Source organism: Alloalcanivorax profundimaris, from assembly GCF_015265435.1.
GTDB lineage: Bacteria > Pseudomonadota > Gammaproteobacteria > Pseudomonadales > Alcanivoracaceae > Alloalcanivorax > Alloalcanivorax profundimaris.
Genome location: NZ_JABJWH010000007.1, coordinates 52,518 through 98,734, shown reverse-complemented (window position 1 = coordinate 98,734; position 46,217 = coordinate 52,518). Strand labels below are relative to the sequence as shown.

At 65.1% G+C, this 46,217-nt stretch carries 43 protein-coding genes and 1 rRNA gene (1 of these 44 only partly in view); 12 read left to right on the top strand and 32 right to left on the bottom strand.

Annotated features, from left to right (window positions below; all coding sequences use genetic code 11):
- From HMJ39_RS05035 to ilvC, 3 genes are all read right to left on the bottom strand, one after another.
- A 16S ribosomal RNA gene (locus HMJ39_RS05035) occupies positions 1–63 on the bottom strand; the annotation flags it as partial.
- Positions 64–476: 413 nt separating this feature from the next.
- A complete protein-coding gene (pssA, locus tag HMJ39_RS05030; RefSeq protein ID WP_194296501.1) occupies positions 477–1,262 on the bottom strand; it encodes a CDP-diacylglycerol--serine O-phosphatidyltransferase in 786 nt (261 codons plus the stop codon).
- Positions 1,263–1,391: 129 nt separating this feature from the next.
- Positions 1,392–2,408 (bottom strand): ketol-acid reductoisomerase, encoded by a 1,017-nt coding sequence (gene ilvC, locus HMJ39_RS05025; RefSeq protein ID WP_161385918.1) that lies wholly within the window; start codon positions 2,406–2,408, stop codon positions 1,392–1,394.
- A 122-nt stretch (positions 2,409–2,530) separates the two neighbouring features.
- Here ilvC and ilvY point away from each other — a divergent pair, with 122 nt between their 5' ends.
- Positions 2,531–3,412, top strand: coding sequence for an HTH-type transcriptional activator IlvY (gene ilvY, locus HMJ39_RS05020; RefSeq protein ID WP_161385917.1), 882 nt, complete (start codon positions 2,531–2,533; stop codon positions 3,410–3,412).
- An 11-nt stretch (positions 3,413–3,423) separates the two neighbouring features.
- On the opposite strand, the gene HMJ39_RS05015 is transcribed toward ilvY, so the two are convergent.
- From HMJ39_RS05015 to HMJ39_RS04980, 8 genes are all read right to left on the bottom strand, one after another.
- Positions 3,424–4,731, bottom strand: coding sequence for a TRAP transporter large permease (locus HMJ39_RS05015; protein WP_161385916.1), 1,308 nt, complete (start codon positions 4,729–4,731; stop codon positions 3,424–3,426).
- Positions 4,724–5,293 carry a TRAP transporter small permease gene (locus HMJ39_RS05010; RefSeq protein WP_161385915.1) on the bottom strand — a complete coding sequence of 190 codons (570 nt, stop codon included), beginning with the start codon at positions 5,291–5,293 and terminating at the stop codon, positions 4,724–4,726. Before HMJ39_RS05010 ends, HMJ39_RS05015 begins: the two co-directional genes overlap by 8 nt.
- A 30-nt stretch (positions 5,294–5,323) precedes the next feature.
- Positions 5,324–6,466: a C4-dicarboxylate TRAP transporter substrate-binding protein gene (locus HMJ39_RS05005; protein ID WP_161385914.1), complete on the bottom strand. Its 1,143-nt coding sequence runs from the start codon at positions 6,464–6,466 to the stop codon at positions 5,324–5,326.
- A gap of 37 nt (positions 6,467–6,503) precedes the next feature.
- Positions 6,504–7,649 (bottom strand): C4-dicarboxylate TRAP transporter substrate-binding protein, encoded by a 1,146-nt coding sequence (locus HMJ39_RS05000; RefSeq protein ID WP_161385913.1) that lies wholly within the window; start codon positions 7,647–7,649, stop codon positions 6,504–6,506.
- A 39-nt stretch (positions 7,650–7,688) separates the two neighbouring features.
- The gene (locus HMJ39_RS04995) at positions 7,689–9,374 is read right to left on the bottom strand and encodes an AMP-binding protein (RefSeq protein WP_323370842.1); all 1,686 of its coding nucleotides are present in this window, start codon (positions 9,372–9,374) and stop codon (positions 7,689–7,691) included.
- A 208-nt stretch (positions 9,375–9,582) separates the two neighbouring features.
- Complete coding sequence (locus tag HMJ39_RS04990) at positions 9,583–10,092, bottom strand: DNA-deoxyinosine glycosylase (protein ID WP_161385912.1); 510 nt, start codon at positions 10,090–10,092, stop codon at positions 9,583–9,585.
- A 92-nt stretch (positions 10,093–10,184) separates the two neighbouring features.
- Positions 10,185–10,676: an acetolactate synthase small subunit gene (gene ilvN, locus HMJ39_RS04985; RefSeq protein ID WP_194296500.1), complete on the bottom strand. Its 492-nt coding sequence runs from the start codon at positions 10,674–10,676 to the stop codon at positions 10,185–10,187.
- Positions 10,676–12,397 (bottom strand): acetolactate synthase 3 large subunit, encoded by a 1,722-nt coding sequence (locus HMJ39_RS04980; RefSeq protein ID WP_323370841.1) that lies wholly within the window; start codon positions 12,395–12,397, stop codon positions 10,676–10,678. The genes ilvN and HMJ39_RS04980 overlap by 1 nt, the downstream gene beginning before the upstream one ends.
- A gap of 419 nt (positions 12,398–12,816) precedes the next feature.
- Between HMJ39_RS04980 and HMJ39_RS04975 the strand changes: the two genes are divergently transcribed.
- The 3 genes from HMJ39_RS04975 (at position 12,817) to HMJ39_RS04965 (ending at position 15,955) form a co-directional block, all read left to right on the top strand.
- The gene (locus HMJ39_RS04975) at positions 12,817–13,281 is read left to right on the top strand and encodes a DUF4124 domain-containing protein (RefSeq protein ID WP_194296499.1); all 465 of its coding nucleotides are present in this window, start codon (positions 12,817–12,819) and stop codon (positions 13,279–13,281) included.
- Between the two features lie 8 nt (positions 13,282–13,289).
- Complete coding sequence (locus tag HMJ39_RS04970; protein WP_161385908.1) at positions 13,290–14,423, top strand: sterol desaturase family protein; 1,134 nt, start codon at positions 13,290–13,292, stop codon at positions 14,421–14,423.
- A gap of 326 nt (positions 14,424–14,749) precedes the next feature.
- Positions 14,750–15,955, top strand: a complete 1,206-nt coding sequence (locus HMJ39_RS04965) for an ISL3 family transposase (protein WP_194296498.1) — start codon at positions 14,750–14,752, stop codon at positions 15,953–15,955.
- 53 nt (positions 15,956–16,008) lie between these two features.
- Here the strand turns inward: HMJ39_RS04965 and clpB are convergent, their stop codons facing one another.
- The 3 genes from clpB to rluD all read right to left on the bottom strand — a co-directional run bounded on the left by clpB (position 16,009) and on the right by rluD (position 20,492).
- Positions 16,009–18,597: an ATP-dependent chaperone ClpB gene (gene clpB / locus HMJ39_RS04960; protein ID WP_194296497.1), complete on the bottom strand. Its 2,589-nt coding sequence runs from the start codon at positions 18,595–18,597 to the stop codon at positions 16,009–16,011.
- A gap of 177 nt (positions 18,598–18,774) precedes the next feature.
- Complete coding sequence (gene pgeF / locus HMJ39_RS04955; RefSeq protein ID WP_161385906.1) at positions 18,775–19,524, bottom strand: peptidoglycan editing factor PgeF; 750 nt, start codon at positions 19,522–19,524, stop codon at positions 18,775–18,777.
- A complete protein-coding gene (rluD, locus tag HMJ39_RS04950; protein WP_194296496.1) occupies positions 19,521–20,492 on the bottom strand; it encodes a 23S rRNA pseudouridine(1911/1915/1917) synthase RluD in 972 nt (323 codons plus the stop codon). Before rluD ends, pgeF begins: the two co-directional genes overlap by 4 nt.
- 57 nt (positions 20,493–20,549) lie before the next feature.
- Here rluD and HMJ39_RS04945 point away from each other — a divergent pair, with 57 nt between their 5' ends.
- Complete coding sequence (locus HMJ39_RS04945) at positions 20,550–21,368, top strand: outer membrane protein assembly factor BamD (RefSeq protein WP_161385904.1); 819 nt, start codon at positions 20,550–20,552, stop codon at positions 21,366–21,368.
- Here the strand turns inward: HMJ39_RS04945 and HMJ39_RS04940 are convergent, their stop codons facing one another.
- On the bottom strand, positions 21,369–22,994 hold the full coding sequence (locus HMJ39_RS04940) for an NAD+ synthase (RefSeq protein WP_161385903.1): 1,626 nt from the start codon (positions 22,992–22,994) through the stop codon (positions 21,369–21,371). It abuts the gene before it with no gap.
- Positions 22,995–23,071: 77 nt separating this feature from the next.
- On the opposite strand from HMJ39_RS04940, the gene HMJ39_RS04935 reads away from it, so the two are divergent.
- The 3 genes from HMJ39_RS04935 to HMJ39_RS04925 are packed head-to-tail and all read left to right on the top strand — an operon-like array spanning position 23,072 to position 26,251.
- A complete protein-coding gene (locus HMJ39_RS04935; RefSeq protein ID WP_194296495.1) occupies positions 23,072–23,329 on the top strand; it encodes a PP0621 family protein in 258 nt (85 codons plus the stop codon).
- On the top strand, positions 23,319–24,869 hold the full coding sequence (locus HMJ39_RS04930) for a sensor histidine kinase (protein ID WP_161385901.1): 1,551 nt from the start codon (positions 23,319–23,321) through the stop codon (positions 24,867–24,869). The genes HMJ39_RS04935 and HMJ39_RS04930 overlap by 11 nt, the downstream gene beginning before the upstream one ends.
- 2 nt (positions 24,870–24,871) lie before the next feature.
- Entirely contained in the window at positions 24,872–26,251 is a 1,380-nt protein-coding gene (locus HMJ39_RS04925; RefSeq protein WP_194296494.1) for a sigma-54-dependent transcriptional regulator, read from the top strand.
- Here HMJ39_RS04925 and HMJ39_RS04920 read toward each other — a convergent pair.
- Positions 26,224–27,303, bottom strand: coding sequence for an NAD(P)/FAD-dependent oxidoreductase (locus HMJ39_RS04920; RefSeq protein WP_194296493.1), 1,080 nt, complete (start codon positions 27,301–27,303; stop codon positions 26,224–26,226). The genes HMJ39_RS04925 and HMJ39_RS04920 overlap by 28 nt on opposite strands.
- A 104-nt stretch (positions 27,304–27,407) precedes the next feature.
- Here HMJ39_RS04920 and HMJ39_RS04915 point away from each other — a divergent pair, with 104 nt between their 5' ends.
- A complete protein-coding gene (locus HMJ39_RS04915; protein ID WP_194296492.1) occupies positions 27,408–27,974 on the top strand; it encodes a GspH/FimT family pseudopilin in 567 nt (188 codons plus the stop codon).
- On the opposite strand, the gene HMJ39_RS04910 is transcribed toward HMJ39_RS04915, so the two are convergent.
- The 12 genes from HMJ39_RS04910 to murJ form a co-directional block, all read right to left on the bottom strand.
- Positions 27,975–28,403 (bottom strand): type IV pilin protein, encoded by a 429-nt coding sequence (locus HMJ39_RS04910; RefSeq protein WP_194296491.1) that lies wholly within the window; start codon positions 28,401–28,403, stop codon positions 27,975–27,977.
- Complete coding sequence (locus HMJ39_RS04905) at positions 28,400–31,339, bottom strand: PilC/PilY family type IV pilus protein (protein WP_194296490.1); 2,940 nt, start codon at positions 31,337–31,339, stop codon at positions 28,400–28,402. The genes HMJ39_RS04910 and HMJ39_RS04905 overlap by 4 nt, the downstream gene beginning before the upstream one ends.
- Before the next feature lie 13 nt (positions 31,340–31,352).
- A complete protein-coding gene (locus HMJ39_RS04900; RefSeq protein ID WP_194296489.1) occupies positions 31,353–31,907 on the bottom strand; it encodes a PilX N-terminal domain-containing pilus assembly protein in 555 nt (184 codons plus the stop codon).
- Positions 31,904–32,647 (bottom strand): PilW family protein, encoded by a 744-nt coding sequence (locus tag HMJ39_RS04895; protein WP_194296488.1) that lies wholly within the window; start codon positions 32,645–32,647, stop codon positions 31,904–31,906. Before HMJ39_RS04895 ends, HMJ39_RS04900 begins: the two co-directional genes overlap by 4 nt.
- The gene (pilV, locus tag HMJ39_RS04890; RefSeq protein ID WP_194296487.1) at positions 32,644–33,141 is read right to left on the bottom strand and encodes a type IV pilus modification protein PilV; all 498 of its coding nucleotides are present in this window, start codon (positions 33,139–33,141) and stop codon (positions 32,644–32,646) included. The genes HMJ39_RS04895 and pilV overlap by 4 nt, the downstream gene beginning before the upstream one ends.
- A gap of 19 nt (positions 33,142–33,160) precedes the next feature.
- Positions 33,161–33,649: a GspH/FimT family pseudopilin gene (locus HMJ39_RS04885; RefSeq protein WP_194296486.1), complete on the bottom strand. Its 489-nt coding sequence runs from the start codon at positions 33,647–33,649 to the stop codon at positions 33,161–33,163.
- 188 nt (positions 33,650–33,837) lie between these two features.
- The gene (ispH, locus tag HMJ39_RS04880) at positions 33,838–34,773 is read right to left on the bottom strand and encodes a 4-hydroxy-3-methylbut-2-enyl diphosphate reductase (RefSeq protein WP_194296485.1); all 936 of its coding nucleotides are present in this window, start codon (positions 34,771–34,773) and stop codon (positions 33,838–33,840) included.
- A 113-nt stretch (positions 34,774–34,886) separates the two neighbouring features.
- Positions 34,887–35,354, bottom strand: coding sequence for an FKBP-type peptidyl-prolyl cis-trans isomerase (locus tag HMJ39_RS04875; RefSeq protein WP_194296484.1), 468 nt, complete (start codon positions 35,352–35,354; stop codon positions 34,887–34,889).
- Complete coding sequence (lspA, locus tag HMJ39_RS04870; RefSeq protein WP_161385889.1) at positions 35,347–35,850, bottom strand: signal peptidase II; 504 nt, start codon at positions 35,848–35,850, stop codon at positions 35,347–35,349. Before lspA ends, HMJ39_RS04875 begins: the two co-directional genes overlap by 8 nt.
- Entirely contained in the window at positions 35,843–38,656 is a 2,814-nt protein-coding gene (gene ileS, locus HMJ39_RS04865; RefSeq protein WP_194296483.1) for an isoleucine--tRNA ligase, read from the bottom strand. Before ileS ends, lspA begins: the two co-directional genes overlap by 8 nt.
- Positions 38,653–39,591, bottom strand: coding sequence for a bifunctional riboflavin kinase/FAD synthetase (gene ribF, locus HMJ39_RS04860; protein WP_194296482.1), 939 nt, complete (start codon positions 39,589–39,591; stop codon positions 38,653–38,655). Before ribF ends, ileS begins: the two co-directional genes overlap by 4 nt.
- Positions 39,592–39,661: 70 nt before the next feature.
- A complete protein-coding gene (gene murJ, locus HMJ39_RS04855; protein ID WP_194296481.1) occupies positions 39,662–41,236 on the bottom strand; it encodes a murein biosynthesis integral membrane protein MurJ in 1,575 nt (524 codons plus the stop codon).
- A 215-nt stretch (positions 41,237–41,451) separates the two neighbouring features.
- On the opposite strand from murJ, the gene rpsT reads away from it, so the two are divergent.
- Complete coding sequence (gene rpsT / locus HMJ39_RS04850) at positions 41,452–41,718, top strand: 30S ribosomal protein S20 (RefSeq protein ID WP_194296502.1); 267 nt, start codon at positions 41,452–41,454, stop codon at positions 41,716–41,718.
- 63 nt (positions 41,719–41,781) lie between these two features.
- Here the strand turns inward: rpsT and proB are convergent, their stop codons facing one another.
- The 4 genes from proB to rplU all read right to left on the bottom strand — a co-directional run bounded on the left by proB (position 41,782) and on the right by rplU (position 44,795).
- Positions 41,782–42,894 carry a glutamate 5-kinase gene (gene proB / locus HMJ39_RS04845; protein ID WP_228462161.1) on the bottom strand — a complete coding sequence of 371 codons (1,113 nt, stop codon included), beginning with the start codon at positions 42,892–42,894 and terminating at the stop codon, positions 41,782–41,784.
- Positions 42,884–44,068, bottom strand: coding sequence for an Obg family GTPase CgtA (gene cgtA / locus HMJ39_RS04840; protein ID WP_194296479.1), 1,185 nt, complete (start codon positions 44,066–44,068; stop codon positions 42,884–42,886). Before cgtA ends, proB begins: the two co-directional genes overlap by 11 nt.
- Positions 44,069–44,196: 128 nt before the next feature.
- Positions 44,197–44,457 carry a 50S ribosomal protein L27 gene (rpmA, locus tag HMJ39_RS04835; RefSeq protein WP_161385882.1) on the bottom strand — a complete coding sequence of 87 codons (261 nt, stop codon included), beginning with the start codon at positions 44,455–44,457 and terminating at the stop codon, positions 44,197–44,199.
- Between the two features lie 26 nt (positions 44,458–44,483).
- Positions 44,484–44,795, bottom strand: a complete 312-nt coding sequence (gene rplU, locus HMJ39_RS04830; protein ID WP_194296478.1) for a 50S ribosomal protein L21 — start codon at positions 44,793–44,795, stop codon at positions 44,484–44,486.
- A gap of 250 nt (positions 44,796–45,045) precedes the next feature.
- On the opposite strand from rplU, the gene HMJ39_RS04825 reads away from it, so the two are divergent.
- Together HMJ39_RS04825 and HMJ39_RS04820 are read left to right on the top strand one after the other, a co-directional pair.
- On the top strand, positions 45,046–46,017 hold the full coding sequence (locus HMJ39_RS04825; protein ID WP_194296477.1) for a polyprenyl synthetase family protein: 972 nt from the start codon (positions 45,046–45,048) through the stop codon (positions 46,015–46,017).
- A 35-nt stretch (positions 46,018–46,052) separates the two neighbouring features.
- Positions 46,053–46,217 carry the start of a YajG family lipoprotein gene (locus tag HMJ39_RS04820; RefSeq protein WP_194296476.1) on the top strand. It continues 417 nt past the right edge of the window, so 165 of the gene's 582 nt are visible here — the first part of the coding sequence; it begins with the start codon at positions 46,053–46,055; its stop codon lies beyond the right edge, outside the window.

Genomic DNA, 46,217 nt, shown 5'->3' with positions numbered 1-46,217 from the left:
GACTTGCATGTGTTAGGCCTGCCGCCAGCGTTCAATCTGAGCCATGATCAAACTCTTCAGTTAAGAAAAGTCTTTAAAGTGCCTACGCACTTAATACTAGCTCAGCTCGAAACAATTCAACTAGGTTGACTTGCTCAAAGCCGATATCTCTTAAGACACCCAACTCCGAACAGGTCCCACACGTTTGCTTGCCTGATTGTTAAAGAGCGTTTGGAAGCGCTTGGCTTCCCGACCGGGGCGTTTGCCGTTTGGCTGTGCCCGCCGTCGTTGTGGGTGCGCATTCTAGGGATTTCCGGAAAACCGTCAACACTTTTTTCATCACTTTTTTATCAAACGGTCACCTTTTGATCTTTCACCCCGAAATAGGCGCTTTTCAGGGCTGGAAACGCCGAATTTTCAACCACTTGCCGGGGCACCGGGACCATTGCGCCGGTTCCGGCCAGGCACAAAAAAGGGCGCCCTCGGCGCCCTTTCCCCTACTCCTCCGCGGAGGCGCCCTTTCGCATCCCCCAGAGGCTCAACAGCAACCCGGCGACCACGTAGACCACGGCCACCGCCAGAAGCACCAGGGGCGGGTCCAGGAACACGATGGCGAACGCCACGATCACGCCCAGCAACACCTTGAACGGCACCCGGCCAATATGAAATTCCTTGAAAGAGTGATAGCGCACCGAGGACACCATCAACAGCCCGGCGCCGGCGACCACGAAGGCCACCAACCAGGAGATGTCGTTGCCATCGATGCCCCGGCTCGCGCCCAGCCACACCAGAGTGGCGACCAGGCCCGCCCCCGTGGGGCTGGGCAGACCAATGAAGAAACGCTTGTCGGTGGTCTCCGCCTGCACATTGAAGCGGGCCAGGCGCAGGGCGGCGCAGGCCAGGTAGATGAAGGCCGCCATCCAGCCGAATTTGCCCAGCTCGGACAACCCCCAGGAGTAAGCCACCAGCCCCGGCGCCACGCCAAAGGCCACGCAGTCGGACAGGGAGTCGTACTCGGCGCCGAACTTGCTCTGGGTGTTGGTGAGGCGGGCCACGCCGCCGTCCAGACCGTCCAGGATGCCGGCCACGATGATGCCCACGGCGGCGGCCTCGAACAGGCCGTTCATGGCCGCCACGATGGCGTAGAAGCCGGCGAACAGGGCGCCGGTGGTGAACAGGTTGGGCAGCAGGTAGACGCCCTTGTGGCGGGCGCCGGTGCGTTCCGCCTCCACCACCTCGAAGGTCTCCGTGCCGTGCTCTTTGTGCTCTTGCTGATCGGCCATGGTGCCTCGCCATTGTTGCGGTCCGGCCTAGTCTATCATCGCCACGGACGATTTTCGGCCATAAAAAAACGCGCCCCGGAGGGCGCGTTCTTCTCGGTCGGATCCGCCGGCAAGGGGCCGGCGACGGCCTCAGTTCTTGGACTTGTCCACGATCTGGTTGGCCTTGATCCAGGGCATCATGCCGCGCAGCTTCTCACCCACCTGCTCGATGGGGTGCTCGGCGTTGAGCCGGCGACGGGCGGTCATGCTCGGGTAGTTGGAATTACCCTCGTTAATGAACATCTTCGCGTACTCGCCGGTCTGGATGCGCTTGAGCGCGTTGCGCATGGCGGCACGGGACTGGTCGTTGATCACTTCCGGGCCGGTCACGTACTCACCGTACTCGGCGTTGTTCGAAATGGAGTAGTTCATGTTGGCGATGCCGCCTTCGTACATCAGGTCGACGATCAGCTTGAGCTCGTGGAGACACTCGAAGTAGGCCATTTCCGGCGCGTAGCCCGCTTCGGTGAGGGTCTCGAACGCCGCTTTCACCAGCTCCACGGTACCGCCACACAGAACGGCTTGCTCGCCGAACAGGTCGGTTTCGGTTTCGTCCTTGAAGGTGGTCTCGATGATACCGGTACGGCCGCCGCCAATACCGCAAGCGTAGGACAGCCCGAGGTCCTTGGCCTGGCCGGAAGCGTCCTGGAAGACCGCAACCAGATCGGGGATGCCGCCGCCCTTGGTGAACTCGGTGCGCACGGTGTGGCCCGGCGCCTTGGGCGCGATCATGATCACGTCCAGGTCCTTGCGCGGCACGATCTGGTTGTAGTGGATGCAGAAGCCGTGGGCGAAGGCCAGGGTGGCGCCCTGCTTCAGGTTCGGCTCGATCTCATCCTGGTAGATGGCGGCCTGGTACTCGTCCGGGGCCAGCACCATCACCACGTCGGAGGCCTTGACCGCCTCGGGAACGCTTTTCACGGTGAGGCCGGCGGCTTCCGCCTTGGCGGCGGAGCTGGAGCCTTCACGCAGTGCCACCACCACGTCGACGCCGGATTCCTTCAGGTTGTTGGCGTGGGCGTGGCCCTGGGAGCCGTAGCCGATAATGGCCACTTTCTTACCCTGGATGATGGAAAGGTCGCAGTCTTTGTCGTAGTACACTTGCATGGCTGTATCCCAATGACGGTTAACGAATGGCCGCTACCATAGGCCATGCTCAGCGTTGCGTAAAATGATATATTCGCAACACAGCATGCCGATTTATGAAATACAGCTCGGGATACGACCGCATGGATACCCGCCCACTCCGCCTGTTCCTGGCGCTCGCCGACACCCTGCACTTCGGCCGGGCCGGCGAGCGCTGCCACATGAGCCCCTCAGCCGTGAGCCGCACCATCAAACAGCTGGAATCGGAGCTGGGGGTGGCCCTGCTGCTGCGCGATAACCGCAGCGTCAGCCTGACCCGGGAGGGCGTGCGCTTTCAGCAGTACGCCCGGGAGACCCTGGCGCAGTGGGACAGCCTGCGTCATTCCATGCTGGAGAGCAGCCGCGTGCTGCAGGGGGAGCTGAGCATGTACTGCTCGGTGACCGCCAGCTACAGCTTCCTGCACGAAATCCTCAGCGCGTTCCGCAGCGACTTTCCCCGCATCGAGATCAAGCTGCACACCGGCGACCCGGCCCATGCCGTGACCCGGGTGATGCGTGGCGAGGAGGACATTTCCATCGGCGCCCGACCGGACACCCTGCCGAGGGGCGTGGCGTTTCGCCCTATCCTGCGCTCGCCTTTGTTGTTCATCGCCGCCGCCGACCAGCCTAAATTGCTGCAGTCGCTGAACGGCGCGCCACGCCCGGAAGCCTGGCAGGATGTTCCCATGATTCTGTCCGAGGAAGGGCTGGCCCGGCAGCGCACCGATCAATGGTTCAAAGCGCTCGGGGTGCGGCCGCGCATCTACGCTCAGGTGAGCGGCAATGAGGCCATTGTCAGCATGGTGAGCCTGGGGTTCGGCGTCGGCGTGGCGCCGCGCGTGGTGCTCGACAACAGCCCGTTGGCGGCGCGCATCCGTATTCTGGATGTGCGGCCGCCTCTGGAGCCGTACGAGGTGGGTCTGTTCGCGTTGGAAAAACGCCTCGATGATCCACTCATCGAGGCGTTCTGGTCACAGCTGCACTGACGGATCCGGAATCAGCCGAACAGGTTCGGCAGAAACAGGATGAACTCCGGCACGGTCATCAGGAACAACAACACGAACAGGTCCATGACCAGGAACCAGAAGATACCTTTGAAGATCGACGTGGTGCTGGCCAGATCCCCCACGACCCCTTTGATCACGAACACGTTCATGCCGATGGGCGGGGTAATCATGCCGATTTCCAGCAGCTTGGTGAGGATGATGCCGAACCAGAGCAGGCTGAGATCAGCGGCGCCAATGATCGGCAGCACGATGGGCAGCGTCAGCAACATGGCGCCGATCGGCTCCAGGAACATACCCAACAGCAGATAGATCAGCACGATCGCGATCAGGATGGTCACCGTGCTGGCGTCACCGCCAATCACCATGCTGGCCAGATAGTCCCCCGCCCCGGACAGCGACAGAAAGCGCGTCAGCAAGCTGGCGCCCACCGCGATCACCAGCAGAGCACCGGTGGTCATCAGGGTTTCCAGGATCGCGCTTTTAAAGCGCTGCCAGCTCAGGGCGCGCTTGAACAGCGCCACCACGCAGGACAGAAAGGCGCCCACGGCGCCGGCCTCGGTGGCGGTGAAGATACCGCCGAACAGGCCGCCGAAGATGCCCACCATGATCAGCAGCACCGGCCAGGTTTCTTTCAAGGCCGCCACCTTTTCGGTCGTCGGCACGTGCTCTTCCACCCGCGGTGCCAGCGTCGGATTCAGCTTCACCCGCACCATCACCACCACGATATAGCCGATGGTGGTGAGAATGCCGGCGCTGATGCCACCGAGAAACAACCCGGTGATCGGAACCTGGGCGATGATGCCGTACAGGATCATGATGATCGAAGGCGGAATCAGCGCGCCGATGGTGCCGGCCACCGCCACCGTGCCGGTGGCCAGCTCCGCGCGATAGCCGTGCCGCATCATCTCCGGCACCGCGATGCGCCCCATGGCCGCGGAACACGCTACCGAGGAGCCGGATACCGCGGCAAAACCGGCGGAACCGAAGATCGAAGCCACCGCCAGGCCCCCGGGAATCCCCGATAGCCATAACCGCGCGGCGCGGAATAACCCCTGAGTCAGTTGCGCATGGAAGCAAATAAAGCCCAGCAGCAGGAACATGGGCACCGAGCTGAGCACCCAGTTGGCGGAAAACTGATACGGAATCAGCCCCAAGGAGCCCCAGGCCACGTTCCAGCCCATCAGATACCACAGCCCGCCGAACGACACCCCGATCAACGCCATGCCGATGGGCACGCGCAACGCGATCAACGCCAGCAGGATACCCAGACCGGTGAGACCAATACCGACATCACTCATGGTGGGTCTCCTTGCCCGGGGTGGTTTCAAGCTGCAGTTCTTCCGCGGTGGCGCTGCTGGCGTCCAGGCCGGACCGGCCACCGGACAAATAGATGATGAACTTGTAGACCAGCACCAGCGTCAGCAACCCGGTACCCACCGGCAGCACGAAGTAGCTGGGCCAGACGGCGACGCTGGTGTCGCCCTGCACCACGGAAGCGCCAATGTCGTACTTTGACATCGCCTCACCCCAGGTGCGCACGGACAACAGGGCGAACACACCGCTGGAGAGCAACAGCGCCCAACCCTGCAGGTGCTTTTGCACAAAGGCGGGCAGGCGCTCGGTGACCACCTCGACGGAAATGTGGCCCTCCTTCTGTTCCGCGAACGCCAGCGGCACGAAGGCGGCCACGATCATGTAATAGTGGGAGACCACGGTGATGGTGCCAGGAATGGGCGTGCCGAACAGGAATCGCGCTACGACATCCGCGGTAACGTGCAGCATCATCAGCGCGATCGCCAGACCGCCCAGCACGGTCATGAAATTAGTCAGCCGGGACAACCAGCGACCCAAGGCGTACATCAGCCTCTCCTTTTCGAGGATCAGATCGGATTATTGCCCGTAGGTGGACGGGTCGACTTTGGAAAACACCTCCGTCCAATAGAGGTCGGCCAGCTGGTCCGGGCTTTCAACGTCCTGGATCAACGTGGCCCACCGCTGCAACAAAGGACGGAACGCCGCGATCATTTCCGCGGCGTCCTGCACGTCGTGGCGCTCGCGATAGTTACCGGCGATGGCCTGAACATCCTGGTCGATGAATTCACGGGTCGCCTGTTTCAGATCGGCACCGGCCTCGTGCACCTGGATGCCCTGCTCGCGGGCCTGCCGCAGGTTGCGCTCACCCAGCGAGTCGTAGCCCCAGGCCGCTTCGGCGGCCAGGGTCGCGGACGCGCGCAGCACTGCCCGGCGCTGGCTGTCGCTCAAGGCGGCCCAACGGTCCCGGTTCATGTTGTTAACGCCGGAACCGCCGAACACGCCGCCGGGCACGCCCAGCGTGATATCGCTGGCCACTTCGTCGAGCCGGAAAATCGACAACTCCGTGGTGGTCTGGATGGTGCAGTCGACCACGCCCTGATCCAGACCCTCATAGATTTCATTGACCGACATGCTCAGCGGCGTGGCGCCCACCGACTCAGCCCAGCGGGACCATTGCGCGCCGCCGGAACGCAACCGTTTACCGGCCAGGTCCTCCAGAGACTTCACCGGTGTATTGCAGAGCAACGGCAAAGTGGGCGTGGAGGCGGAGCCGAGGAACACCTGGTTCTGACCGGCCATCTCCCGATCACACTGTGGGCAATGCAGGAACAGGAACTCCGAGAAGGCGCCGGTGAAGATTAACCCCGCCTTGTCGGGATCTTCCTCCCCGCTGTTCAACAGCATGGAGGTCTCCGCCAGCATATTGATGCGCGGATACTCAGCGGCGAAATACGGGAACAGCACAATCCCCGCGTCGGCCATGCCGTCGCGTACACCCGCCGAGGTTTCCTTCAGATTCAGAAGCGTCAGCGAATACAGCTTCGCGGTGAGCTCATCGTCGGTCTGTTCTTCCAGAACGTCGATGTATTTCTTCACCGCGTCTTCCGCCACCGAATTGGGGGGATAGCCGGAGGCGAAACGCAGGGTTTCGCCATGCGCCAGACCGGTGCTCCCCAGGGCAAGGGCCAGCACGCATAAGATTGGAAATCGCATACTCATACCTCCCGAGTATTCAACGCATCCGCGGGATCAGAGCCTATTGCGCGTAGGCACCGGCATCGACTTTGGAGAACACTTCCCGCCAATAGATATCGGCCAGCTCATCGCCGCTCTCGACGCCGTCGATCAGCCCGTCCCATTTCTGCAGCAGCTTCTGGAAGGTCTCGATCATGGCCTCGCCGTCTTCAACGCCGTACTTCTCCTGGTAGGACCTGGCGATGGTCTTCATGTCCTGCTGGATGAAGGCCACATTGTCTTCGCGCATGGCCGCGTCCGGCTCGATGATCTTGATGCCCTGGCTCTTAGCGGTAGCTTCGTTCTCGACGCCGGCGGTTTCATAGCCCCAGCTGAAGTGAGCGGACAAGGCCGCGGCGGCACGCAACAGCACCTGACGCTGTTCGTCGTCCAGACCACGCCAGGTCTCCAGATTGATATTGCTGGCACCGACGCCACCGAACACACCGCCGGGGTAGTTCAGGGTGATCGAATCGATCACTTCGAACAGGCGGAACACGGACAACTCCGGGGTGGACTGAACCGAGCAGTCCACCACGCCCTGGCTGAGGCCTTCATAGATTTCATTGACGGACATGGTGATCGGGTTGGCGCCCACGGATTCCGCCCAGCGCGCCCATTGCGCGCCGGAGGTGCGCAGCTGCTTGCCTTCCAGATCGTCCAGACTGCTGATTTCGTCGCGGCACAGCAGCGAATAAGGCGGCGTGGCGGCACTGCCCAGGAACACCTGATTCTGGTCGGCGAATTCGGACACGCAGTCCGGGCAGTTAAGGAAAATAAACTCCGACATGGCGCCGGTATAAATCAGACCAGCCTGATCCGGAGACTGGCCGTCCAGCTCCAGGGACATGGAGATTTCCGCCACCAGGTTGGTGCGCGGGTACTCCGACGGGAAGTACGGCGTCAACACGATACCCATGTCCGCCATGCCATCACGGATGCCGCCCGAGGTTTCCATCAGGTTCAGTAGGGAGAGCTCGAAAACGCGCGCCTTCAGAGAGCCGTCCGAATAGCTTTCCAGGTTTTCCTGGAATTGCTTCAACGCGGCGGTGGGGATCGAGTTGGGTGGGTAACCCGACGCGAAACGCAGAGTGTCCGCACTCGCCAGGCCAGCGGCGCAAACCGTTAAAGCCGCGATGAACCATGCACTGATTTTTTTGGCTCTCATTGTTTTCTCCATTTGAGTCGGAAAGGCGTTTAAGGGCGTCTACAGGCTGAACGACTCCATCTCATCGCTGAGTTCTTTCTTGGATAATTTTCCTACCGGGGTCTTGGGTAACTGCTCGCGCACTTCGAGCGCCTGGACCATTTCGTGCTTGCCGAGCTTGTCGGCAAGGAAGGCTTTCAGGTCTTCCAGCGTGAGCGGGCCGGCACCGTCCCTGAGCTTGACGAACGCCATGGGGGATTGGCCGCGGTAGGCGTCGGCCACGCCGATGACGGACACCTCCTCCACGTCGTCGTGTTCGTAAACGGCTTCCTCGATGGTGCGCGGATAAACGTTATAGCCACCGCATAGAATCATGTCCTTGGTGCGGTCGACGACGAACACATAGTCGTTCTCGTCCAGGTAGCCCACATCGCCGGTGCGGAAGTAACCGTCGTCGGTCATGGATGCGCGGGTCGCCTCCGGGTTGTTCCAGTAGGCGCGCGTCACGTTGGGCCCGGCGACGCAGATCTCACCGCGCTGGTTGCGGTCCAGCGTGCCCTCGCCGTCCAGCGGAGCGATCTTCATTCGCACACCCGGCACCACCAGACCACAGGAACCCAGGGGCGGACGGTCACCGCTCATCGGCGTATAGGTGCCCGCCGAGGCGGTTTCGGTCATGCCCCAGCCTTCGCCCAGACGGCACCCGGTCAATGCCGAGAAACGCTGCTGAACGTCCAGCGGTAGGGGTGCGCCGCCGGAGTTGCACATCTTCAGCGAGGTCAGATCGAAACGGGCCACGTCCGGATGGTGGATCAGGGTGATAAACATGGTGGGCACCGCCGGTATCACGCTCAGCCGGTGCTCATGGATGTCCCGCAGCACCGCCTCCACGTCGAAGCGCAGGTGCAGGTACAACTCGGCCGCCAGATGCAGGCCGAACAGCAAATTGACCACCATGGAATAGATATGGAATGGCGGCAGCACCGCCAGCACACGTTCTTCGCCGGGCACCAGCTCCTGCTGGAAACAGGCGCGCATCTGCTTGCACGCGCCGGCCAGGTTGCCGTGCGTCAGCACCGCGCCTTTCGGCGCGCCGGTGGTGCCGCCGGTGTACTGGAGCACCGCCACTTCCTCAGCGGGATCGTCGATCGGGTAGGCGCGGTAATCACCCGCGTTATCCATCAAGGCCGCGAAGCGCCGTTGACGGCTGTCCCAGTCCACCTCGGCCAGCTGGCCCTGCGCCTTGAGCGCGGCACGCACCGCCTCGGCGTCGGCGGCCATTTCCGCCACCTCGCCCACCACCAGATGCCGCAACCGGGAGTTCTCCAGCAGCCCGCGTGCCCGCGGGTACAGGTCCTGCAAATCCAGTGTGATCAGCACATCGGTGCGGCTGTCTTCAATCTTGTGCGCCAGGGTTCGCTCGGCATCAAGCGGCGAGTAATTCACCACCGTGCCGCCGGCGCGCAGAATCGCCAGGAAAGCGATGGCGTAATGCGGCGTGTTCGGCAGCAGCAGCCCCACGTGAACTCCCGGGCCGACACCCAGCTCCTGCAGGCCCCGGGCGGCACGGGCCACCCTGTTCTCTAACGCTGTGTAGGTGAGACGCGCGCCCATGAAATGAAGGGCCGGGGCGTCGGGATAGCGACGGGCGCTCTCCTCCAGAAATCGATAAACGGGGGCGGCGTCAAAAGACGGGCTGGCGGTCGGGTCGGCGGTCCGACCGACCGTGCGGGCTGGATCATTCACGCTGAGTCCTCGCGTTTTGTTGCTTTTCTATCGCGGGATCAGACTAGACGCGGGCAAGACTATTCGACCAATGAATAGTCTTCATTCAGCAATATGAATTAAAGGGATACACACCGATCACCCAGGATCGGGGGACTAACGGGGCAGTATCGTCGCCGAAGAGAGCCCTATCCCGAAGACCGACTTTCGGCGGGCGGGCTCCGAGCGTCTACACGGGGGCGAGAATCGCCCGCCAGGCGTTTTGCTTCGCCGACACCGGGATGGCCGCATTCGCCGGACTGGTGGACGGCAGGCGAACGGTGGGTATCGCGGCGAAATCATCGGGCAGAGCCGGCCGCACATGACGCCGCCAGACGCTCTCCGCCTTGGCGCCATTGAAAAAGATCACGCCGATGCGCGGATGGGCGTGCAGAAAGCCCTCGAAATCCTGAGGCACGATCGACGCTTCCAGGATATCCGAGTCGAGGCTGCTCGAGCGGGTGCAGGTTCGCAGCACGTCCCACAAGGCCACGCCCTGCTCCGCCAGCCGCCGGCAGCGTGCCTCGTAAGCGAGATCGGCGGGAATGCCGAAAAGGGTTTCGATGATCGGCCAGAACAGATTGCGCGGGTGGGCGTAATACTGATTCGCCGCCAGCGAGGCCTTGCCGGGCATGGAACCGAGAATCAGCCGGTCGGCGCCGGGTTCCGACACCGGTGGGAAGCTATGGATATAGGACATATCTGGCCATCGTGCGCGCGGAGCCTGTCTGCGAAGCCAGAGCTTTGTGGGAGCTTGCCCTGCGCAAGCCGGGCAAGCTCCCACAAGGCAACTCAGAGGCTGAGGACTTTCTCGCCCCGTGAGATGCCGGAGACGCCGGAGCGCACCACTTCCAGCACCTGCGCTTCGCCGACGGCATTGATGAAGGCTTCCAGTTTGTCCGTGGTGCCGGTGAGCTGCACCGTGTACACGGTGCTGGTCACGTCCACGATCTGGCCGCGGAAGATGTCCACGGTGCGCTTCACCTCGGCACGCTGGGCACCGGTGGCCTTGACCTTCATGAGCATGATCTCGCGCTCGATGTGGGCCCCTTCGGTGAGATCCACCAGCTTGACCACCTCGATGAGCTTGTTGAGGTGCTTGGTGATCTGCTCGATCTTCTTGTCATCGCCGGTGGTGGTCATGGTCAGGCGCGACAGGGTCTCGTCCTCGGTGGGGGCCACCGTCAGGGTTTCGATGTTGTAGCCACGCTGGGAGAACAGACCCACTACCCGGGACAGGGCCCCCGGCTCGTTTTCCATGAGAATCGAAATAATACGTCGCATCAGGTCCGCTCCGTCTTGCTCAGCCACATATCACGCATGGAGCCGTCGGCGATGTGCATCGGGTAGACGTGCTCGGTGGGGTCCACGTAGATGTCCATGAACACCAGGCGATCCTTCAGCGCGAAGGCTTCCTCCATGGCGCCGTCCAGGTCCTCCAGTTTCTCTATCTTCATGCCCACGTGGCCGTAGGACTCGGCCAGCTTGACGAAGTCCGGCAGGGATTCCATGTAGGACTGGCTGTGGCGGCCGCCGTACTGCATGTCCTGCCACTGGCGCACCATGCCCAGGGCCTGGTTGTTGATGTTGATGATCTTGATCGGCAGCCCGTACTGCAGGCAGGTGGACAGCTCCTGGATGTTCATCTGGATGGAGCCCTCGCCGGTGACACAGGCGACCACCGCTTCCGGGTGGGCGAACTGCACGCCCATGGCCGCCGGCAGGCCGAAACCCATGGTCCCGAGACCGCCCGAGTTGATCCACTGACGCGGCCGGTCATAGAGGTAGTACTGGGCGGCGAACATCTGGTGCTGGCCCACGTCGGAGGTCACGAACGCCTCGCCGTTGGTGGCTTTGTAGAGCGCTTGCACCACCTGCTGGGGCTTCATGGGGCCGTTCTCGTTGACCTCATAGCGCAGACCGTGCACCTGGCGCCAGCCGTCAATCTCCTGCCACCAGCGTTCCAGGCTCTTATGATCCGGGCCGCTGTCATGCTCATCGAGCATGGTGAGCATCTCTTCCAACACCTGCTTCACCGGCCCGACGATGGGAATGTGGGCGGTGACGTTCTTGGAGATGCTGGCCGGATCGATGTCGATGTGGATGATCTTGGCACCGGGGCAGAACTTCTTGGCGTCGTTGGTGACACGGTCGTCCAGGCGCGCGCCGGCGGCCAGGATCACGTCCGCGTTGTGCATCGCCATGTTGGCTTCATAGGTGCCGTGCATGCCGAGCATGCCCAGGAACTGCTTGTCGGTGCCCGGGAAGGCGCCCAGACCCATCAGGGTGTTGGTGACCGGGAAGTTGAGCTTGCGGGCCACCCCGGTGAGCGCTTCGCTCGCATCGCCCTGGACCACCCCGCCACCGGAGTAGATCACCGGCCGCTTGGCCTTGAGCAGCTCGTCCACGGCCTTGCGGATCTGCCCGGAGTGACCGCGGGTGACCGGCGCGTAGGAACGCATCTTCACCTTCTTGGGGTACTCATAGGGGAAGGTGTTGTGCGGCGCCGTATGGTCCTTGGGAATATCCACCAGTACCGGGCCGGGCCGGCCGGTGCTGGCGATATAGAAGGCCTTCTTGATCATGTCCGGGATCTGGCGCGGATCACGGACCATGAAGCTGTGCTTCACGATCGGCCGGGACAGGCCCACCATGTCGGTTTCCTGGAAGGCGTCGTCGCCGATCCAGTCGGAGCGTACCTGGCCGGACAGCACCACCATGGGAATGGAGTCCATGAAGGCGGTGGCGATGCCGGTGATCGCGTTGGTGGCGCCGGGGCCGGAGGTCACCAGCACCACGCCGGGCTTGCCGGTGGACCGGGCGTAGCCGTCGGCGGCGTGGGTGGCGGCCTGCTCGTGGCGCACCAGAATATGATTGACCTTGTCCTGCTGGAACAGCGCGTCGTAGATGTGCAGTACAGCGCCTCCGGGGTACCCGAAGATGTACTCCACTCCCTCATCCTGCAGCGCGCGGACCACCATTTCCGCGCCGGATAACATTTCCACGTTGATTACCTCGAATCACAAAATAGCATTCACTCCGCCGGCCAGCGGCGGAACGGGAGTGTGTTGCAAAACCTGCGGGAAGAGCGCCTTGCTTGGGCGCCCCGGGTCCCCGTGGAGGTGGCCGACGGCGGACACAGGTCGAGGAAGCTCGGAGGGGAGCGCACATCCGCGCCCGAATCCTCCAGAGATTCCACCAGCGGGACATACGTGCAGTATTGGCTGCGGTAGGACGACGCGGTAACGCCGCCCCGGGTCCCGGCCACACAAGCGCCGGTAAGCGCCTGCGGGTTCCGATCTCCGGAAAGGGCTTAATATTGTCAGAAATGCGGCCGTTTTCAAACCCCCGAAAGCCGCTTTGGTTGCACAATACAGGCCCCCGGGGGCATTCTGACCCGGGCATTCAAGGGGGATGAGACACCATGACGAGAGTTCGCCGAACACTTCTGGCCGGCGCCGTGCTGGCCCTGGCCATGCCGGCCCTGGGCGCCAAGTTCTACAAATGGGTGGACGAGGACGGCGTCACCCACTACGACACCAAGCCGCCGGCCGGCCAGCCCGCCAGCGAGGAGGTACGCACCTACCGCTCCGCCAGCTCGGACCAGGACGAAGCGGTCAAGCGGCTCGAGGAACGCCGCGCCGCCGAGGCCCAGGTCGAGGAAGCCGCCCGCCAGCGCCGCGAGGAGCAACGCCGGATCGAGGAAAACCCGGGAGAGGTCAGCGAGGAGCGCTGCGCCAAGCACCGCGAGAATCTGCGAATCCTGGAGAACAAGCCAATCGTGCGGGTGGAGAACCCGGAGACCGGGGAGATGGAGGTGATCGACCAGGCTCGCCGGGAACGGATGCTGGAGAAAGCCCGCGCCGCCGTTGAATTCTGCGATAAGTAGCCATCACGATGAGCGATTATTTGCGCGAGCGCTTCGAGGACGTGGACCTGACGCCCGGGCAGGGCCGCATCAGCGCCACGATTTCCATTGGCCTGGGTCTGCTCGCCGTGCTGGCTGGTTTCTGCTTCCTCTATCCCGAGCTGTTCACCACCCCGGAATTTCGCGGCTTCTACAATGCCACCGTGCTGCGCGGCGTGCTGTTCGCCGGCATCGCCGTGGCGTTCGTGGCCGGCTTTATCAGCGTGTTCCGGCACGCCGACCGGCGCTACGGGCTGGCCGGCATGGTGCTCGCCTGCATGGCGGCGCTGCTCGGTTCCGGGCGGCTGGATGTGCCGCCGCTGGACGGGCGCAGCCTGTATGCCGGCTTCGATTATTTCATCCTCACCCTGCTGGTGCTGGCGCTGGTGTTCATCCCGCTGGAGCGTATCTACCCCAAGGACCGGGATCAGCGGGTGCTGCGCCGGGGCTGGATCACCGACATGAAGTATTTCCTGTTCAGCCACGTGGGCGTGCAGCTGATCAGCTTCTTCACGGTGATACCGATCCAGGTGTTCCTGCACGACCATGTGCATCGCGGGTTCCAGCAATGGGTGGCGGCGCAACCGTTATGGCTGCAGTTCCTGGAACTTCTGGTGGTGGTGGACCTGGCCAGTTACTGGATTCACCGGGCGTTCCACGAAGTGCCCGGGTTATGGAAATTCCACGCCGTGCACCACTCCAGCGAGCGGCTGGACTGGATGGCCTCGTCGCGGTTGCATCTGGTGGAAATCATCGCCAACCGGTTCGCCGGCTATCTGCCGATCTTCGTGCTCGGGTTCGCGCCGTCGGCGGTGTACGCCTACCTGGTGTTCATTTCCTTCCATGCCATCTTTATCCACGCCAATGTGCGCTTCCGTTTTCCGGGGGTGCGCTGGCTGATCGCCACGCCGGAATTTCACCACTGGCACCATTCCTCGGAAGACGAGGCGGTGGACAAGAATTACGCCGCCTTCCTGCCGATCTACGACAAGCTGTTCGGCACTCTGTTCATGCCCGACCGGCTGGCCGCCCGCTATGGCACCCGGGCCAGCACGCGGGTTCCGGAAGGCGTGGTGCGGCAGTTTTCGTTCCCGTTCCGCCGCGACAAAACACCCCGCCCCTGACCCGCGCCCATAAAACCCGTGCGCATAAAAAAGGTTCATCGCGCTTTGGCGGGAAGTCTCGCTCCAGCCGGGGCGCGACTCAGGGCGCGACGCCCTTCCGGGAACGCCGCAAGTACGTCCCTGTAGGCTCCCTTTCGAACGTCCTGTTCTCAAGGGTCCCGGAAGGGCGTCGCGCCCTGAGCCGCTCAGCAGTGAGCCTCAGCGTCACGGACCAAGTCGGGATTCAGGAACCAGAAGGAGTCAGAAGGAGTAAAGAGGTGGGGGCGGACAGTGAACCGAGTTAAGTTGTTTGTGCGACCAAATAACCTGACAAGGACACTGCCGCCATGGGCGATGCTACGTTCCCCGGGGCTGGCTGGGAAGGCTTTATCGCCACCCGGTTTGTTCCGCTCCCCGACTCCCAGTGCCAGATTGACCTGATTCCCGATCCTCAGGTGCCCGCCCGTTGCCCGTGCTGCGGGCGGTCCTGCTCCCTGATCCATGACATCACGGTTCGCCGCATCCGCGACCGGGACCTGTTTGAGTACCGGGTCTGGTTGTCGGTGCCGATACGCCGGGTACGGTGCGTCACCTGCGGTGTCGGGCGAGAAGCACTGTCCTGGCTGGCACCCCGATCTCGTCTCACCCACCGGCTGCGCCAGCACGTCGAGGCCCTGCTGACCCTCCTGCCGATCAAGCAGATCGCCGAGCTAACGGGCCTGCACTGGCACACCCTCAAGAGCCTGGACAAGGCCCGGCTGGCCCGGGATCTGCCTGAACCCGACCTCCGCCGGGTCCGCTATCTGGTGATGGACGAGTTCGCCTTGTTCAAGGGCCACCGCTACGCCAGCGTGGTGATCGACGCCGAGACCCGGCAGGTGCTGTGGGTGGGCGAAGGCCGATCCCGGGAGGCGATCCGGCCCTGCTTCCAGTGGTTGGGCCCTCATTGCGAGCACATCGAGGCGGTGGCCATGGACATGAACACCGCCATGGACCTGGAGGTACAGGCCTGGTGCCCCAGGGCCCGGGTGGTCTACGACCTGTTCCATGTGATCGCCAAGTTCGGTCGGGAGGTGATCGACCGGGTTCGGGTGGATCAGGCCAACCAACTGCGCCACGACAAGCCCGCACGCCGCGCCGTGAAGCGCTCACGCTGGCTGTTGCTGCGTAATCCGGAGAACCTGAAGGGGGAGCAGGCCGGCGAACTGAAGGCCCTGCTGGACCTCAACCAGCCACTGATGACGGTGTACCTGATGAAGGCCCAGCTCAAGGAGCTCTGGTACGCCCGCACCGAACGGGCCGCCCGCTGGCGCTGGACGCGATGGTTCAACATGGCCCAGGCCAGTGGCCTGGGCCCATTGATCCGCTTCGCCCGGCTCCTGAAGCCCTACGCTGAGGGCATCATCGCCAGTGCCTGCTACCGCCTCAACACCAGCGTCCTGGAGGGCATGAACAACCGCATCAAGGTCATCAAGCGCATGGCCTATGGCTACCGGGATAGCGACTACTTCTTCCTCAAGATCAAAGCCGCCTTTCCCGGGAATCCGCGATGAACCATAAAAAAGGGCCGGATAATCCGGCCCTTCTTGTACCTGGAGCGGCGACCTCAGCCCTTGGCGAAGGTCAGTTTGTCGTCGGCCACGTCCACCCGGATGGTGTCGCCCTGGCCGAATTCGCCCTTGAGCAACGCCTGGGCCAGCGGGTTTTCCAACTGGGACTGGATCGCCCGTTTCAGCGGCCGCGCCCCGTAGACCGGGTCGAAGCCCGCTTCCACCAGCCTGTCCAGGGCCGCGTCGGAGAGCTCCAGGCTCATCTCCCGTTCGACTAGACGCTTACGCAGATAGTCGAGCTGGATGGCGGCGATGCCCTTGAGCTGGCCCTGGCCGAGCGGGTGGAACACCACCGTCTCGTCCACCCGGTTGATGAATTCCGGGCGGAAGTGAGTGCCGACCACTTCCATGACCGCGTCCTTCATGGCTTCGTAGTCGTTGTCCCCGGCCAGGCGCTGGATCAGATCCGAGCCCAGGTTGGAGGTCATCACCACCACGGTGTTACGGAAGTCCACGGTGCGGCCCTGGCCATCGGTGAGGCGGCCGTCCTCCAGCACCTGGAGCAGCACGTTGAACACGTCCGGGTGGGCTTTTTCCACCTCATCGAGCAGCAGCACGGAGTACGGTTTGCGGCGCACCGCCTCGGTCAGGTAACCGCCCTCCTCGTAGCCGACGTAGCCCGGGGGCGCGCCGATCAGCCGGGCCACGGAGTGCTTCTCCATGAACTCGGACATGTCGATGCGCACCATGGCCTCCTCGGTGTCGAACAGGAAGCCGGCCAGGGCCTTGCACAGCTCGGTCTTGCCCACGCCGGTGGGGCCGAGGAACAGGAAGCTGCCGTTGGGCCGGTTGGGGTCGGCGAGGCCGGCGCGGGAGCGGCGCACGGCGTTGGCCACCGCGGTCACCGCCTCGTCCTGGCCGATCACCCGCTGGTGCAGGGCCTCTTCCATGCGCAGCAGCTTGTCGCGCTCGCCTTCCAGCATCTTGGCCACCGGAATGCCGGTCCACTTGGAGACCACCTCGGCCACTTCCTCGTCGCTGACCTTGTTGCGCAGCAACTTGGTTTCCACCGGGCCGGCCGCTTCCTCGCGTTCCTGGGCCTGCTTGACCTTCTGCTCCAGATCCGGGATCACCCCGTACTGCAGCTCGGACATGCGGTTCAGGTCGCCGGCGCGGCGCGCCTGCTCCATGTCCACCCGGGCCTGCTCCAGCTCCGCCTTGTACTGCTGGGCGCCCTGCAGGGCGGCCTTCTCGGCGTTCCAGATTTCCTCCAGGTCGGCGTATTCCTTCTCCAGCTCGGCGATGTCCTCCTCGAGCTTGTCGAGCCGCTTCTTGCTGGCCTCGTCGGATTCCTTGCGCAGCGCCTCGCGCTCCATCTTGAGCTGAATCAGGCGCCGGTCCAGGCGGTCCATTTCCTCCGGCTTGGAGTCGATCTCCATGCGGATGCGGCTGGCCGCCTCGTCGATCAGGTCGATGGCCTTGTCCGGCAGCTGCCGGTCGGTGATGTAGCGATGGCTCAGCTTGGCGGCGGCGATGATGGCGCCGTCGGTGATGTCCACGCCGTGGTGCACCTCGTAGCGCTCCTTGAGGCCACGCAGAATGGCGATGGTGTCCTCCACCGTGGGTTCGTCCACCAGCACTTTCTGGAAGCGCCGTTCCAGGGCCGCGTCCTTCTCGATGTGCTGGCGGTATTCGTCCAGGGTGGTGGCGCCCACGCAGTGCAGTTCGCCCCGGGCCAGGGCCGGCTTGAGCATGTTGCCGGCGTCCATGGCGCCGTCCGCCTTGCCGGCGCCGACCATGGTGTGCAGCTCGTCGATGAACAGGATGATGCGGCCTTCCTGCTTGGACAGCTCGTTGAGCACCGCCTTGAGGCGCTCCTCGAACTCACCGCGGTACTTGGCGCCGGCGATCAGGGCGGCCATGTCCAGGGACAGCACGCGCTTGTCCTTGAGACCTTCCGGCACCTCGCCGTTGACGATGCGCTGGGCCAGACCCTCGACGATGGCGGTCTTGCCGACGCCGGGCTCGCCGATCAGCACCGGGTTGTTCTTGGTACGCCGCTGCAGCACCTGGATGGTGCGGCGGATCTCGTCGTCACGGCCAATCACCGGGTCCAGCTTGCCGCTTTCCGCCCGTTCGGTGAGATCGGTGGTGTATTTCTTCAGGGCTTCCATCTTGTCCTCGGCGTTGGGGTCGTTGACCGCCTCGCCGCCACGGACCTCCTGGATTTTTTCCGCCAGCACCTGTTTCTTGACGCCGGCGTTCTTCATCAGCTTGCCGATCTCGCCGCCGTCGTCACAGGCCGCCAGCAACACCGCCTCGGTGGAGATGTACTGGTCGCCGCGCTGTTGGGCCTCGCGGTCGGCCAGGTTGAACAGCCGCGCCAGGTTCTGCGACAGCTGCACGTCGCCGGTGAACTGGCCCACGGTGGGCAGCTTGTCCAAGGCCATCTTCAGGGCGGTGACCACGTCCGCCGGGTTGGCGCCGGCCTTTTCCAACAGTGGCGCGGCCACGCCGCCCTGCTGCTGCATCAGCGCCAACAGCAGGTGCACCGGTTCGATGGCGTTGTGACTCTGGCCCACGGCCAGGGACTGGGCTTCGCCAATCGCTTCCTGAAGCCGGGAAGTCAGTTTGTCCATTCTCATGAAACGTCTCTCCTTTCGCGCGCCATGGCGGCCCCGTCTGCGGCGACCGGCGCATGGCCGTCTGCTCAAAAACTGAACTTAAAATGCGGTCTTCCGTGAAGGTTTCAAGAGGCGGGACGCGGGATATTGATCGGCGTCAAAAGGGATCGCGGCTTCAGTCGCTCCCCACCAAGGCCGTCAGGCCGGCGCCAGCCAGATCAGGCTGGCGAAGCGCCCGGTCTGCCCTTCGGCGCGGTAGGAATAGAAGTGATCCGGGTCGGAAGCGGTGCAATGCTCACCGCCGGACACATCCTCCACCCCGGCGGCGTTGAGGGCCAGGGTGGCGGCGTGGGCGAGGGAGAAACGCCAGTGGCCGGGCTGGCTGTCGCGACGGAAGGCGCCGCCGTATTCCGGGCCCAGGTCGAGAAACGCCCGGTGCACGTCCTCGCCCACCTGGTAGGCACGCTCGGAAATGGCCGGTCCCAGCCAGGCGGACAGCGGCTCATCGTCCGGCGCCAGCGTGGCCACGGCGCGTGCCAGAATGCCGGCGTGCAGTCCGCGCCAGCCGGCGTGCACCGCCGCCACGGCGGTGCCGTCGGCACGCGCCAGCAGCACCGGCAGGCAATCGGCGGTGAGCACCACGCAGGGCCAGCCGGTTTCATTGGTCCAGACGCCGTCGGCACGGACATCCGCCTCGCCGGCGCGGACGATGCGGTCGCCGTGAATCTGCCGCAGCCAGGCCGGCGGGTGATCGGTGCCCAGCAGTTTGTGCACGTGGCGGCGGGCCTGTTCCACCCGGTCCGCCTCGTCGCCGCAGTTCATGCCCAGGTTGAAGCCGTGCCAGGGCGGCGGCGAATGGCGGCCAAGGCGCGTGGTCACCACGGCGCGGACGCGGGGGTGAGGCCGCCAGTCCGGGCGCAGCCACTGAGTGATGTCGGGCAGCGTCATGAAGCCTCCCGGTCCGCCTCCAGGGCCTGGATCAATGCCTGGTAGTCCGCCGGCAAGGGGGACTCGAATTCCATGTATTCACCGCTCACCGGATGCACCAGCCCCAGCTTGCGGGCGTGCAGGGCCTGGCGCGGGAAGCGCCGCAGGGCCTCGCGCAAGGCCTCGCTGGCCCCGGCGGGCAACTTGAGGCGCCCTCCGTACAGGGGATCGCCCACCAGCGGGTAGCGGCGGTGGGCCAGATGCACGCGAATCTGGTGGGTGCGGCCGGTTTCCAGGCGCACCTGCACCCGGGTGTGGGCCCGGTAGCGGTCCAGCACCCGGTAATGGGTCACGGCGTTCTTGCCACCGTGCTCGAGCACCGCCTGGCGCTTGCGGTCCACCGGGTGGCGCCCCATGGGCGCGTCCACGGTGCCGCCGCCGGTCATCACCCCCACGGCCACCGCCTCGTACTCCCGGTACAGGCTCTTGTCCTGGAGCTGGGCCACCAGGCCGGTGTGCGCTTCCACCGAGCGCGCCACCACCATCAGGCCGGTGGTGTCCCGGTCCAGGCGGTGCACGATGCCCGCCCGGGGCAGGCTGGAGAGGCGCTCGTCCAGGTGCAGCAGGCCGTTGAGCAGGGTGCCGTCGGCGTGGCCGGCGGCGGGGTGCACCACCAGGCCGGCGGGCTTGTCGATGACCAGCAGGTCCTCGTCCTGGTAGACCACCGGCAACTCAATGGCCTGGGGTTGATCGTCGATCTCCGGCTCCAGTTCCACCGCCAGGGTCAGGGCCTCGCCGCCGAGCAGCTTGTCCTTGGGCCGCGCGGCGCGGCCGTTGACGGTGAGCGCGCCCTCCTTGATCCAGTTTTGCAGGCGCGACCGGGAGAAGCCGTCGAACAGCTCGGCGGCGGCCTGATCCAGCCTTGAACCGGCGTACTGCTCGCTCACCTCCTCGGTGCGCTGAATTTTCTCGCCGCCAAGATGTCCCATAGTCCGACCTGTGATTACAATAGGCGCTCCATTGTACCCCGTCGTACCGAGGAAAAAATGCCGAGACTGATTTGGCCCCTGCTGGCCGCCCTGCTGTTGGGCGCCTGCGCCAACACGCCGGAAGAAAGCCCGGAACGCACCGAGGCGGCCCAGTACCGCGAGGCCCAGGACGCCATGGACTCCAACAATTACCTGACCGCCATCGACCGGCTCAAGGAACTGGAGGCCCGCTTCCCCTATGGCCGCTACGCGGAACAGGCCCAGCTGGACCTGATCTACGCCCACTTCCGGTCCCAGGAATACCCGGAAACCGTGGTCGCCGCCGAGCGCTTCCTGCGCGGCTATCCGGCCCATCCGCGCCTGGACTACGCCCTCTACATGCGCGGCCTGGCCAATTTCTACATGGAACGCGGCTTCTTCGATTCCTTCATGAGCACCGACAAGTCCTCCCGGGACCTGAGTTCCGCCCGGGACGCCTTCGAGGATTTCGAGCGGCTGGTGACGCGCTTCCCGGACAGCGAATACGCCCCGGACGCGCGCTCGCGGATGGTGTTCATCCGTAATGAAATGGCCCGCCATGAACTGCACGCGGCACGCTACTACGCCCGCCGTGGCGCCTACATCGCCGCCATCAACCGGGCCCAGTACGTGGTGCAGCACTACCAGCGCACGCCCATGGTGCCGGAGGCCCTGGCGATCATGGTGGAAGGCTATGAGCGCCTGGAACGGCCGGAACTGGCGGACAAGAGCCGCCGCGCCCTGACCGAAAGCTGGCCGGACAGCGAGTACCTGGACGACGACGGCGAGGTGAACCTGGCCTGGTGGCCCAGCGAGAACAAGGGCCTGCTAAGCCTGCTGACCTTCGATCTGCTCTGATCAGTCCCCGGGCCGCCAGCCGTTGGTGATCGGGTAACGCCGGTCCTTGCCGAACGCCCGGCGGCTCACCCGGGGCCCCACCGCCGCCTGCCGGCGCTTGTATTCGTTGCGGTCGGTGAGCTTCACCACCCGGTAGACGGTGTCCCGGTCGAAGCCGTCGCGGATCACCGCCTCGGCGCTCATGTCCTGCTCCACGTAGCGTTCCAGGATGGCGTCCAGCTCGTCGTAACCGGGCAGGGAGTCGGCGTCCACCTGGTCCGGCGCCAGCTCGGCGGAGGGCGGCCGGGTGATCACCCGATCCGGAATGATCTCGGTGCCGGCTTTCTGGTTGCGCCAGCGGGCGATCCGGTACACCGAGGTCTTGAACACGTCCTTGAGCACCGAGAACCCGCCGGCCATGTCCCCGTAGAGGGTGGCGTAACCCACCGCCATCTCGCTCTTGTTGCCGGTGGTGAGCACCACCGAGCCGCTCTTGTTGGAAAGCGCCATCAGCAGCACGCCCCGGCAGCGGGCCTGCAGGTTCTCCTCGGTGGTGTCGGTGGCGAGGCCGGCGAAGGCGTCCTCGAGAATCTCCATGAAACCGTTGAAGGCGGACTCGATGGGCAGCACCCGGTAGCGCACCCGCAGGGTGCGGGCCTGCTGCTCGGCGTCCTCGATGCTGATTTTGGCGGTGTAACGGAACGGCATCATCACCGCCTCGACCCGCTCCGGCCCCAGGGCGTCCACCGCCACCGCCAGGGTGAGCGCCGAATCGATGCCGCCGGAGAGTCCCAGCAGCGCGCCCTTGAAGCCGTTCTTGTTGACGTAATCCCGGGTCGCCAGCACCAGGGCGCGGTACAGGCTCTCGTCGCCTTCCGGCGCCGGCAGCACCTCGCCATGGACCCTTGGGGTGCCCCCCTCCTGATCCAGGTCCAGGGGAACCAGGCCTTCCTCGAAGCTGGCGCCCTGAACCCGCCGCTCACCGTTGGCGTCCACCGCGAAGGACGCGCCGTCGAACACCAGCTCGTCCTGGCCGCCCACCAGATTGCAGTAGAACACCGGCAGACCGGTTTCCCGGGCGCGGGCGGACACCTGCTCGTAGCGCTCCTCCAGCTTGCCGAGCCGGAACGGGGAGGCGTTGAGGTTGATCAGGCTGGTGGCGCCGGCCTCGGCGGCGGACGCCGCCGGCCCCTGGAACCAGATGTCCTCGCAGATGGTCAGGCCCAGCTTCTCGCCACCCAGCTCGAACACACAGGGCTGGTCGCCGGCCTGGAAGTAACGCTTCTCGTCGAACACCCGGTAATTGGGCAGGCAGCGTTTGAAGTACTCATGGCGCGGGCGGCTTTCGCCGGGGAACAGCACGCCGGCGGCATTGCGACGAATACCATTGCGCACCGCCGGGTAGCCGAGCACCACCGGCACCGCGATCTCCGCGCCGATGGCGGCCAGCGCCTCGTCGATGCGGGTGTTGAGGCTGGGGCGCAGCAACAGATCCTCCGGCGGATAACCGGTCAGCATCAGTTCCGGGAAGATCACCAGCTCGGCGCCGAGCAAATTGCGCGCTTCCCGGGTGGCGGCCACCACCGCGCCGGCGTTGCCTTCGATGTCCCCCACCAGCGGGTTCCGCTGGGCCATTACGAGTCGCATAGTACCGCCTTTTCTCCGTGGAGCGGTGATTGTACTCTGTAGCCGCCTGACCTTGCACAGGCGTCTGGGAGATCCTTATGGGGCTGATTCGGCTGCTGATTCTGGCGGCACTCGTGTACCTGGTGTGGCGTTTCGCCAAACGCCTGCTGGCCGCCGCCAATAACGACGACGACGGCACCCGCCCGACGCGCTCCGCGGAGCCGCGCGGCGAAACCATGATCCGCTGCCAGCAGTGCGGCCTCCATGTGCCCGAGCGGGAGGCGTTCCGGCACCGTGGCCTGGGCTTCTGCTCCCAGGAGCACCAGCGCCAGTATCTGGAACATCATGAACCCTAGCTGGACGCCGGCGCGCATCTATAACCTCTACCGCATCGTCATCGCCACGGTGCTGCTGGCCTCGTTCTATCTGAGCGGGCGCACGGTCATCGGCCAGTACTTGCCGGCCCTGTTCGAAGCCACCGTGGTCGGCTACCTGATCCTCACCCTGCTGTCGTCCTTCATGGACTATACCCGGCCGGCGCGCAAGCCGGCCTGGGCCCAGCCGGTGGCCCTGGTCATCGACGTGCTGGTGCTGGGCCTGGTGGTGCACGCCAACGGCGGCCTGGAAGGGGGACTGGCGGTGCTGCTGCTGGTCAACGTGGCCGGCGGCAACATCCTGCTGCGCGGCCGGCTGGGTTTTCTGATCGCGGCGCTGGCCACCCTCACGGTGATGTTCGAGCAGTTCTACTTCGCCATCCAGACCGGCGACGGCGATCCGTTCCAGCTCACCGAGGCCGGGTTGCTGGGTATCGCCTTCTTCATGGTGTCGCTGATCATCCAGCAGATCGCCGGCCGCCTGGAACGCAGCGAGGGCATCGCCGCCCGCCAGCGGGTGGCGATCGAGCGTCTGGAGGCGCTCAACCAGCAGATCGTGGCGCGCATGCGCACCGGCGTGATGGTGTTCGACGAGGCCCACCGGGTGCTGCAGTCCAACCCCTCGGCGGACGGTTTCTTCGGCGGCGCCATGGCCGGCCAGCACCTGCCCGAGCCCCTGGTGGAACGCTACCAGCATTGGCGGGGAGCACCCCATATCGCGCCGGCGCCGCTGCGTCCTTCCCGGCAATCCCCGGAAGTGAGCGCCCGCTTCGCCGCCATGGACACGGGCCACGAGAACCTCACCCTGGTGTTTCTGGAAGACACCGCCCGCATCGCCCAGGAAGCCCAGCAGCTCAACCTGGCCTCCCTGGGCCGGCTGTCCGCCACCCTGGCCCATGAAATCCGCAATCCGCTGAGCGCCATCAGCCATGCCACCGAGCTGCTCGACGAGGACGGCGCCTCGCCGGAGGACGCCCGCCTGCTGGCGATCATCCGCAACCATGTACAGCGGGTGAACGGCATCATCAGCGACGTGCTGGATCTGTCCCGGCGCCCGCGCGGCCAGGCCGCCCGCTTTTCCCTGGAAGAAGCGCTGGGCGAGATCGTCGATGGCTGGCACCAGCGCGGCGAAGCCTTCCACCGGCTGACGCTGGTACCGGGCGATGCCGAGGTGGCGGTCCGTTTTGACCGCAACCAGTTCGTGCAGGTGGTCGACAACCTGATCGGTAACGCTTTCCGGCACGGCGGCGCGGAGCGCGCCGTGACCCTGGCCTACGGCGTGCATCCACGCACCGGCCTGCCCTGGATCACGGTCACCGACGACGGGCCCGGCGTGCCCGAGGACGCCCTGCCCCACCTGTTCGAACCCTTCTACACCACCAGCGACCGGGGCAACGGTCTGGGCCTGTACGTGTGCCGCCAGCTCTGCCAAGCCAATCAGGCCACCCTGGACCACGAGGACGCCCAACCCGGCGCCCGCTTTGTGATAACCTGTGCCCACCCGGATCGGCAATTTCAATAACCATGAAAGAGAACACGCCTCGCGTTTTGGTAGTGGATGACGAAGCCGACCTGCGGGAGCTGCTCGTCATTACCCTGGGACGGATGAAGCTGGACGCCACCGCGGCGGCGTCCCTGGAGGAAGGCCGGCGGCTGCTGGACGGCGGCGCCTTCGACCTGTGTCTCACCGATATGAACCTGGGCGACGGCACCGGGCTGGATCTGATCCGCCACGCCGCCGCCCGCGCCCCGGACATGCCGGTGGCGGTGATCACCGCCTACGGCAATATGGAAGTGGCCACCGAGGCCATGAAACTGGGCGCCTACGATTTCATCGCCAAGCCGGTGGCCCTGGACCGCCTGCGACAGCTGATCGAGGACGGCCTGGGCATCAGCCGCGCCGAACCGGCCGCCGAGGGCGGCGGCGAGGAAGACGGCCTGATCGGCCAGGGCCCGGCCATGCAGCGCCTCAAGCAGCAAATCCGCAAGCTGGCGCGCAGCCAGGCGCCGATCTACATCAGCGGCGAATCCGGCAGCGGCAAGGAGCGGGTGGCGCGGCTGATCCACGCCCTGGGCCCGCGCCGGGAAAAGCCCTTCGTGGCGGTGAACTGCGGCGCCATTCCCTCGGAATTGATGGAGAGCGAGTTCTTCGGCCACCGCAAGGGCAGCTTCACCGGCGCCGTGGAGGACCGCAAGGGTCTGTTCCGGGAAGCGGACGGCGGCACCCTGTTCCTCGACGAAGTGGCCGACCTGCCCTTGCACATGCAGGTGAAACTGCTGCGCGCCATTCAGGAAAAGACCATCCGGCCGGTGGGCGAATCCCGGGAATTCGACGTCAACCTGCGCATTCTGTGCGCCACCCACCGGGACCTGGGCGAGGAGATGACCGCCGGGCGGTTCCGCCAGGACCTCTACTACCGCCTCAACGTGATCGAGGCCCATGTGCCGCCGCTGCGGGAACGGCCCGAGGACGTGCCCGCCCTGGTGGAGCACATCCTGGCGCGGCTCGGCCAAGCCTGGGAAGCGACGCCGCCGGCGGTGGGCGACGGCGCCATGGCGGCGCTGCGCCAGTACCCCTTCCCCGGTAACGTGCGTGAGCTGGAGAACATTCTGGAACGCGCCATGACCCTGTGCGACGGCCCGCGCATCGAACCGGACCACCTGCACCTGCCCAGCGCCGAACCGGCGGCGCCGGCCACCGGCAACGACGGCGGCCGGCATCCCCAGCTACCGCTGGAGGATTACCTGCAGGAAATCGAGAAGCAGGAAATTCTGCGCGCCCTGGACGCCACCCACTGGAACCGCACCGCCGCCGCCAAGAAGCTGGGCATGACGTTCCGCTCCCTGCGCTATCGCCTCAAGAAGCTGGAACTGGATCAGGAAGGCGACGCCACCAGCGAATAATCCGCCGGGTCCAGAAACGGTGTTTCCCCGTTCATCAGCTGGACCAGGAACTCGGCGCTGGCCGGCGCCGACACCAGACCGTTGCGGTGGTGTCCCACGGCGGCGAACACGCCCCGGGTACCCGGCACCTCGCCCAGATAGGGCCAGTCCCGCCCGCAGCCGGGGCGCACCCCGGCCCAATGATGCTCCGGCGCCTGGTCCGCCAGGGCCGGCAGGATCGAAGCGGCCATGGCCTCCAGCTTGCGCCGGCCCTCCTCGGTGGGGTCGGTGGAATCGTCGCCTTCCTTGAGGGTGGAACCCGCCAGCACGGCGCCGTCGGCGCGGGGAATCAGATAGCCGTTTTCCGTCAGCACGATGGACGGCACCCGCCCCGGCGCCAGCCGGTACAGCAGCATCTCGCCCTTGGCCGGAAACAGCGGCACCGACACCCCCAAGGGCGACAGCAGCGACGGGCTCCAGGCACCGGCGCTGACCAGCACGGAGGGCGCGCTCAGGCGCTCGCCGCCGGCCAGCACCACGGTGGCACCCCGCCCCATCGGGTCCAGCGCCATCGCCCGGTCTCTCACGGTCCGCACACCCTGATCCGCCAACCGCGCGCGCAGCGCCTTGAGCAAGCGAGGATTGCGGATATTGCCCACCTCCGGGAACCAGACGCCGTCGCGATCCACGGCCTCCGGCCAGGCGGTGGCCAGAGCCCGGGGCTCGCAGCGCTGCCCCCAGTCCCGCGCCCAATCCAGAGCCCGCCGGCGCTCCTCGCCGGCGGCTTCCACCCAGAGTCCGCTGTCGCAGAGATCGTCCTCCCGCAGGCCGGCATAGCCGGTCAAGGACGACACCAGGGCCCGGTAGCGGGCGGGGCCGTCAACGGTAAGCCGGTTCATGGCAGCGGGATAGCGCCAGGCGAACAGCGGCGCCAGGATACCGCCGCCGGCCCAGGACGCCGGCGGGCGCTCGGCCGGCGCGTCCACCAGGGTCACCCGGCGGCCGCGCTCGGTGTGCGACAACGCCGACAATAATCCGACGATTCCGCCGCCGACGATGAGTACATCAGCCATAGTAATCCGTGGGTTCTGGATGACAGGAAGGCCAGCAAAGGTAACACAGAGCGTCGCGGCGCGGGGGCGTAAACTGAAACCGGATATGGATAAACACCGGGGCCTTGTCCCGGATCAAGGATGGCGCCGGCCCAGCCGGCATGGGCATGGAGAACGACATGGACGTCAACGGCTCTGGCCGGCCGTACGGCTTTACACTGGTGGAATGCCTCACCGCCCTGCTGGTGGCGGTGATCCTGATCAGCGCCGGCCACTACATGAATCGCGACCTGCTGCCCCGGCAGCGGGTGGTGGCCGCCAGCAACCAGGTCCTGGGCCTGATTCAACGTGCCCGGGCCCACGCCTTCACCCGCGGCCCCGCGCTGCTGTGCGACGGCAACAGCCGGTGCGAGCGCTTCGATATCACCGACCGGCTGATTCTCGCCAACGACCCGGACAACGATGGCCGCATACGCCCGGCGGACGTGGTGGAGCGGGTTCATCTGCCCGCCGGCACCACCCTGGAATGGCGCCGCTTTCGCGGCCAGGCGCTACGCTATGGCCGGCGCGGCAACCTCTACTACCAGAACGGGCACTTCCTGATCTGCAACCGGGGCCAGGCCCGGCGCATCGTCATGACGGTGATGGGTACCGCCCGCATCGAAGCGGACAACGGTGATCGCTGCCCCTGATCAATCCCCCCAGGAGGCGGACGAGCCCAGGGTGCAGGTGCCGCCCTTCACGAAGCAGGTGCGCCCCTCGCTGTCCAGACGCAGCTGACCATCACCGCTCTGCGGCCCCTTGGGGTTGGCGGTGATCTCGTAGCGCTGATTGTTATTGGTCACGGAGATACTCACCGTGTAGTAATCGTTGCTATCGAGATCCGACGACAGACTGCCCAGGTTGCTGTCCGCGTCCTTGTAGGAAAAACGCCGCGCCCGGTAATTCTCCAGGGAAGCGGCCAGGTCCATCAGCTTGCCCTGGTACTCGGAGCGCCGGGTTTCCCGCACCTGCTGAGTGTAGGCCGGGTAGGCGATGGCGGCGAGAATCGCCACCACCACCACCACGATCATCAGCTCAATCAGCGTGAAGCCGCCCTGCCGGTTGATCGACGTGTTCATTCACCCTCCTCCTGCCCCACCGGAAAATACTCGTTGGCCTCGTTCTTTTCCATCGGAATCCAGCGGAGCTTACGGAACATGTTGTAGGCAATCTCCTCACCGCCGAGCACGTCGAGCCCCACATTGAATAGCGCTTCAGGCCCGTTATTAGGGCCATTACTGGGGTCGTTTCCTCCACCATCTTCACCACCACCCGTTTCCGGCTGGGTGAAGATCGGCGTGACACTGGGAGGAATACTGCTGCCATCCAGAGGCTCGCCACTCCAATCCCCGCCGGAGGTGGAGCCGTCATTGCTGAAGGACTGCGCCTCACCGCTCAGCATATTGGCGCGATAGGCGTATGCCTCACCATAACGGACCACGCAGGGGTCCGTGTCCTGGTCGGTATCGGACGGCTTATAGGTGGTGAACATGACGCTCCCCTGGAAAATGGTGGGGGAAGACATCACCTTCTCACCGGCGCGGCTGAATTCCACCCGCCAGCCGTCTCCCGAACCGTCCAGGCTGGGCGTGCTGGCCCCGTTCACCACGGGCAAATCACCGGGGGTAATCACGTCCGGCTGTTCAGCACTCTTGAAGTTATGGTCGGCCACCACATAGAAGCCTTCCTCGGTATCCGTATCCAGGGGATGCGCGCGATAGCCGGAACCCAGGGCCACATAAAGCGTTTCGCTCAGTCCGTTTCGCTGATAACCGACGGCCGGCGCTTCGTAGAAACGTCGATGGTCGGCGGTGCCAGTGCCACCCAAGGCGGCAAGACGCACCACGCCTTCCACCAGATCCGAGTCACTGCTCGCCGTGTTATCCAGATTGACCCGGAAGATCTGACCGCCGAGGTCGCCGAAATACAGGTAGTCGGCCAGACCGTCGAGGTTCAAGTCCACCACGGCGATGCCGCCGGGCACGCCCCATTTCATCTCGCTGACCTGGGTGGTGGCATCGTCGCTACCCACGGACCAGAGCCTCTCCCCGGTGCCCGCGTCCACCATATAGACCGCGTTGCCCAGGTCGTCCTGGCTCGGGCGGCTGCCGGCGGTATCGTGGCCATCGGGATCGTAGCCGCCACCAAACACCAGCACCGGTTTGATGGTGTCACCCACCTTGACCCGCGTCAGCGTGGGCGTGGACCAGGACTGTCCGAGACGACTAAAGCCACCGTCGGGATTGGCGATGGCGGTTTCATCCACCCAGGCGCCCTGGATCCGCCACTCCAGACTTGGATTGTTGATATCGGACACATCCAGCGCGTAGTAATTGCTGCCACCGCGGCGCATGCCACCATAAATATGCACTTCATCCGCATCACCGTTTTCCTTGGCGGTACGGTAAGCCACCCAGCTGCCGTCCATGCCATAGAGGCTGCGAATATTGTTCTCCTTCAAAGGCGGCGAACGCACCAGGTCGTAGGCCCGCTTGAGCATATAATCCGGCATGAACGCGAATTTCTCGTCACCGGTCTTGGTATCGATGGCGTGCAACATGCCACCATTGGTGGACACGAAGATGTAATTGACCTGATCGTCGGCATCGGTGCCGTCGTTATCCACCTTATAGTTCACCAGCAGCGGCACGCTGTGCATGGGATCGCCCCACAGCTCCAGCAGAGCGGCGTACACTTCTTCCTTGGTGTTGAACGCCGTTTCCGCGTTATCCGGAATCCCGAAATCCGCCTCGTCCAACTCCTCCAGTTTTTCCGCGTCGAGCGTGTAGGAACCGTTGCCGTTGGAATTGCCGATGATCAGCTTGCGGTTGGCCAGTTCCGCCCGGGCGCCGCCCTTGCGTATGTCCGGACCATCCGGCTCGCCATCGGTCCAGAAACTCTTGGCGCTGTCACGCACGTAACCGGTTTCCGTATCCAGGGCAGAGTTGCCATTGGCGTCCACCACGCTGCCGTCATCCAGACGGTAGCGCTTCAGGTTGCCCGGCCAGACCGAGGTGCTCTCGGGCTTGAACATGGCGTAGTAGAGCTGATCAAGGTGCTCCAGACGGTTGTTCTGGTTCACCGAAACCCCCGGTGATGTAATAGTCTGGGAGTCTTCCGCGATCAGATTGAGAATGTCGTTGAATTCAGCGGCCAGTTCATCGGCATTGGCTGCCAGACGAACATCCTTGGTTCCCCCTTTCAGGGCAACTTGTTTCATATTGGCGACCTGCGATGAATCCGCGCTAACACCAAAGGCCACCTGCCAAGTACGTACTGAGCGTTCTAGTGGATTTCTCTGCTCATCCAACAACCAGGATGCAAGCTCTTCCTGGCAATTATAGGAACCGTTGCAATAGTTTTCGGTCAAACCCCGAACTTTCTGGTAATTCGTATCCTGAGTCGGGTCACCATCCGTCATCACGATGATATGATTCGATTCGCATTGATTGTCCAGGTTCATGGGAGATTCATAAGCGCTAGCCGTATAGCATTGATTCCCGTAGCAGGAGATATTCACGGCCCGCCTCGGCTGGTTCTGAAGTGCCTCGCCCCGTTTTGCATAATCAGAGGGGCTTCGCCCCATCATATAACGGGCCATCTCGTAGTAGGCCTCCATGGTCGGGGTATTGGAGGTGCCGGAAAGCCCGTTAACCAAGCTCTTTACTTCCTGCCTCCCCTGATCATCCATCTCGCTGACAGGATAAAAAACATAACCACCGTAACCATTGCGGTCATACCCGCCATTGAATTTACCCAAGCCGATACGCACGCCATCGCCAAGGCCGTCAACCACCTGAGTGAAAGCACTTTTCAGCTGGCTCATCTTGGTCGGACTACCGCGCTCCATACTGCCGGAGGTGTCCAGAAGAAAAAGTACATTCGCCGTTTTTTCATTCTGATCGTTACCGGCATCCACCTGGGCAAAGTAGATTTCGGTGTCGTCGGCGTGCACGCCAGTGGGCGACAACAGGATGGCGCCCAGCAAAGACAGAAAGAATAAATATCTGTTCATGGTTCGCTCCTGGTCACTCCTGACCGATGTTGTTGAAATCGGTCGATGACACCATGGCGCGCTTGAGCGCCTGTTGCAGATGATGGTTTTCGATTTCGAATTGTTCCACTTCCGAATCCCCCATGATCTCGAAGGTATAATCGACGATCAGATTGCCGCCCCCGCTCATGCTCACCTGACCACCGGAGACCGGCTGCATGCCTTTCTGCCGGATCCGCGACTGCGCCCGCACCAGTTCCCGCGAATCCATGTATTCATTACCGTCACAGATGGTGGTCAACACCGAGCTTCCATCCAGGCAGCGGTACGCGACCTGCCCGAACAGGAAAGGCTGCAGGTCCACGCTGGAGAGCCCGTAAAGGTAGGAATAGGCCTCGGCGACCGCCGATTCGGCGCCCTCGAACGCCATGGCGTCCACCTGGGTGCCGGTGGAAATCTTGGCGCTGAACATGCTCGTCTTCATCGCCGTGACGCCCATCAGGGAAACGATCACCAGAATCAGCAGCGCGATCAGCAAGGCCGCGCCTCGCTGGGCGCGCGCCGAAATGGTTGGCGCGGTCTGTTTCATACTTCACCCCAACGGTAGTTGCGGATCGCCACGGTGGACTGGAACTGCCGACGCAGGCTGCGCCCTTCGTTCACCGTCTCCTGATGATCCAACAGATAAAAAGTTTGTTCTTCCTCGGCGCCCTCCATGGATGGCAAGGGCTTCTCCAACAGCAAGGCCATTTTCACCGCCACCACGGGCCTGCCACCAACGTCGTCGGGCTTGACGTAGCGGGACGCGAACGCCACCGCGTCCACGGTCTGGTCAATGCCATAGAGCACCTGGAAGCTGCGCACGTCCTTGAGCAGAATGACGTCGTCGGTGGACAGGTTGCCCCGGCACTTCAGGTTGCCGTCGTCGTCCACCCAATAGGTATTCGCCACCTCGGTAACGACCGCCGGCGTCAGGGTGGTGCCGGTGCAGTCGGCGCGGCCGTGGTGGCTGATGGTGAGCCGGTCATTGGTGCCGTTGGCGCTGTCGGCGGAGGCCGGCATGCCCAGGAAGGTTTCAAGGTTCACGCCGGGATAGTTGAGAGTGCTGACCTGATCACTCACGTAACCGGTAAGCTGCAGATCCTGGCCGATGAAACGCAGGGCGAGCTGTCCTTGTTCCTGGGATTCGCTCATCGCCTGCTGCAGGGCGAAGGTGCGCTGGTTGGTGGAGAACAGCGACACCGCGGCGGCGGTGATCAGCAGGCCCAACACCATGGCGACCATCAATTCGACCAGGCTGAACCCGGCCATGCGGTGGGGCGCTTTCATCGTGCCACCTCCATCACCACGCATTCGGTGTCCTCGTCGGCGGCGACCTGGCCGTTGCTGACACAGTCATCGATGTCCTGGTCCCGCCAGGCCACCACCACGCAGCTGGTGATGCCGCCGCCGCAGGACTGCACCTGGATGCGCCCGGCGGGCAGCAGGTTACCGGCCTGCCACTCCAGTTCCTCGATGTCCCAGGCGGCCACTTCGTCAGTGTCGCAGGTACTGTCGTAGCAATCCGTGGGTGGCGCGTCGCCGAAGGATTGCTGGGCGCCGCCCCAATTATTCTGGTCCAGGTAGGTGGGCTGCGAAGCGCCATTGACGAGAATGCGCTCCAGGGCATCACGGGCCAGGGCCGTGGCCTGGGCCCGGGTCTGGGCGCTTTCCGAGCCTTTCAGGGCACTCAGTTGCAGGCCGGCGTAGCCGAGCACGCCGATGGCCAGGACCAACAGGGCGACCAGGATCTCCACCATGCCCACCCCGGTTTGCTGTTTCATGCGTCTACCCCTTCCTTGCCTAGCTGCAGGTGAACACGTTGTTTTCGATCACGCCGAAGCGTCCCACCTGAATCTTGCGGCCGCTTTCGCCGCTGCGATCGTCACAGACCTCGAATTCCACGTTGCTGGCGATGATGCCCGAGGGCAGGAACTGGATTTCATCCACGCCGGAGGTGACCGTGGCCTTGCCGGCCGGGTGAAAGCTCTGGTCGCCCTCGGTGCGCGCGCTGTCGTAGAAGAGTTCCCAGCCGTCGTTCCAGGACGAGCCCAGATGACGCAGCACCACCGGCTGGCGCAGATTCACGGCCTGCGCGCGGGCGGTGTTGATGGCGGTGACCAGATCGGCGGTGGTGGCGCGCAGGGCGTTGTTGGCGGTGACGTTCTGGAACGAGGGCACCGCCACCGCCAGCAACACCGCCGCCACGGCGATGGCCAGCATCAGTTCAATCAACGTGAAGCCTGCGCTGCGCGCGCCTGTGTCGAGCACCACGGACCACTCCAATTGCATTGAGGTGACGACACTCTAGCAATTGTAAAACCGTGGACAACGGGACTTAGACGAGCGGTCACTTCATGGACATGAGCGGCATAAGCAAGGACTTGTAGAGTGAAAGGCCTGTGACCGGCGTCATGCTTTGAAGTGAGCGGGCGGGTAGAAAAGGCGGCCGACGCCCCACGGGCGGCGGCCAGCGGGGATCAGGCGCGCAGGGCGCGGGGCATGGAAAAGCGGATGTTTTCCTCGCGGCCGGGGATTTCCTGCTCCGGCTCGCCGCCCAGTTCCCGTAGCCGGGCCACCACCTGGTGCACCAGCTCTTCCGGGGCGCTGGCACCGGCGGTGACGCCCACGGATTTCTTGCCGGTGAGCCAGGCCGGGTCGATCACCGCCGGGTCGTCGAGCAAGTGAGAGGGCGTGCCGCAGCGTTCGGACAGCTCCTTGAGCCGGTTGGAGTTGGAGCTGTTCACGGAGCCCACCACCAGCACCAGATCGCACTCCAGGGCCAGTTGCCGTACCGCGTCCTGGCGATTGGTGGTGGCGTAGCAGATGTCCTCGCGCTTGGGGCCGAGGATGTTCGGGAAACGGCCGCGCAGGGCGTCGATGATGCGCGCGGTGTCGTCCACGCTGAGGGTGGTCTGGGTGACGAAGGCGAGCCGGTCCGGATCGTTCACTTCCAGCCGCGCCACGTCGTCCTCGTCCTCCACCAGGTACATGCGGCCGCCCTTGGAGGTGTCGTACTGGCCCATGGTGCCTTCCACTTCCGGGTGGCCCTGGTGGCCGATCAGGATCGCCTCGCGGCCCTCGCGGGCGTAGCGGATCACCTCCATGTGGACCTTGGTGACCAGCGGGCAGGTGGCGTCGAACACCCGCAGGGCGCGCCGCTCGGCCTCTTCCTGCACCGCCTTGGAGACCCCGTGGGCACTGAAGATGACGATGGCGTCGTCCGGCACTTCATGGAGTTCCTCCACGAACACGGCGCCGCGCTCTCGCAGGCCGTCCACCACGTAGCGGTTGTGAACCACCTCGTGACGCACGTGTACCGGCGGCCCGAAGACATCCAGGGCGCGGTTGACGATTTCGATAGCCCGGTCCACGCCGGCGCAGAAACCGCGGGGATTGGCGAGACGGATTTGCATAGGAAAACCTGCTTGGACTGTCCTGCTTGGACTGTGTGGCGAGTATACGCGTCGCGGGTCGGGTCCGGCCAGGATCGCGGAGGTGGCCGTGGGAGCGGCTTCAGCCGCGCTGGTCAGTTCAGGCGGACGGTTTGCTCGGGCACGTCGTGCTGAACGTCGATGATCTCCACCACGAAGGTCAGGTCCCGCCCGGCCAGGGGGTGGTTGAAGTCCACGGTCACCCAGTCGTCGTCCACGTCGGTGACCACGCCGGGCAGCTCGGCGCCGGCGGCGTCGGCGAAATTCATCACCATGCCCGGCTCCACGTCCTCCACCTCGAAGGTGGACCGGTTGAAATGCTGGACGTTCTGCTCGTTGTGCTCGCCGAAGCCGGATTCGGCGTCGATGAACACACTGCGCCGGTCGCCCGGCCGCAGGCCGAGAATGGCCTTCTCGAACCCGGGCAGCAGGGAGCCGTCGCCCCAGGCGAAGGTGGCCGGCTCGCCGTCGAAGGTGCTGTCCATCTCGGTGCCGTCCATGAGACGCACGGCGAAATGGAGCGTGACCCGGGTCTGCGGCCCGGCGAAGAGTTCGTCAGTCATGGGCGCGGCGCCCTCCCAGCAGCATGTCCAGAATGATCAATACCGCTCCAAGTGTGATGGCGCTGTCGGCGATATTAAAGGCCGGGAAGTGGTAATCGCCCCAATAAAAATCGAGAAAATCCACCACATGGCCGAGTACCACCCGGTCATAGAGGTTGCCCAGGGCGCCCCCCAGGATCAGCGCCAGGGCCGCGCCCTGCATGCGCTCGGTCCGGAGTTTGCGCAGCCAGCTCAGGATCAGCACCGCGGCGATCAGCGCCACGCCGGCGAAGAACCAGCGCTGCCAGCCGCCGGCGCCGGCCAGGAAGCTGAAGGCGGCGCCGGTGTTGTAGGCCAGGGTCAGGTTGAACACCGGCAGGATCTCCAGGCGCTCATAGAGCTCGAAGCGCGCCACGATCCAGTGCTTGGTGAGCTGGTCCAGGGCGATCACCAGGACCGTGAGCCACAGCCAGTTGAGTTGGCCGGGCAGCCCCCGGCGGGCCGCCGCCTCAGGCATAGTGACGCTCCTCGCCGGGGCCTTCCACGTTGGTCACGCAGCGGCCGCAGATCTCCGGATGGGCCGGGTCCACGCCCACGTCCGCGCGGTGGTGCCAGCAGCGCGCGCACTTGGGATTCGGCGAGGGCACCACTTTCACCTTGAGGCCGGCCACGGCGCTCTCTTCCAGCTCCGCCGGGGCCGTCGCCAGCGGCTCCAGGGCGGCGGTGGAGGTGATGGTGACGAAACGCAGCTCGTCGCCGAGCCGTTCCAGCAGGGCGCGTACCTGGTCATCCACGTAGAGGGTAGCGTCGGCGGTGAGGTTGGCGCGCAATTCCTTGCGGTTGCGGGCCTCCTCGATGGCCTTGTTCACCGCCTGTTTGACCGCCTGGATGCGCTCCCAGAAGGCCAGGTCCATGTCGGCGTCCGCCGGCAGGCCGAACAGGCCGTCGTACCAGGTGGTCAGGAACACGGAATCGGCCTTGTCGCCGGGCAGGTGCTCATGGATCTCCTCGGCGGTGAAGCTGAGGATCGGCGCCATCCAGCGCGCCAGGGCCTGGGCGATATGGTACAGGGCGGTCTGGCAGGAGCGCCGCGCCACGGAATCACCCCGGCTGGTGTACTGGCGGTCCTTGATGATGTCCAGATAGAAGCCGCCCAGCTCGTTGGCGCAGAAGTTGTGCAGCCGCTGGTAGACCTGATGGAACTGGTAGCCGTTGTACAGCTCTCGCAACTCGTCCTGGAGCTGGGCGGCCCGGGCCACGGCCCAGCGGTCCAGGGCCAGCATGTCGTCCGGCGCCACGGCGTTGGCCGCCGGGTCGAAGCCGTTCAGGTTGGAGAGCAGGAAGCGCGCGGTGTTGCGGATGCGCCGGTAGCTGTCCGCCACCTGCTTGAAGATGTTCTTGGAAACGGTCATCTCGCCACGGTAGTCCGTGGAGGCGATCCACAGGCGCAGGATGTCGGCGCCGAGCTCGTTCCACACTTCCTGGGGAGCGATCACGTTGCCCAGGGATTTGGACATCTTGCGGCCCTGCTCGTCCACGGTGAAGCCGTGGGTAAGCACGCCCTTGTAGGGGGCGGCGCCGCGCATGGCGGTGCTGGTCAGCAACGACGACTGGAACCAGCCGCGGTGCTGGTCGGAGCCCTCCAGGTACAGGTCCGCCGGCACGGTCAGCTCCGGGCGCTGCTCAAGCACGGAGAAATGGGTGGTACCGGAGTCGAACCACACGTCCAGCACGTCGGTGACCTTGCTGTAGCGTTCAGCGTCCTCGCCGAGCAACTCCGCCGGGTCCAGCTGGAACCAGGCCTCGATGCCCTCCTGCTCCACCCGTTTCGCCACTTCCTCGATCAGGCGCGGGGTATCCGGATGCGGCTCGGAGCTGTCCTTGTCCACGAACAGGGTGATCGGCACGCCCCAGGTGCGCTGCCGGGAGATGCACCAGTCCGGGCGGTCACGCAGCATGCCTTCCATGCGCGCCTGGCCCCAGTCCGGGGTCCAGGTGACCGTTTTTACTTCCTCGCGGGCCCGCTCAAGCAGCCCGTGGCCGCCCATGGAGATAAACCACTGGGCGGTGGCGCGGAAGATGATCGGTGTCTTGTGCCGCCAGCAATGCGGATAGCTGTGGGTGATGCTTTTCTTGGCCACCAGGGTGCCGCCTTCCTGCAGCGCCTCGATCACCGGCCCGTTGGCCTTGTTCACGTGCAGACCGCCGACCACCGGCAGCCCATCACGGAACACGCCGTTGTCCTGCACCGGGCTGTCCACTTCCAGGCCGTAGCGCTTGCCCACCACGAAGTCGTCCTCGCCGTGGCCGGGCGCGGTGTGCACGCAACCGGTGCCGGCGTCGGTGGTGACGTGCTCGCCGAGCACCACCGGCACGCGGCGGTCCAGGAACGGATGCCGCAGGCTCAGGGATTCCAGCACCTGACCCTTGAAGGCGGCGGAGCGACGAACATTCTCCAGGCCGTAGCGTTCGGCGGCATCATCGGCCAGGGCCTCGGCCACCACCAGCTCACGGGGCTGGCCGTCCTGATCGCCGCCGAGCAGCACGTAGTCCTCCTCCGGGTGCACCGCCACCGCCTGGTTGGCGGGCAGGGTCCAGGGGGTGGTGGTCCAGATCACCAGGGCCGGGGCGCCGGCTTCCACGCCGGTGCGGGCGGTGAAATCCGCCGGGTCCACGGCGGCGAAGGCCACGTCGATGGCCGGGGATTTCTTATCCTGGTATTCCACTTCCGCTTCCGCCAGGGCGGAGGCGCAGTCCAGGCACCAGTGCACCGGCTTGAAGCCCTTGGTGAGCAGGCCCTTGTCGACGATCTGGCCGAGGGCGCGAACGATGTTCGCCTCGGTGTCGTAGTTCATGGTCAGGTAGGGGTTGTCCCAGTCCCCGAACACGCCCAGGCGAATGAAGTCCTTCTTCTGCCCTTCCACCTGCTCGGCGGCGTAGGCCCGGCATTCCTCGCGGAAGGTGCGCGCGTCCACCTTGTGGCCGGCCTTGCCCACCTTCTGCTCCACCTTGTGCTCGATGGGCAGACCGTGACAGTCCCAGCCCGGCACGTAGGGCGCGTCGAAGCCCTCGAAACCGCGCGCCTTGACGATCACGTCCTTGAGCACCTTGTTGATGGAGTGCCCGATATGAATCGAACCGTTGGCGTAGGGAGGGCCGTCATGGAGCACGAACTTGGGACGGCCGGCGGCGGCCTCGCGAATCCGGCGGTACAGGTCCAGCTGGCGCCATTGCTCCAGCCGCTCCGGTTCGCGCTTGGACAGACCGGCTTTCATGGGAAAGTCGGTGTGGGGAAGATTCAGCGTCGCCTTGTAGTCCGTCATAGTCCGTCGTCTTGTGCAAAGAAGGCTTTTACCTGCTCCAGGTCCCGCCGCATGGCGGCCTTGAGTTCATCCAGGCTGTCAAAGTTCGTTTCCGGGCGCACGAACCGGTGGAAGCACACGCTCAGGTGGGCATCGTACAAATCCCCCTGAAAATCCAGCAGGTGCACTTCCAGACGGTTCTCGCGGCCGTTCACCGCCGGCCGCGTGCCCAGATTGGCGGCGCCGGGCTGGCCGTCCAGCCCTCCGCCGCACACGCGCACCGCGAACACCCCCTGCAGGGGCGATACCGGCCGCTTGAGCGCCAGATTCACCGTGGGCATGCCCAGGGTGCGGCCGATCTTGTCACCGTGGCGCACCCGGCCGCTGATCCCGTAGGGCCGGCCCAGCAGCCGCTCGGCGAGCGCGAAATCGCCGCTTTCCAGGGCGCCGCGCACGCGGGTGCTGGACACCCGGGCGCCGTCGACCTGGCAGGTGGGCGTGTCGGTCACCTCGAAGCCGAACCGCTCGCCGGCCCGGCGCAGGTAATCGAAATCCCCGTCGCGGCCGCAGCCGAAGCGGAAATCGTCGCCCACCACCAGGTAGTCGATGCCCAGTCCGGCCACCAGCAGGTCGCGCACGAAGGCTTCCGCGGTCAGGCTTCGGAAGCGCTCGTTGAAACGGGCGCACAGCACCTGATCCACCCCGTGCCGGCGCAACGCGATGAGCTTGTCGCGCAGGCTCATCAGGCGCGCCAGGGCGCCCTCCCCGGCGAAGAATTCCTGGGGCTGGGGCTCGAACAGCATCACCGTGGCCAGCTTGTCGCGGGCGCGGGCCTCGGCGATCACCTTGTCCAGAATGCGCTGGTGGCCCAGATGCACACCATCGAAATTGCCGATGGTGGCCACGCACCCCCGGTGCGCCGGCCGCAAATTGTGAGTGCCGCGAATCAGTCGCATTGCGCCCTCGTTGCCGTCCCGGAGCCGTCGCGCCCGTGTATCCGGGGGAAAAGAGGGCCGATTATAGAAATCATCGGCGCAGGTGGCGAGGTCTGAGGCCAAGAATCAGCAGCACCAGGACGTAAATCGCCAATCCGGCCAGCACGATCACCGTCAGCCAGCCAATGCGCGCCATCAGTGGCCCGTCCATCCAGACGCCGGCGTACCGGGCAAGAAAATGGATCGCCGCCACCATGGCGCCGCCGGCGAACAGCAGCCGCCCCCCGTGAGCGGCCCAGCCCGGGCGCGGCCGATAAACACCACTGCGCCGCAGGCCGGCGAACAACAGGCCGGCGTTGAGCCAGGCGGACAGGGACGTGGCCAGGGCCAGCCCGGCGTGCTGCAGCGGCCACACCAGAGCCAGGTTAAAGCCCATGTTAGCAACCATGGCAATCACCCCGATCTTCACCGGCGTCTTGGTGTCCTGGCGGGCGAAGTAGCCCGGCGCCAGCACCTTGATCAGCATGAACGCCAGCAGGCCGGCGCTGTAGGCGCGCAGCGACTCCGCTGAGCGCAGCACGTCGGCGGCGGTGAACTCGCCGTGGCGGAACAGGGTGGCGAGCAGCGGCTCGGCGATCACCGCCAGGGCCAGCGCCGCCGGCACGCCGATCAGCAGTACCAGGCGCAGGGCCCAGTCCAGGGTCCGCGAGAAGGCGTCCGGGTCCGCCTCGGCGTGTTTGCCGGACAGGCTCGGCAGAATCACCGTGCCGATGGCGATGGCGAACACCCCCAGCGGCAGCTCCGTGAGCCGGTCGGAATAATAGAGCCAGGTCACCGAGCCGGTCTGCAGCAGGGAGGCCAGCACCGTGTCCAGCAGCAGGTTGATCTGGCTCACCGAGACCCCGAACAGGGCCGGCGCCATCAATCGCAGGATGCGGCGCACGCCCTCGTCCCGCCAGGCCATGCGCGGCACCGGCATCAGGTGCAGGCGGGCCAGGAACGGCAGTTGAAACAGCAGCTGCACCACCCCGGCGATCAGCACCCCCCAGGCCAGCGCCACCGCCATGCGCCCCTCGGCGAAACGCGGCGCCAGGAACAGCGCGCAACCGATCAGGCTCAGGTTGAGCAGCACCGGCGTGAAGGCGGGCACCGCGAACCGGCTCCAGGTGTTGAGAATGGCGCCGGAGAAGGCGGTCAGAGCGATGAAGAACAGGTACGGAAAGGTGAGCCGCAGCATCTCCACCGCCAGCGCCCTTTTATGGGGGTCGTCGCCGAACCCCGGGGCGAACACCCAGATCAGCAACGGCGCGCCCAGCACGCCGATCAGGGTGACCAGCGCCAGGGTGCCGCCCAGGGTGCCCGCCACCCGGTCGATGAGCAGCTTGGTGGCGACCAGGTTGCCCTCTTCCCGGGACCGGGTGCGGTATTCGCTGAGCACCGGCACGAAGGCCTGGTTGAAGGCCCCCTCGGCGAACAGCCGGCGCAGGAAATTGGGGATCCGGAACGCCACGAAGAAGGCGTCGGTGCCGGCGGAAGCGCCCAGCAACCGGGCCAGCACCACGTCGCGCACCAGGCCCAGCACCCGGGAGAGCAGCGTCATGCCGCTGACCACCAGGGTGGAAGCCAGCAACCCGCCCTTCTTGTCGTCTGTCGCCTGGTCGTTCATCGGCCCTCCGGAAAACCGGCCAAGGGTACCCAAAGCATGACGGCGCCGCTAGCATCGCCGGTGGCGCGACATCCATCGACCATTGACAACGCTGGCGTGGATCGGCATGATTGCGCACCTTCAAACCGGCCCACGGCATCCGTGCGTCCCGGTTTCACCGAATCAAGCAGATCGACGGCTCGTCGGTCGTCAGTCAAAAAGATAGGAGCAGGACCTTGGCTAACTCACCGCAAGCACGCAAGCGCGCGCGTCAGGCGGAATCGCGTCGTCAGCACAACGCGGCGATGCGCTCCATGGTGCGTACGTACCTCAAGAAGGTGAACGCGGCCATTGCGTCCGGCGACCAAGGCGCCGCTCAGGAAGCGTACCAGAAGGCGACCTCCGTGCTGGACAAGGCCACCCGCAAGGGCAAGTTTCACCCGAACAAGGCGGCACGCCACAAGAGCCGCCTGAACGCCAAGATCAAGGCCATGTCCGCCTGATCGATCGACGCGTTCAAAAAAACCGGCCTTCGGGCCGGTTTTTTTATGGGCGGCTGTTTTGCCTCAGCCGCGATCCAGCACCACCAGATTATCCCGGTGGATCAGCTCTTCCTCGTTCATGAAACCGAGCACATCGGCGATTTCATGGCTTTTCTTGCGGCACAGCCGGCGCGCGTCGGCGGCGTCGTAATTGACCAGGCCACAGGCCACCCGCACCCCCTGCTCGTCCTCGCAGGCCACCATCTCGCCCCGGGAAAACTGTCCGAACACATCCACCACGCCCACCGGCAGCAGGCTGGAGCCGGCCTCGCGCAGGCGCCGGGCGGCGCCGGCGTCCAGCACCAGCCGGCCACGCATGCGCAGATGGCCGGCCAGCCACTGCTTGCGGGCGTTCATCGGCGAGGTGTCCGGCATCAGAGTGGTGCCCGGCGCGCGGCCGTCGCACAGCTCGGCGAGCACCTCCGGGCGCCGCCCGGAGGCGATGGTGGTCATCGCCCCGGAGCGCGCCGCCAGGCCGGCGGCGCGCACCTTGGTGGCCATGCCGCCGCGCCCCAGGCCGGAACCGCCGCCGCCGGCCATGGCCGCGATCGCCGGATCCGAGGCACGCGCCTCGCGGATCAGTTCGGCGTCCGGATTCTGGCGCGGGTCGGCATTGAAGAGCCCCTCCTGGTCGGTGAGGATCACCAGCCGCTCCGCCTCCACCAGGTTGGCCACCAGGGCCGCCAGGGTGTCGTTGTCGCCGAAACGGATCTCGTCGGTGACCACGGTGTCGTTCTCGTTGACCACCGGCACCACCGCGAAACCCAGCAGGGTGAGCAGGGTGCTGCGCGCGTTCAGATAGCGCTTGCGGTCGGAAAGGTCGTCGTGGGTGAGCAGCACCTGGGCGGTGTGCAGGCCGTGCTTGCGGAAACAGGTCTCCCAGGCTTGCACCAGGCCCATCTGCCCCACCGCCGCCGCCGCCTGTTGCTCATGGACGGATTCCGGCCGGCGCGACCAGCCCAGACGCGTCATGCCCTCGGCCACGGCGCCGGAGGACACCACGATGGGCTCGATGCCGGCGGCGCGCAGGGCCACCATGCGGTCCACCCAGACCTGCATCAGCTCCCGGTCCAGGCCACGCCCGTCGTTGGTGAGCAGCGCGCTGCCGATCTTGATCACCCAGCGCTCAGCGCTCATAGACGATCTCCACCTCGTGGTCGTCGTCATCGTCATCATCGCCGTCATTGTCCCGGGCCGCCCGGTTAACGCGCTTGATCTCCTGGATCTTCTCCCGGGCCTCCGCCTCCAGGCGATCGCGCAGCCCGCGCTGCTCGGCGGCGTACTCCGGATCCTCCTCCTCCCGCCGACGGCGCTCCTCGATGGCGTTCATCAGCGCATAGGTGAGCTCCTCACAACCCACGCCGGCGGCGGCGGACAGCCGGAACACCGGCCCCTGCCAACCCAGCTCCCCGACGATTTCATTAACCCGCTCCTCGGCCTCCTGGTCGGGCAGCAAGTCGATCTTGTTGAACACCAGCCAGCGCTCCTGCTCGGCCAGGGCCGGTGAAAAGCGGTCCAGCTCGTCGGCGATGGCGTCGATCTGATCCGCCGGCTCGCCATCCAGGGGCGCGATGTCCACCACATGTAACAGCAGGCGGGTGCGAGCCAGGTGCTTGAGGAAACGGATGCCCAGGCCGGCGCCTTCGGCGGCGCCCTCGATCAGGCCGGGAATGTCCGCCACCACGAAGCTGCGGTGGCGGTCCACCTTCACCACGCCCAGGTTGGGCACCAGGGTGGTGAACGGGTAGTCCGCCACCTTGGGCTTGGCCGCGGAGATGGCGCGAATCAGGGTACTCTTGCCGGCGTTGGGCATGCCCAGCAGCCCCACGTCCGCCAGCACCTTGAGCTCCAGGCGCAGCCGCCGGGCCTCGCCGGGAATGCCATTGGTGGTCTTGCGCGGCGCCTGATTGACGCTGCTCTTGAAGTGCACGTTGCCGAGACCACCCCGGCCGCCCTTGGCCACCATCACGGTCTCGCCGTCGGCGGTCAGGTCCGCCAGCACCTCGTCGGTGTCCACGTCCACCACGGTGGTGCCCACCGGCACCTTGAGGAAGACGTCGTCGGCGGATTTGCCGGTCATCTGCCGGCCCTTGCCGGGCTCGCCGTTGCGCGCCTTGTAGCTGCGCTCGTAGCGGTAGTCCACCAGGGTGTTGAGGTTGCCGTCGGCGCGCACATAGACGTGACCGCCGGCGCCGCCGTCGCCGCCATCGGGACCGCCGAACTCGACGTATTTCTCGCGCCGGAAGCTCAGGCAGCCGTGGCCGCCGTTACCGGCGCGGACATCAATGGTGGCTTCGTCGACGAATTGCATGGGGCGACTCTTCAGAACAGGTGGATAGGTATTCTAGCGTAGCTTGCCGTTTGTGGCCCGCCGTCCGACAGCCACAAAAAAGCCCCGCGGGCCGAGCCTCGCGGGGCTTTTCCGTGACCCCGGAGGGATCAGGCTACCGGCTCGATCACCACGTATTTGCGAGCGAGCGGGCCCTTGGTTTCGAACTTCACGCGACCGGCTTCGGTGGCGAAGATCGTGTGGTCCTTGCCCATGCCGGCGTTCAGACCGGCGTGGAAGCGGGTGCCACGCTGACGGATGATGATTTCGCCGGCCTTGACTTCCTGACCACCGAAGCGCTTCACGCCAAGGCGTTTACTTTCGGAATCGCGACCGTTACGAGTACTACCACCGGCTTTTTTATGTGCCATGTCTCAATCCTCTATTGCGTTGCGGATCAACCCTGGATCCCGGTGATTTTCACCGCCGTGTACCACTGGCGATGGCCTTGCTGCTTGCGGGAGTGCTTACGGCGACGGAACTTCACCACCTTGATCTTCTTGTGGCGAGCCTGCTCGACCACTTCGGCGGACACCTTGGCGCCTTCCAGCAGCGGCTGGCCGACCTTCACGTCGTCGCCGTCGGCCACCAGCAGCACCTGATCGAACTCCACGGTCTCGCCGGTGGCCACTTCGATCTTCTCCACGCGCAGGGTATCACCCTCTTCGACGCGGTACTGCTTGCCACCCGTCTTGATGACTGCGTACATCTTGCTTGCTCCGGATAGATCCTCACGCGGGCGGGCGTCCATCTTGGGAAAGCCGCTTTCGGTGCCCGGGGGGATGATGAAAACAGGGTCGCGAAGTGTACGCTAACGCGGAGCGCTTCTCAAGAGGCCGGCAACGATCCCCTGGGCGGCCCTGCACGGCGGATTCACGGGCGATGGCTTTTCTTGACTGATCGGGCCCCGCTGCTAGCATTGCCCGCTGTTCACGCCCCCTTTTTTGGATACGCGCTCCATGGATTTCAAGGCCATCAGTTCCGTCGTCGGCGACGACTTCGAGGCGGTGAACCGCTTCATTGCCCACCACCTGGACACCGAGGTCCCGCTGATCCGGGAAGTGGGGGAATACATCGTCGGCTCCGGCGGCAAACGGCTGCGCCCCCTGGTGGGCCTGCTCAGCGCCCGGGCTTCCGGATACGACGGCGACCAGCACGTGGACGTGGCGGCGGTGATCGAGTTCCTGCACACCGCCACCCTGCTGCACGACGACGTGGTGGACGAATCCAGCCTGCGCCGGGGCCGGCCCACGGTGAACGCGGTGTGGGGCAACTCCGCCAGCGTGCTGGTGGGCGATTTCCTGATCTCCCGCGCCCTGCAGCTGATGGTGGCCCTGGAGGACCAGCGCCTGCTGGAAATCCTCTCCCAGAGCACCAACACCATCTCCGAGGGCGAGGTGCTGCAGCTGATCAACACCCGCGACCCGGACACCACCGAGTCCAGCTACATGCGGGTGATCCACGACAAGACCGCCAAGATGTTCGAATCCGCCGCCGAAACCGGCGCCGTGCTCGGCGCCCGCACCGGCCCGGACCGCTGCCAGGAATTCGCCACGTTCGGCCTGCACCTGGGCATCGCCTTCCAGCTGATCGACGACGTGCTGGATTACCAGGGCGACGTCAGCGAACTGGGCAAGAACGTGGGCGACGATCTGGCCGAGGGCAAACCCACCCTGCCGCTGATCTACGCCATCCAGCATGGCGCGCCCCAGCACGCCGACCTGATCAAGAGCTCGATCCGCGGCGGCGGCCTGGACCACCTGAGCGAGATCGTCGACATCGTGCGCGACTGCGGCGGCCTGAGCTACACCATCGAGCGCGCCGCCGAGCACACCGAACGGGCCCTGGACGCCCTGTCGTCGGTGCCGGAGTCCCCTTATAAGGACGCGCTGCGCCGCCTGGCGGAGGAATCCCTGCAGCGCACGTATTAAACTGGATGCACATCCTTCCGAGAATGGAGAACGGCATGAAACAGCTTCTCGTCCTGGCCGCCGCCGCCCTGCTGGCCACCGGCTGCGCGCTCAGCCCGCAACAGATCGAGGTGGCGCCCAAGCCCGAGGTGGAGGCCGCCAATCTGGGCCACAACCGCTCCGTGGAGGTGATCGCGGTGGACTCCCGCGGCCAGAAAGCG

Excerpts from the sequence above, each read along its gene's own strand:
- HMJ39_RS04910 (WP_194296491.1), bottom strand. The coding sequence starts at position 28,403 with ATGAACACGTCGATCAACCGGCAGGGCGGCTTCACGCTGATTGAGCTG.
- HMJ39_RS05000 (WP_161385913.1), bottom strand. The coding sequence starts at position 7,649 with ATGAGAGCCAAAAAAATCAGTGCATGGTTCATCGCGGCTTTAACGGTT.
- pgeF (WP_161385906.1), bottom strand. The coding sequence starts at position 19,524 with ATGACGCTGCCCGACATCACTCAGTGGCTGCGCCCGGACTGGCGGCCT.
- HMJ39_RS04945 (WP_161385904.1), top strand. The coding sequence starts at position 20,550 with ATGCCGAGACTGATTTGGCCCCTGCTGGCCGCCCTGCTGTTGGGCGCC.
- rluD (WP_194296496.1), bottom strand. The coding sequence starts at position 20,492 with ATGGGACATCTTGGCGGCGAGAAAATTCAGCGCACCGAGGAGGTGAGC.
- HMJ39_RS04900 (WP_194296489.1), bottom strand. The coding sequence starts at position 31,907 with ATGAAACAGACCGCGCCAACCATTTCGGCGCGCGCCCAGCGAGGCGCG.
- ribF (WP_194296482.1), bottom strand. The coding sequence starts at position 39,591 with ATGCGACTGATTCGCGGCACTCACAATTTGCGGCCGGCGCACCGGGGG.
- lspA (WP_161385889.1), bottom strand. The coding sequence starts at position 35,850 with ATGCCTGAGGCGGCGGCCCGCCGGGGGCTGCCCGGCCAACTCAACTGG.
- HMJ39_RS04885 (WP_194296486.1), bottom strand. The coding sequence starts at position 33,649 with ATGCAATTGGAGTGGTCCGTGGTGCTCGACACAGGCGCGCGCAGCGCA.
- cgtA (WP_194296479.1), bottom strand. The coding sequence starts at position 44,068 with ATGCAATTCGTCGACGAAGCCACCATTGATGTCCGCGCCGGTAACGGC.
- ilvN (WP_194296500.1), bottom strand. The coding sequence starts at position 10,676 with ATGCGACGTATTATTTCGATTCTCATGGAAAACGAGCCGGGGGCCCTG.
- HMJ39_RS04895 (WP_194296488.1), bottom strand. The coding sequence starts at position 32,647 with ATGAAAGCGCCCCACCGCATGGCCGGGTTCAGCCTGGTCGAATTGATG.
- HMJ39_RS04875 (WP_194296484.1), bottom strand. The coding sequence starts at position 35,354 with ATGACTGACGAACTCTTCGCCGGGCCGCAGACCCGGGTCACGCTCCAT.
- HMJ39_RS04965 (WP_194296498.1), top strand. The coding sequence starts at position 14,750 with ATGGGCGATGCTACGTTCCCCGGGGCTGGCTGGGAAGGCTTTATCGCC.
- HMJ39_RS04825 (WP_194296477.1), top strand. The coding sequence starts at position 45,046 with ATGGATTTCAAGGCCATCAGTTCCGTCGTCGGCGACGACTTCGAGGCG.
- HMJ39_RS04940 (WP_161385903.1), bottom strand. The coding sequence starts at position 22,994 with ATGCGACTCGTAATGGCCCAGCGGAACCCGCTGGTGGGGGACATCGAA.
- pilV (WP_194296487.1), bottom strand. The coding sequence starts at position 33,141 with ATGAAACAGCAAACCGGGGTGGGCATGGTGGAGATCCTGGTCGCCCTG.
- rplU (WP_194296478.1), bottom strand. The coding sequence starts at position 44,795 with ATGTACGCAGTCATCAAGACGGGTGGCAAGCAGTACCGCGTCGAAGAG.
- clpB (WP_194296497.1), bottom strand. The coding sequence starts at position 18,597 with ATGAGAATGGACAAACTGACTTCCCGGCTTCAGGAAGCGATTGGCGAA.
- ileS (WP_194296483.1), bottom strand. The coding sequence starts at position 38,656 with ATGACGGACTACAAGGCGACGCTGAATCTTCCCCACACCGACTTTCCC.
- HMJ39_RS04975 (WP_194296499.1), top strand. The coding sequence starts at position 12,817 with ATGACGAGAGTTCGCCGAACACTTCTGGCCGGCGCCGTGCTGGCCCTG.
- murJ (WP_194296481.1), bottom strand. The coding sequence starts at position 41,236 with ATGAACGACCAGGCGACAGACGACAAGAAGGGCGGGTTGCTGGCTTCC.
- HMJ39_RS05010 (WP_161385915.1), bottom strand. The coding sequence starts at position 5,293 with ATGTACGCCTTGGGTCGCTGGTTGTCCCGGCTGACTAATTTCATGACC.
- ispH (WP_194296485.1), bottom strand. The coding sequence starts at position 34,773 with ATGCAAATCCGTCTCGCCAATCCCCGCGGTTTCTGCGCCGGCGTGGAC.
- HMJ39_RS04925 (WP_194296494.1), top strand. The coding sequence starts at position 24,872 with ATGAAAGAGAACACGCCTCGCGTTTTGGTAGTGGATGACGAAGCCGAC.
- HMJ39_RS04930 (WP_161385901.1), top strand. The coding sequence starts at position 23,319 with ATGAACCCTAGCTGGACGCCGGCGCGCATCTATAACCTCTACCGCATC.
- HMJ39_RS04970 (WP_161385908.1), top strand. The coding sequence starts at position 13,290 with ATGAGCGATTATTTGCGCGAGCGCTTCGAGGACGTGGACCTGACGCCC.
- HMJ39_RS04935 (WP_194296495.1), top strand. The coding sequence starts at position 23,072 with ATGGGGCTGATTCGGCTGCTGATTCTGGCGGCACTCGTGTACCTGGTG.
- rpmA (WP_161385882.1), bottom strand. The coding sequence starts at position 44,457 with ATGGCACATAAAAAAGCCGGTGGTAGTACTCGTAACGGTCGCGATTCC.
- HMJ39_RS05005 (WP_161385914.1), bottom strand. The coding sequence starts at position 6,466 with ATGAGTATGCGATTTCCAATCTTATGCGTGCTGGCCCTTGCCCTGGGG.
- ilvY (WP_161385917.1), top strand. The coding sequence starts at position 2,531 with ATGGATACCCGCCCACTCCGCCTGTTCCTGGCGCTCGCCGACACCCTG.
- pssA (WP_194296501.1), bottom strand. The coding sequence starts at position 1,262 with ATGGCCGATCAGCAAGAGCACAAAGAGCACGGCACGGAGACCTTCGAG.
- proB (WP_228462161.1), bottom strand. The coding sequence starts at position 42,894 with ATGAGCGCTGAGCGCTGGGTGATCAAGATCGGCAGCGCGCTGCTCACC.
- HMJ39_RS04905 (WP_194296490.1), bottom strand. The coding sequence starts at position 31,339 with ATGAACAGATATTTATTCTTTCTGTCTTTGCTGGGCGCCATCCTGTTG.
- ilvC (WP_161385918.1), bottom strand. The coding sequence starts at position 2,408 with ATGCAAGTGTACTACGACAAAGACTGCGACCTTTCCATCATCCAGGGT.
- HMJ39_RS04920 (WP_194296493.1), bottom strand. The coding sequence starts at position 27,303 with ATGGCTGATGTACTCATCGTCGGCGGCGGAATCGTCGGATTATTGTCG.
- HMJ39_RS04990 (WP_161385912.1), bottom strand. The coding sequence starts at position 10,092 with ATGTCCTATATCCATAGCTTCCCACCGGTGTCGGAACCCGGCGCCGAC.
- HMJ39_RS05015 (WP_161385916.1), bottom strand. The coding sequence starts at position 4,731 with ATGAGTGATGTCGGTATTGGTCTCACCGGTCTGGGTATCCTGCTGGCG.